This is a genomic window from Kitasatospora sp. NPDC004289, assembly GCF_053602875.1.
In genome coordinates, this window is the sequence record NZ_JBSGEL010000043.1 from 1 (window position 1) to 57,671 (window position 57,671).

43 protein-coding genes and 1 tRNA gene are annotated in these 57,671 nt (G+C 72.6%); 15 read left to right on the plus strand and 29 right to left on the minus strand.

All coding sequences use genetic code 11. The features are described from left to right. Positions 1–112: 112 nt before the first annotated feature. The 3 genes from ACWEPF_RS26065 to ACWEPF_RS26075 form a co-directional block, all read right to left on the minus strand. Positions 113–1,927 carry a bifunctional metallophosphatase/5'-nucleotidase gene (locus ACWEPF_RS26065; protein WP_452174416.1) on the minus strand — a complete coding sequence of 605 codons (1,815 nt, stop codon included), beginning with the start codon at positions 1,925–1,927 and terminating at the stop codon, positions 113–115. Positions 1,928–2,082: 155 nt separating this feature from the next. Next, on the minus strand, positions 2,083–5,688 hold the full coding sequence (locus ACWEPF_RS26070) for an NACHT domain-containing protein (RefSeq protein WP_452174417.1): 3,606 nt from the start codon (positions 5,686–5,688) through the stop codon (positions 2,083–2,085). Positions 5,689–6,090: 402 nt separating this feature from the next. Continuing rightward, entirely contained in the window at positions 6,091–6,759 is a 669-nt protein-coding gene (locus ACWEPF_RS26075; RefSeq protein WP_345284284.1) for a response regulator transcription factor, read from the minus strand. A gap of 213 nt (positions 6,760–6,972) precedes the next feature. Here ACWEPF_RS26075 and ACWEPF_RS26080 point away from each other — a divergent pair, with 213 nt between their 5' ends. Continuing rightward, positions 6,973–9,831, plus strand: coding sequence for a LuxR C-terminal-related transcriptional regulator (locus tag ACWEPF_RS26080; RefSeq protein ID WP_452174418.1), 2,859 nt, complete (start codon positions 6,973–6,975; stop codon positions 9,829–9,831). A 263-nt stretch (positions 9,832–10,094) separates the two neighbouring features. Here the strand turns inward: ACWEPF_RS26080 and ACWEPF_RS26085 are convergent, their stop codons facing one another. Genes ACWEPF_RS26085 through ACWEPF_RS26095 form a run of 3 tightly spaced genes read right to left on the minus strand, consistent with a single transcriptional unit; the run spans position 10,095 to position 13,364 of the window. Continuing rightward, a complete protein-coding gene (locus tag ACWEPF_RS26085; RefSeq protein WP_452174419.1) occupies positions 10,095–10,658 on the minus strand; it encodes a hypothetical protein in 564 nt (187 codons plus the stop codon). Continuing rightward, the gene (locus ACWEPF_RS26090) at positions 10,645–12,258 is read right to left on the minus strand and encodes an extracellular solute-binding protein (protein WP_452174420.1); all 1,614 of its coding nucleotides are present in this window, start codon (positions 12,256–12,258) and stop codon (positions 10,645–10,647) included. The genes ACWEPF_RS26085 and ACWEPF_RS26090 overlap by 14 nt, the downstream gene beginning before the upstream one ends. A gap of 23 nt (positions 12,259–12,281) precedes the next feature. Further along, the gene (locus tag ACWEPF_RS26095; RefSeq protein WP_452174421.1) at positions 12,282–13,364 is read right to left on the minus strand and encodes a hypothetical protein; all 1,083 of its coding nucleotides are present in this window, start codon (positions 13,362–13,364) and stop codon (positions 12,282–12,284) included. Between the two features lie 260 nt (positions 13,365–13,624). Between ACWEPF_RS26095 and pyk the strand changes: the two genes are divergently transcribed. Beyond that, positions 13,625–15,055: a pyruvate kinase gene (pyk, locus tag ACWEPF_RS26100; protein WP_449797360.1), complete on the plus strand. Its 1,431-nt coding sequence runs from the start codon at positions 13,625–13,627 to the stop codon at positions 15,053–15,055. Between the two features lie 56 nt (positions 15,056–15,111). Here pyk and ACWEPF_RS26105 read toward each other — a convergent pair. After that, a tRNA-Leu gene (locus tag ACWEPF_RS26105) sits at positions 15,112–15,194 on the minus strand. Positions 15,195–15,287: 93 nt separating this feature from the next. Here ACWEPF_RS26105 and ACWEPF_RS26110 point away from each other — a divergent pair. Further along, positions 15,288–15,941 (plus strand): ANTAR domain-containing response regulator, encoded by a 654-nt coding sequence (locus ACWEPF_RS26110; RefSeq protein WP_345284273.1) that lies wholly within the window; start codon positions 15,288–15,290, stop codon positions 15,939–15,941. 78 nt (positions 15,942–16,019) lie between these two features. Here ACWEPF_RS26110 and ACWEPF_RS26115 read toward each other — a convergent pair whose 3' ends face one another. The 7 genes from ACWEPF_RS26115 to ACWEPF_RS26145 all read right to left on the minus strand — a co-directional run bounded on the left by ACWEPF_RS26115 (position 16,020) and on the right by ACWEPF_RS26145 (position 23,053). After that, positions 16,020–16,736 (minus strand): ABC transporter ATP-binding protein, encoded by a 717-nt coding sequence (locus tag ACWEPF_RS26115; RefSeq protein WP_345284272.1) that lies wholly within the window; start codon positions 16,734–16,736, stop codon positions 16,020–16,022. Further along, on the minus strand, positions 16,733–17,581 hold the full coding sequence (locus tag ACWEPF_RS26120; protein WP_345284361.1) for an ABC transporter ATP-binding protein: 849 nt from the start codon (positions 17,579–17,581) through the stop codon (positions 16,733–16,735). The genes ACWEPF_RS26115 and ACWEPF_RS26120 overlap by 4 nt, the downstream gene beginning before the upstream one ends. Positions 17,582–17,589: 8 nt before the next feature. Beyond that, a complete protein-coding gene (locus ACWEPF_RS26125; protein WP_452174422.1) occupies positions 17,590–19,275 on the minus strand; it encodes a branched-chain amino acid ABC transporter permease in 1,686 nt (561 codons plus the stop codon). A gap of 7 nt (positions 19,276–19,282) precedes the next feature. Beyond that, entirely contained in the window at positions 19,283–20,212 is a 930-nt protein-coding gene (locus ACWEPF_RS26130) for a branched-chain amino acid ABC transporter permease (protein WP_345284268.1), read from the minus strand. Positions 20,213–20,331: 119 nt separating this feature from the next. Then, positions 20,332–21,564 carry an ABC transporter substrate-binding protein gene (locus tag ACWEPF_RS26135; protein ID WP_452174423.1) on the minus strand — a complete coding sequence of 411 codons (1,233 nt, stop codon included), beginning with the start codon at positions 21,562–21,564 and terminating at the stop codon, positions 20,332–20,334. Positions 21,565–21,852: 288 nt separating this feature from the next. After that, complete coding sequence (locus tag ACWEPF_RS26140; RefSeq protein WP_452174424.1) at positions 21,853–22,491, minus strand: Tat pathway signal sequence domain protein; 639 nt, start codon at positions 22,489–22,491, stop codon at positions 21,853–21,855. 109 nt (positions 22,492–22,600) lie between these two features. Further along, positions 22,601–23,053, minus strand: coding sequence for a PaaI family thioesterase (locus ACWEPF_RS26145; RefSeq protein WP_345284262.1), 453 nt, complete (start codon positions 23,051–23,053; stop codon positions 22,601–22,603). A 218-nt stretch (positions 23,054–23,271) separates the two neighbouring features. On the opposite strand from ACWEPF_RS26145, the gene polA reads away from it, so the two are divergent. After that, a complete protein-coding gene (gene polA / locus ACWEPF_RS26150; RefSeq protein WP_449797414.1) occupies positions 23,272–25,947 on the plus strand; it encodes a DNA polymerase I in 2,676 nt (891 codons plus the stop codon). Between the two features lie 98 nt (positions 25,948–26,045). Here the strand turns inward: polA and ACWEPF_RS26155 are convergent, their stop codons facing one another. From ACWEPF_RS26155 to ACWEPF_RS26170, 4 genes are all read right to left on the minus strand, one after another. Continuing rightward, complete coding sequence (locus ACWEPF_RS26155; protein WP_452174425.1) at positions 26,046–27,659, minus strand: cellulose binding domain-containing protein; 1,614 nt, start codon at positions 27,657–27,659, stop codon at positions 26,046–26,048. A gap of 212 nt (positions 27,660–27,871) precedes the next feature. Next, entirely contained in the window at positions 27,872–28,672 is an 801-nt protein-coding gene (locus ACWEPF_RS26160; RefSeq protein WP_452174426.1) for a HEAT repeat domain-containing protein, read from the minus strand. A 240-nt stretch (positions 28,673–28,912) separates the two neighbouring features. Beyond that, positions 28,913–31,423, minus strand: a complete 2,511-nt coding sequence (hrpB, locus tag ACWEPF_RS26165) for an ATP-dependent helicase HrpB (RefSeq protein WP_452174427.1) — start codon at positions 31,421–31,423, stop codon at positions 28,913–28,915. 3 nt (positions 31,424–31,426) lie between these two features. Continuing rightward, positions 31,427–32,218, minus strand: a complete 792-nt coding sequence (locus tag ACWEPF_RS26170; protein WP_449797413.1) for a class I SAM-dependent methyltransferase — start codon at positions 32,216–32,218, stop codon at positions 31,427–31,429. Between the two features lie 499 nt (positions 32,219–32,717). Between ACWEPF_RS26170 and rpsA the strand changes: the two genes are divergently transcribed. Together rpsA and ACWEPF_RS26180 are read left to right on the plus strand one after the other, a co-directional pair. After that, a complete protein-coding gene (gene rpsA / locus ACWEPF_RS26175) occupies positions 32,718–34,208 on the plus strand; it encodes a 30S ribosomal protein S1 (protein WP_345284251.1) in 1,491 nt (496 codons plus the stop codon). A gap of 166 nt (positions 34,209–34,374) precedes the next feature. Next, a complete protein-coding gene (locus ACWEPF_RS26180) occupies positions 34,375–36,600 on the plus strand; it encodes an MMPL family transporter (protein WP_452174428.1) in 2,226 nt (741 codons plus the stop codon). Positions 36,601–36,607: 7 nt separating this feature from the next. Here the strand turns inward: ACWEPF_RS26180 and ACWEPF_RS26185 are convergent, their stop codons facing one another. After that, positions 36,608–36,757, minus strand: coding sequence for a hypothetical protein (locus ACWEPF_RS26185; protein WP_345284247.1), 150 nt, complete (start codon positions 36,755–36,757; stop codon positions 36,608–36,610). A 141-nt stretch (positions 36,758–36,898) separates the two neighbouring features. Between ACWEPF_RS26185 and coaE the strand changes: the two genes are divergently transcribed. The 4 genes from coaE (at position 36,899) to ACWEPF_RS26205 (ending at position 40,372) form a co-directional block, all read left to right on the plus strand. Beyond that, entirely contained in the window at positions 36,899–37,492 is a 594-nt protein-coding gene (gene coaE / locus ACWEPF_RS26190; protein WP_452174429.1) for a dephospho-CoA kinase, read from the plus strand. A 147-nt stretch (positions 37,493–37,639) separates the two neighbouring features. Beyond that, entirely contained in the window at positions 37,640–38,644 is a 1,005-nt protein-coding gene (locus ACWEPF_RS26195) for a septum formation family protein (protein ID WP_452174430.1), read from the plus strand. A gap of 79 nt (positions 38,645–38,723) precedes the next feature. Next, positions 38,724–39,806, plus strand: coding sequence for a saccharopine dehydrogenase (locus ACWEPF_RS26200; protein WP_452174431.1), 1,083 nt, complete (start codon positions 38,724–38,726; stop codon positions 39,804–39,806). Next, the gene (locus ACWEPF_RS26205) at positions 39,803–40,372 is read left to right on the plus strand and encodes a TetR/AcrR family transcriptional regulator (protein WP_452174432.1); all 570 of its coding nucleotides are present in this window, start codon (positions 39,803–39,805) and stop codon (positions 40,370–40,372) included. Before ACWEPF_RS26200 ends, ACWEPF_RS26205 begins: the two co-directional genes overlap by 4 nt. A 37-nt stretch (positions 40,373–40,409) precedes the next feature. On the opposite strand, the gene ACWEPF_RS26210 is transcribed toward ACWEPF_RS26205, so the two are convergent. Continuing rightward, positions 40,410–41,258: a helix-turn-helix domain-containing protein gene (locus ACWEPF_RS26210; protein ID WP_452174433.1), complete on the minus strand. Its 849-nt coding sequence runs from the start codon at positions 41,256–41,258 to the stop codon at positions 40,410–40,412. Positions 41,259–41,415: 157 nt separating this feature from the next. On the opposite strand from ACWEPF_RS26210, the gene ACWEPF_RS26215 reads away from it, so the two are divergent. Then, positions 41,416–42,015 carry an NADPH-dependent FMN reductase gene (locus tag ACWEPF_RS26215; RefSeq protein WP_452174434.1) on the plus strand — a complete coding sequence of 200 codons (600 nt, stop codon included), beginning with the start codon at positions 41,416–41,418 and terminating at the stop codon, positions 42,013–42,015. 305 nt (positions 42,016–42,320) lie between these two features. Further along, positions 42,321–43,025: a hypothetical protein gene (locus ACWEPF_RS26220; RefSeq protein ID WP_345284237.1), complete on the plus strand. Its 705-nt coding sequence runs from the start codon at positions 42,321–42,323 to the stop codon at positions 43,023–43,025. Between the two features lie 68 nt (positions 43,026–43,093). Here ACWEPF_RS26220 and ACWEPF_RS26225 read toward each other — a convergent pair whose 3' ends face one another. From ACWEPF_RS26225 to soxR, 5 genes are all read right to left on the minus strand, one after another. Further along, positions 43,094–43,465, minus strand: coding sequence for a DUF5955 family protein (locus ACWEPF_RS26225; RefSeq protein WP_452174435.1), 372 nt, complete (start codon positions 43,463–43,465; stop codon positions 43,094–43,096). Further along, positions 43,462–43,614 carry a hypothetical protein gene (locus tag ACWEPF_RS26230; RefSeq protein WP_452174436.1) on the minus strand — a complete coding sequence of 51 codons (153 nt, stop codon included), beginning with the start codon at positions 43,612–43,614 and terminating at the stop codon, positions 43,462–43,464. The genes ACWEPF_RS26225 and ACWEPF_RS26230 overlap by 4 nt, the downstream gene beginning before the upstream one ends. Continuing rightward, on the minus strand, positions 43,611–45,953 hold the full coding sequence (locus ACWEPF_RS26235; RefSeq protein ID WP_452174437.1) for a hypothetical protein: 2,343 nt from the start codon (positions 45,951–45,953) through the stop codon (positions 43,611–43,613). Before ACWEPF_RS26235 ends, ACWEPF_RS26230 begins: the two co-directional genes overlap by 4 nt. Before the next feature lie 73 nt (positions 45,954–46,026). Next, complete coding sequence (locus tag ACWEPF_RS26240; protein ID WP_452174438.1) at positions 46,027–46,881, minus strand: SAM-dependent methyltransferase; 855 nt, start codon at positions 46,879–46,881, stop codon at positions 46,027–46,029. 76 nt (positions 46,882–46,957) lie between these two features. Then, a complete protein-coding gene (soxR, locus tag ACWEPF_RS26245) occupies positions 46,958–47,446 on the minus strand; it encodes a redox-sensitive transcriptional activator SoxR (protein WP_452174439.1) in 489 nt (162 codons plus the stop codon). 81 nt (positions 47,447–47,527) lie between these two features. Here soxR and ACWEPF_RS26250 point away from each other — a divergent pair, with 81 nt between their 5' ends. Both ACWEPF_RS26250 and ACWEPF_RS26255 read left to right on the plus strand, forming a co-directional pair. Beyond that, a complete protein-coding gene (locus ACWEPF_RS26250) occupies positions 47,528–48,232 on the plus strand; it encodes a transketolase (protein ID WP_452174440.1) in 705 nt (234 codons plus the stop codon). 26 nt (positions 48,233–48,258) lie between these two features. Next, a complete protein-coding gene (locus ACWEPF_RS26255) occupies positions 48,259–49,164 on the plus strand; it encodes a transketolase family protein (protein ID WP_452174441.1) in 906 nt (301 codons plus the stop codon). Positions 49,165–49,204: 40 nt separating this feature from the next. On the opposite strand, the gene treZ is transcribed toward ACWEPF_RS26255, so the two are convergent. The 3 genes from treZ to ACWEPF_RS26270 form a co-directional block, all read right to left on the minus strand. Continuing rightward, complete coding sequence (gene treZ, locus ACWEPF_RS26260; protein ID WP_452174442.1) at positions 49,205–50,929, minus strand: malto-oligosyltrehalose trehalohydrolase; 1,725 nt, start codon at positions 50,927–50,929, stop codon at positions 49,205–49,207. Between the two features lie 46 nt (positions 50,930–50,975). Then, positions 50,976–53,579, minus strand: coding sequence for an alpha-amylase family glycosyl hydrolase (locus tag ACWEPF_RS26265; RefSeq protein ID WP_452174443.1), 2,604 nt, complete (start codon positions 53,577–53,579; stop codon positions 50,976–50,978). 94 nt (positions 53,580–53,673) lie between these two features. Further along, positions 53,674–54,264, minus strand: a complete 591-nt coding sequence (locus ACWEPF_RS26270) for a TetR/AcrR family transcriptional regulator (protein WP_452174444.1) — start codon at positions 54,262–54,264, stop codon at positions 53,674–53,676. A 141-nt stretch (positions 54,265–54,405) separates the two neighbouring features. On the opposite strand from ACWEPF_RS26270, the gene ACWEPF_RS26275 reads away from it, so the two are divergent. Next, positions 54,406–55,233, plus strand: coding sequence for an SDR family NAD(P)-dependent oxidoreductase (locus ACWEPF_RS26275; RefSeq protein WP_452174445.1), 828 nt, complete (start codon positions 54,406–54,408; stop codon positions 55,231–55,233). Positions 55,234–55,245: 12 nt separating this feature from the next. Here ACWEPF_RS26275 and glgX read toward each other — a convergent pair whose 3' ends face one another. Further along, positions 55,246–57,363: a glycogen debranching protein GlgX gene (gene glgX, locus ACWEPF_RS26280; RefSeq protein ID WP_452174446.1), complete on the minus strand. Its 2,118-nt coding sequence runs from the start codon at positions 57,361–57,363 to the stop codon at positions 55,246–55,248. Positions 57,364–57,671: the final 308 nt, after the last annotated feature.

Here is a 57,671-nt window from a genome sequence, read left to right on the forward strand (position 1 = left end):
GCCCTCTTCGACACCATGTCCGTCCCCGAACGCCGCCGCGCCGCCTGAGCGGGCGTTCAGGTTCTACCGGTGCCCGGTGCCGCCAACTCGTACATGCCCGGTTCGGACCCGGTCAGAACAGCGGGACGCCGTTCCGGACCAGGCGCCAGGTGCCGCCGCCGAACTCGGCCGGGTCGATGACGCCCTTGGCCTTCACCCAGGTGATCATCGTGTTGCGGATCTCCTCGGAGTTGGACCAGGCGACCGTGGCCTTGGCCACGTGCGGGAAGTTGCCGCCGCCGTTGGCCCGGTAGTTGTTGACCGCCAGCACGAACTGGGCGGCCGGGTCGACCGGGGCGCCCTCGAAGGTGAGGCCGACGATCCGGGAGCCGACCGGCTTGGTCAGGTCGATGTCGTAGGAGACGCCGTACACCGAGTCGAAGTTGTAGTCCGGGGTGTTGGCCTGGTTGGTCAGCGTGTCGAGGTTGACCGCGTCGCCGGGGGCCAGCTGGGCGAAGTACTTCGCCGAGTACTCCAGGTAGTCCTTGATCTGGGCACCCGTCAGGACCCGGGCCTCCAGGGTGTTCTCGTAGATGTACAGCCCGGCGGCGTCGCGCAGCTTGACGGTGCCGGCCGGGATCACGGCGGTGCGGTTGAACGGCGCGGCCTGGGCCAGCACCGGCAGGGCCGCGTACGAGGTGCCCACGAGGGCGGCCTTCACGGTGTCGACCTGGACCCGGCCGATCAGGTCGATGATCGGGACGTCCTTGAACCGGGCCTCGGCGATGGAGAGTTCGCTCTTGCAGGTGCCGATCACCTGGTTGACGTAGGCGACCGTCTTCCGGTGCTGGGCGTCGATCAGCCGGACGACCTCCTTGTCCTCCGGCACGGTGTTGGAGTTGAGCACCCGGGAGGTCACCGAGGTGACGTTCCAGCGGCCGCGCTCGAACTCGACCTCGAAGTCGAAGCAGGTCAGGCGCTGGCCCCAGGCGAGCGGCTCGGAGAGCACGACGGTCTTCCCGGTCTCCCGGTTGGTCACCAGGCGCTGCGGGATCTCCTTGTGCGCGTGGCCGACCAGCACCGCGTCGATGCCGGGCACCGCGGCGGCCAGCTCGGCCGCGACGTTCTCGCCCCACGGCAGCTGGTCGCCCCAGGAGCTCGGCTCGTCCGCACCGGTGTGCGCGGCCACCACGACCACCTCGGCGCCGGCCGAGCGCAGCCGCGGCACGTACTTCCTGGCCTGCTCCACGATGCCGGGGAAGACCATCTGCCCGGCCACGTTGGCCTTGTCCCAGATCGCGATGCCGGGGTTGGTCAGGCCCAGGATGCCGACCCGCAGCGCCCGGCCGTGGCCGAGGTGCAGCTCCTTGATGACGTAGGGCGGGAACGCGGGGCGCTCGTTCTTCGCGTCCAGCGCGTTGGCGCCCAGCAGCGGGAAGTCGAGCTGGCGCTCGAAGGCGCGCAGCAGCGGGATGCCGTAGTTGAACTCGTGGTTGCCCAGCGCGGCGGCGTCGTACTTCAGCGCGTTCATCGCCACGGCCATCGGGTGCTTGGGCGCGCGCTTGCCGGTGATCGGCTCGACCCGGGCGTAGTAGTAGGCGAGCTGGGTGCCCTGGATGGTGTCGCCGGCGTCGATCAGCAGGGTGCGCTCGCAGCCCTTCTCGGCCCGGATCTGCTTCACCAGGGTGGCGATCTTGGCGAGGCCGACGTCGTTGTGCGCCTTGTCGTCGTACTCGGCGTCGGTGAAGTAGTCCCAGTTCAGCACCCGGCCGTGCAGGTCGGTGGTGCCCATCACGGTGAACGTCTGCTTCTTCTTCTCGCGGCCGCGCTGCTCGGCGGGCGCGGCCGCCGCCTCGGTGGCGGTGACCATCGGCAGGCCACCGGCCAGGGCGGCACCGGCGGCGGTGACCGCCGACCGGGCGACGAAGTCACGACGGTTCAAGGGCATGAAGGGCTCCAACGTGAACGGACGGGGCGTCAGCAGGCAGACGGTGACGCGCGTAGAAGTCTGCACGCAAAACCCGCCCGCGAACACCCCCGGCACCTTTCCGGCAGGTGAGCTCTGCAAGTCCCGCACATGAAACATGCTCGCATGCACTCATTTCACCCGCCTGGGCCTCGGGTCCATGCGTGCTCGGCCGCCAAGAGCGACGACACCACAACCTGGTTCCGAACAGTCCGCCAGAGCACCTTGACGTCACTGGGGCGCAGCAAGCAGAACTCCTCGACCTGCAGTTGCAGAAGGAGCGTTTCGGCATGCAGTACGAGCCAATCGTCCCTGCTGAGCTCGATGGCCAGCCGTACCAAACCGACCACCACGTCGGCCGGCGGCCGGTCGGCAGTCGTATTGGACCGGTGCAGGAGAGCCGCCCCGGTGGTCAGGATCTGCTCTCCGCTGAAGCGTGAACCCAGCAGGTTGGGAGAGATGGCCTCGGTGAGGCTCAGGACTGCTCGAAGGCCGCCCCAGGTATTGCCTTCTGGCCGTTCGAGGCTGAGATCCGTCGCGAGCAGTAGCCGTCGTGCGACAGCGGCAAGCCGTGGGTGGGGTACTCCTGACCGTCCGAACTGGCTACGAACACAGGTGAGCAGGGACAGTCGGTGTTCCTCGTCGAGCTTGTCGGCAGGAAAGCGATCATCTGTCAGGTTGTTCAGCAGACGGACCACCAACTCCCCGGACAGGTGGGAAGCGTCGCGGGCGAGATGCGGGATCAGGGAACAGCTGATCCGGTTGGCTTGTGTGTCGGGAAGGTAGGGCAGCGCTGCTGCTATGTCGCGGTAGCGCTGCGACAGCTGTTCAGCATGGGCGGTGTCGTGGAGCAGGAGCGTCAGCAGCGTGTGGGCCGCCGACTTGGCCCCGTGGACGGCATCGACCCTGATGGTCCGCAGGGTCTCGGGAGCGCCGTCAAGTAGAGGCATGATGGCGTGCAAGAGGGCTTGGGTGTCGTCGTCGTCCAGGAAGTCGGTTCTGCGGATGATGTCCGAGGCCTGCGCGATTTGGGACACGTAGTAGGTCCCTGGCCCGCGGCCATCCGCTGAAGGGCCCTCCGGAGGGCGTTTGGAGGAGGGGAGGCCAAGCCGGAGGAGTGTGTCCGCCTCTCCGTCGAGTGTTTGCCTGACGGAGAGTGTTGTGGTGAAGGAATCCCATGAGGTCGCATCGAATTGGGAACGCCAGAGGAAGCTGAGGCGCCACCAGGGTTGCTCCGTGAACTCGCGGAGTCTGACGGAGCCAGTGGTCAGCACGGCCAGGAAGAGGATGTTCGCCTGGTATATGGCGTCCCGCCCGGACCGGGGTCGGGCGGTGGGCGCGTACATCGAGGACAGGTCGCTTTCGGACTCGCCGATCTGACGGAAGAGCAGGCGGAGTAGGGGGGTCACTTTCTCTTGCGGGCCCGCTCTGCCACTTGCCAGCAAGTCGGCAGTGTTCTGGGCTACTTCGGCGCGGTCAGTCAGCGGAACATGCGAGAGCAGTGCGCAGAGTCGGTGGTCCGGTAGTCGGTCCCGGTCAGTAGGACGGGCCGCAGTGAGCAGGTCGCTCAGCTCAGCCACGATCTGACGCGCCACCAGGTACTCACCGAAGGTGGCGTGCAGGAACTCGTACGACTTCATCTCAACACGCGCCACCTCGGCCCGGGCTTCATGGACGAAGAAGAACCGGCCGAAGATCGAGTCGGCTCGGTCCTCGCCGGTCAGCGCCTTCAGGTCAATGCGGGCCGCAGTACTGAGGATGCTCTGTTGGCCGCGGTTGAACATTCCCGCGGCGATCACCCCCAGTCGTCGCAATTCCTGCTCCACCAGGACGCTTTCCTGGGCCGCCGGCAGCGGACCTGCACTCTTGACCACTTCACGACCGACGAACTCCGTGAGTAGACGTTCGTAGAGCTCACCACGGTCGATGTCGTCTTGCGAGAGCTCGTGGAGGTCATTGTGGGTGGCGTCGTACAGAGCCAGGAGCAGCAGGAGCAGAGGTTGCCTCGCCAGATCCTGATGTCGGCGCACCGCCTCCGTGTTCAACGGTACGAGCCCGGAAATCTCGAAGTACCGGCGGTTGACGTCGGCCCAGACGGTCAGCCAGCGGTCCACGCGATCGTTGTCGAACGGTTCCAGCCGGATGACCGTGCTGACGCTCGGAGTGTCCACCCGGTCGGCAACCACCGTGCGGCTGGTGACGACAAACGTGGTCGGGCGGCCGAGTTCGGCCTCGCGCTGCTGGAAGTGCACGATTTCTCTGAGGTAGCTCCAGTGAGAGTCGGCACTTGAGCTCCCGGCGGCAGCCTGCAGTAGTTCGTCGAAGCCGTCCAGAATCACCACACGCAGGAGGTCCTTGTCTGTCTCGCTCAGATCGGGCCAGGACGTCTGGCGGCCGGTTGTCTGGCGAATGGCCTCCTCGATCTGGCCTTGGAGGTCAAGATCCGCTGGTACATGGCGCAACTCCACGCGGACACAGAGGAATTCGGATTCTGGCAGCCACGCGGTCAGTAACTGGGTGAGGAGCGACTTCCCGGAGCCGGGATGTCCAAGCACGATCAGTGGGCCCTGGGTGGCTCGATCGGTCAGGAGATAGGCTGCCAGGAAGCCGGAAAGGTCGTCGCGGATGGGTTGGCGGTCCCACCACGAGTCACTGGAGAGCTTCCTCTCGACGGCATGGGCGGCCACTCGAAACGTGGGCTCGACGTAGCCCGCCACGCGGGACGGCATGACCAACCCGGAACCGCCAGCGTGACTGACCGGCCCTCGCAAGCGGTTTCGGGCACCTGCGGAAAGGTGCCCACCACCCGCGAACTCGGACAACAGGCTGCCAAACCGAGTGAGACCAACCTCCGGGACCATCGCGGTCAGGTCGTCCTCTGAGGTGCCTTCGAAGGTTTCGGACGTGATGCGCAGCTCGGCGCACTGGAAGGTGAGACCTCCTAGGACGGTCGAGTACCGGCGTAGCGCCAGCGCCCCCAACCGCTCGGAGGAGAGGGACTGGAGCTCGACCTGTGAGTGGACCATCTCCGCGGCGGACTGGTAGGCGGCGGCTATCTCGTTCCGCAACTCTGTTGTCTCTCGAACGTGAGAGGAGCCGAGCACGAGCCAGTCGAATTCGGCCAGTACGGCGGCCGCCACGTCATGGGTGGTGTTGCCGTGGCTGATGTTCCTGGTGAGTCCGGTCTCGGCCACAGCCTCACAGAATGCTGCCACCAGAACGACGCGGTCGGCCGCGCAGAGCAGGGCCGTGCGTGTGGTGCCGGCGGCACGACGTACTCGCTCCGCGAAGCCGGCGAACAGCCTCCGCAGATCTGTGGACGGTGCTCCGGCGAGCTCCAGTGGGCGCAGGATGTCGCTCGCGAGGTTGCGCAGACCAGGCCGGCCGGCCGCCAGGACCGCGACGGCTTCGGCGAAGTCCTCGGGAACGGCGTCCACTCGCTCGGTTGCCGGAGCGCGCCTGGCACTCTCAAGTGCCTCTTCCAGCTCGGTGTGCTGGTGGCGCCACCAGTCGACGTCGATCCGCGTTTCCGGGGCACGCGATCGGCAGTACTGCACGATCGCGCGGATGTCCTCCCAATGGGGCGGCGTGGCTCGGTGGCCGCGGAGCAGCTCGGAGATCGTGCCCTGACTGCGGTTCAGGGCTCTGGACAGGTCGGCCTGTGAGACGCGGCACTCGCGAAGCAGCCGGCGAAGTCTCCCGTAGAACTCGGTGACCGAGTCCGAAGCCTGGTCAACCGCCAAGACGCCCCCTGTTCGGCCGTGTTCGGAGAACTTCCGGGTCAGCCTACGGAACGGCAGGTCAGCCGGTGCGAGCTTTCGAGTTCTTCGGCGCGGGGCCTTGGCGGCTGTCTCGTGAGCGAGCGTTCGGGGAGGCGCCGAACCGACGCGCCGTCAACCGCTACTCAGGAGGAGTCATGTCCTTGTCGCCCGCTCAGATCACCACCATGGTGTTCGCTGTCACCGTACTCGTGGTCCTCGTCGGAGTGGTGCTGCCCGCAGTGTGGTCCACTCGCCGCAGCCGCCGCGCCGCCGCCATGGCGGTGCTCGGTCGGCTAGTCACTTTGGTTCGCCGATCGTCGTGACCCGTGAGCCGTTAGGTGTCGGAACCAGTACCCCCGTGGCGGCGGGGGCACCCGCTGGGGCTTAGATGTAACCCTCGCGCAGGGCGTGGGCGACGGCGTGGGCGCGGTTGCGGAGGTTGAGGCGGGTGGTCAGGCCGTGAAGGACGTTCTTGACGGTCCGTTCGGAGTAGGAGAGCTTCCCGGCGATCTCACCGGTGTCCCAGCCCTCGGCGATCAGCCGGAGGATGTCGGACTCGCGCTCGGAGATGCCGGGCGGGGCGTATCCGGGCAGGCCCTGGACGCTGCGCTGGAGCCGGCCCATCTGGGCGATCAGGCGGCCGAGCAGGTCACCGGGCAGGTCGCCCTCGCCGCGCGCGGCGGCCACCACGGCCTGCCCCAGCCGCTCCGCGGTGGCCTCGCGGCGCCGCAGGATGGCGGAGACGCCGCACTCGACGGCCTCCAGCAGGTCGGCCTCCCGGATCTGGTCCACCACCAGGACGACCCGGCTGCCGTCCCGGTGCACCAGCCGCCGCATGGTCCCGGTGACGGCGTTGTCCACGCTCTCCGCGACCACCACGGTGACGGTGCCGGGTCCGGCCTCGGAGACCACCTGGAGGTCGCCGCAGGCGCGCAGCTGACTGGCGGCGCCCGCGTAGGAGATGGGGTCGGTCGCATGGATCGCGACCTGGACCACGGCGGTGTGCCGCAGTGTCTCGTCGGCGAACTGGATCGTCACGGTGGCCTGCCTCATGCCTCGTCGGTGCCCTGACATGCGGGAACGGCTCAGCCCTCGCCCTCCCCGACTGCTCACATGCTCACCGCGGGCACCTCGGGGTGACCATCGTGGTCCACCACGAGATCCACGGGGTGAGACGAAGGTCACACCACGAAGTGGTCGTTCGGGGGGTCCGGGTCAGGGGGTGGACACGTGGAATGAGCAGGAGCGGTTGTGGGAGGGGAAGCGATGTACAGCGGTGGCACGGCCGCCGGGGTGCTGGGCCCGGCACAGGCCGGTCTGGTGGAACGTCAGGCCGTACTGGCCGAGGCGGCCCGGCTGGCCGACCTGGCCCGGCACGGGGCCGGCACCCTGCTGGTGCTCACCGGCCCGACCGGCATCGGACGCAGCGCCCTGCTGGACGCCGTCGCCGGCCCGGCCGTCTCCTGGGGCATGACGGTGCGCCGGGCGGCCTGCGCCCCCGACGAGACCGGCCACTCGTACGCGGTGGCCCGCCAACTCAGCGGATCCGGACCGGAGTTCGTCCCCGACGAGGAGGGCCGCACCCCCTGGGAGGTGCTCCGCGAGACCGCCGTACGGCGCCCGCTGCTGCTCCTGGTGGACGATGTCCAGCACGCCGACCCGGCCTCCGCCGACTGGCTGCGCCAGCTCGCCCGCCGGCTCCACCAGCTGCCCGTGCTGCTGGTGGTGACGGAGCGCCGGGACGCCGGGCGGGCGGACCGCAGGCCGCCGTTCGGCGCCGGCCTGCCCGCCGCCGTGCTGCAGACCCGCCGCCTCGCACCGCTCAGCCCGGCCGGCACCGCGGCCCTGCTCGCCGCACGGCTCGAACGCCCGGTGCCGGACCGCCTGGTCCAGGAGTGCCACCGGGCCACCGCCGGACTGCCGCTGCTGCTCACCGCCCTCACCTGCCCGGACGGCCGCCCGGTCGGCGACGGACTCGGCCCGGTGCCGACCGGCGCCTTCCGCGAGGCGGTCGGCCACTGGCTGGAGCGCGTCGGCGAGCCGGCCGCCACCGCGGCCCGCACCCTCGCCCAGCTCAGCGGTACCCGCACCGGCTCGGTCGGCCTGGCCGACCTGGTCGCCGCCCAGTCGGGCCGCACCGGCCGACCGGACCGCTCGCAGCACCCCGAGTACCCCGGGCACCCCGAGTACGCCGGGCACGCCGGGCCGTCCGAGGGCCCCGACCTCTCCGGCTGGCTCCCGGACTGGCTGCACGGCCTGCAGGCCGTCGGCCTGCTGCGCCCCGGCCGCGGCGGCGCGCTGCCGGAGTTCGCCCACCCGTGGCTGGCCACCGCCCTGCTCGCCGGCTGGAGCGACCAGCGCCGGGCCGAACTGCACCGGGGCGTCGCCACCCTGCTCTACGGCCGCGGCGCGCCGGACGACCTGGTCGCCGAACAGCTGCTGCACACCGAGGTGTGCGGCGCCGAGTGGGCCGCCGACGTGCTGATCGGCACCGCCCGGCAGACCCAGCGCGACGGCGACCGCGAGTACGCGGTGCGGCTGCTGCGGCGCGCGCTGCGGGAGCCGCTCAGCCAGTGCCGCCGGGGCTCCGTCCTGGTCGAACTCGGCTGCCTGGAGGTGGCTCTGGGGCCGCCGGAGTCCGTCAACGGCACCCGCCACCTGGCCGAGGCGGTCCGGCTGCACCGCTCCGACGAGGCGGTCTTCGAGGCCGCCAACGCACTGGGCGTGGCGCTGGCCGGCCGCGGCGAGACCGCCGCCGCCCTGGACGTGCTGGAGGACCTGGCCGAGCGCTTCGCCGACCGCTCCGACCTGGCCCACGCCGTGCACGCCGCCACCGCGATGATCGCCTCCCACGACGGCGAGAGCTGGCTCCAGGTGGTGGACGGCGTGCGCCGGATCGAGGCCCGCTCGGCCACCGGCGTGGCCCCGGCCGCCTACAGCCTGCTGACCGAGTTCGACGCCACCAGCGGACGGCTCTCGGCCACCGAGGTCTCCCGCCGGGTGGTCGAGTTGACCGCCCAGCCGATGGACAGCTTCTCCGCCAGCTACCTCACCGCCTCCGCCGCCACCCTGGCCCAGTGGGCCGACCGGCTGGACCTGGCGGACCGGCTGGTCGCCGAGGGCCTCACCGCGCACCGGGGCGCCAAGCTCCACCCGGCCTACCAGTGCCTGCTCAGCGTGCGGGCCGAGAGCCGGATGATGCGCGGTCAGTTCTCCCTGATGCTGCAGGAGCTGGCCGCCGCCTCCGACCAGCGCGGCGTGCTCAGCCTGGGCAACGCCCACCTCACCTCCCAGGCCGTGCTCGCCCTCTGCGAGACCGGGCACCCGGTGCAGGCCCGGCAGCTGATCGCGGCCGGCTTCGAGGACAGCCCGCCGGGCGGCCCCTCCTCCTGGGAGCTGAACGAACTCGTCTACGCCCGCGGTCTGCTGCGGCTCGCCGACGGACGGGCCGAGGAGGCACTGGCCGACCTGCTGGACTGCGGGCGCCGCCAGCTGGAGCGCCAGGTGCTGAGCCCGATCGTCACCCCCTGGCGCTCGGCCGCCGCCGACTGCCACCTGATGCTCGGTCAGGTCGGCCCGGCGGCCGAACTCGCCGCCGAGGAGCTCCGCCTGGCCCGCGTCTGGGACACCCCGCGGACCGTCGGCCGGGCCCTGCGGGTGCTCGGCGCCGCCACCGGCGGACGGCAGGGGCTGGCCACCGTCCAGGAGTCGGTGCGGCTGCTGCGCGCGGACGGGCTGGACGTCGAGCTGATCCCCGCGCTGACCACCCTCGGCGGGCTGCTCGGCGGCAGCGGGCAGCGCGCGGCTGCCCGGGAGGCCCTGCGGGAGGCGGTCAGCAGGGCAGAACGGATCGGCGCGGTCCGGCTGCGCGCCGTCGCCGCCGACCTGCTGCTGGCCTCCGGGGCACGGACCGACCGGCAGCGGCAGACCGGCGCGGGCGCCCTGACCGCCGGTGAGCAGCGGGTCTGCCGACTGGCGGCGGAGGGCAACTCCAACCCGGAGATCGCCGAGCTGCTGCACCTGGCGCTGCGCACGGTGGAGACCCACCTGACCAACAGCTTCCGGAAGTTGGGCATCAAGCGGCGGGCCGAGCTGGCGGGAGTGCTGGAGCAGCCGCAGGAGTGACCGCAGGCGCGGGTGCAGACGGGTGCGCAGGCGGGCACGGCGCCGTCCGGGGGAGGTGGCCGTCGGCACCGGCGGATGCGGTGGGGCGGCGGTCACCTGGGGCGGTCCTCTCCGGTCTGCTGGTGAGGCCAAGCCTGCCTGCAGTGACGGGAGTGACACCAGGGCCGGACGGTCACCGGCGAGGGACGACCCGGGGTGTCCGCAAGGGCAACCCGGCGGTAACCTCGCCCCGGTGGCCCGGAGCGGCGGGCGGGTGGGCGGCCTCAGAGGAGACCGGCGAGCCGCTCCAGCTCGGCCTTGAGGGCTGCCGTCGGGTCGACCCCGCCGGGGACCAGCGTCTCCCAGCTGCGGGCCCGCACGTAGCCGTCGAGCGCGAGCGGCAGCTCCCGGAGGAGCAGCTGCCGTGCCGGCCCGGCCTCCGCCCTCGCCAGCGCCGCGAACAGCCCCTCCGCGTCCACCGAGGACGGCAGCCCGACGGCCGCCGCCCGCTCCCGCAGCACCGCCAGCTCCGCCCGGAGCTCGGAGGGCAGCGCCTTGGGCCGTGGCGGTTTCGGCACGGGCCGCGGCACCGGCGTCGGCCCGACCGCCCCGCCCGCGGGCCCGGGCGCGGCCTCCACCTCGGGCGCGCCACCGCCCTCCTGACGGTCCCACGGCCACCGCCGGGGGGCGAGCAGCGCGCCCGCCCCGTACAGCCCTGCGACGACGGCGGGCCACCACGGCCCGGCCGCCCCCGCGAAGTACAGCGCCAGGCCCCCGGTGCCCGCCGCGCACCCGATCAGGTTGCGCGGCGACTCCAGGTACCCCAGCAGCCGGTCACTGATACCCACGGATCTCCTCGAACGCCCCGTCCAGCGAGCCCCGCCCGTCGAACAGCTTCCCGCCCGTCAGGTCGGCGATGCCCTGGAGCTGCCCGGTCGCCGCGTCGCCGAACAGGATCGGGAAGACCGGCACCGCCCGCGCCGCCCCGGACAACCCCCCGTACCAGGCGCGGAACTCCTGGTCCTTGAGCCCCTCGTTGCTCTCCCCGTCCGTCATCACCACGATCGAGGTGAAGCGGTCGTCGTTGCTCTCGGCCCGCTGACGGGCCACCAGCTCGAAGGCCTCCTTCAGGCTGCTGTACACCGCCGTGCCGCCGTCCGCGGTCAGGCCCTGGACCTCCTGCTGGATGCGGGCCAGCTCCGCCTCCGGCGGCCCGGCCGGGATCCGGTAGGTCCGCTCCGACTTCACCACCGAGGCGAACTCGACCACCGTCACCTCCTCGCGCTGGCGGAACCGCCGCTGTCCGCGCGGGTCCTGGGCCCCCGTCAGCCGGGCCATCGCGGCCTTCAGCGACTCCAGCCGGGCCCCCTTCATCGAGCCCGAGGTGTCCAGCACGTACACCGTCCGGGACGGGCGGCGCAGTTCGTTCTGGTACGCCGTCAGCAGTCCGTCCGCCACCGCCCGGGTGCCCGGGAACGGCAGCTCCCGGCGCCGGTCGGCGGGCAGACCGGCGGCCGGCGCCACCCCGGTGGCCACCGGGCGGCGCAGGGTCTCCTCGGTCATCCGCTGCTGCGCCTTGGGGTCGAGCAGGTAGCGGCCGAGGCGCTGGAAGGAGTCCTGCGCGGGCTTGCCGGCCGAGGCCAGCAGGCTGAGCGGGTAGTCGGCCGAGACCACCCCGTCCACCGGCCGGACCACGGTGAGCCGGTCCTCGGCGGGCAGGGTGCGGTTCATCGAGAGCAGCACCGACTCGTAGTTGACCAGGGCGCCGACCTTGGTCTCGTTCTGCTTGGCGGCCTTCTGGTAGGCCTCCGCCAGCCAGCCCGAGGAGCCCGAGGTCAGCTTCTGTCCGCTGAAGAACTGCTTCAACTGCGGTGCGGCCTTGGCCACGTCGGCGTCGGTGAGGGCCGAGCCGGCCCCCGAGAAGGCCGAGGCCAGCGCGACCAGCGCGGAGAAGCCGGAGTTGGAGCGGGACGGGTCGGCCATGCCGTAGCTGAGCTTGCCCGCCACCGCCGCCTCGCCGATCTTCCCCCAGGTGACCTGCGAGCCGTCGCCCCAGCCCAGCTCGCTCAGCATGGTGGACCGCACCCCGACCGCCACCGGCGTGCTCATCACCGGCGTCTCGGAGAGCAGCTTGCCCTTGCCCGCCTCGTCCAGCCGCAGGTAGTGGTTGGACGGGAACCAGACCGCGTCGTACTTGCCGTCCGCCTGCCCCGAGGCCACCGTGTCGGCCCCGTCCAGCGAACCGGTCCAGGTGAACTGCACCGTGACCCCGGTCGCCGCCTTGGCGTCCGCCAACACGGCCGCCATGTCCTGGAGTTCACTCCCCGCCAGGACCCGGAGCACGCCGTCCTTCGGCTGCGCCGTCCCGCCGCCGTCCCCGCCCTCGCTCGTGCAGCCCGTCCCGGCCAGCGCCAGCGCCAGCACGGCGGGTGCGATCCGTCGCAGCACTCCGTCCCCCCTCATCCCCTGCCTCACTTCCCCTTGGCGGCGTCGACCAGCTGGGCCAGCACCTCGACCGTCGGCGGCTGGGCCTGCACGATCCCGGCCTCGGACAGCCCCGGCACGAAGGCCGTGGTCGGGTTCGGTTCCTTGAGCGCCCGGGCGAACGCCCCGGGGTCGGCCTGCGGGCGGAAGCCGTGCAGCGCCGCCAGGTTGATCAATTTCGGGTCGTCCCGCAGCAGTTCGGCGATCTTCTGCCCGTCCGGCGTCAAGGCGACCGCCGTGTGGTCACTCGAAACGGTGGTGTCCGGGTAGAGCACCACCAGGTCCTTCACCGTGGTCCCGTGCGCCACCAGCGAGGCCACCTGGGACTCGTAGGTCAGCACCAGGGGATTGCCGACCCCGCTCAGGAAGTCCTTGAACGGGCCGTCCGAACTGGTCTTCTGGTCACCCTGCTTGGCCGTCAGCTTGCGCAGCAGCGGGGCGACGGCCTGCACCCCGGCGGCGTCGGAGACCACCCGGTTGCCGTTCTTCACGTAGGCGGCCGCGGCCAGGTAGAGCGCCCCCGAGGAGGAGGTGGCCGGGTCGGTGCTGGTCACGTAGAGGTCGCCGGCCAGCTCCGGGATGACCTGCGGCTCCTTGATCTTGTCCCATCGGACGTCGTTGCCCACGGCCTCCAGGTACTTGGCCATGTCCAACTTCCAGGCCTGGTTGTCCTTGTGGGTGGCGTAGCCCTTGTCGACCAGCAGGGCGGCCACGTTCGGACGCGCGATCACCACCAGCGGCGAGTAGAACGGCCGGACCGGCTCGGTGGTGATGCCGCGCTTCTTGGCCACCTCCTCGGCCGGCCCCCGGCTGGCCGGGAAGACCATTCCGTAGCCGTCCAGCTTCGCGTTCGCCATCGACCAGGAGCCGATGGTCTGGCTCTTCACCTCGAACCCCTTGGCCCGGAACTCGGCGGCCACTTCGGGGTCGTTGAAGAACTCCGCCTTCTCCGAACCGATCAGGATCCGCACTTCGGCGAGCCCCGGTCCGGATTCCGGACGGAGCAGCGCGAATGCCACCCCGCCCAGCAGCACCAGCGCCGCAAGTACGCCGATGACTCGTCCTCTCATCGTCAACCCTTCCCCCACCAGCGGCACTTCAGGACCTTGAGATTCCCGCCAGGTCGGGAGCGGCACCCGAACCGAGGGTGAACCGGGAGTGAACAAGCCTTCACGGAACCGCATCGGTTCCGGTACGTCAGCACCAACTCGGCCTCACGGTCCGAGAACTAACGATGTGTCACGTCGTTCACCGAATCGTTCGACAACCGCCATGGTGAGGTCGGCCGGAACGGCAAAGTTACGTGCCGGTAATGTTTAGGCTCTCAGCCATGCGCCGAGCAAAAATCGTCTGCACCCTCGGGCCTGCCGCCGACTCGTACGAGCAGATCAAGGCCCTGGTCGACGCCGGTATGGACGTCGCCCGCTTCAATCTCAGCCACGGCTCCCAATCGGAACACGAGGAGCGCTACCGCCGGGTCCGCAAGGCCTCCGAGGAGACCGGCCGCAGCGTCGGGGTCCTGGTCGACCTCCAGGGTCCGAAGATCCGACTGGGCACCTTCGCCGAAGGTCCCGTACTCCTCGAACGCGGTGACGAGTTCACCATCTCCGTCGAGGAGGGCGTGGTCGGCGACCGCGACACCTGTGGCACCACCTACGACGGGCTGGCCGACGACGTCCGGCCCGGTGAACGCATCCTGGTCGACGACGGCCGGGTCTGCCTGGAGGTCGCCGAGGTCGCCGGCCCCCGGGTCCGCTGCACCGTCCTGGAGGGCGGGCTGATCTCCGACCACAAGGGACTCAACCTCCCCGGCATCGCCGTCTCGGTCCCCGCGCTCAGCGACAAGGACGTCGCCGACCTGCGCTGGGCCCTGCGGACCGGTGCCGACCTCATCGCCCTCTCGTTCGTGCGAAGCGGGGCCGATGCGGAGGACGTCCGCCGGATCATGGCGGAGGAGGGCCGGTCGGTGCCCGTCCTCGCCAAGATCGAGAAGCCGCAGGCGGTGGAGAACCTCGAGTCCATCGTCGACGCCTTCGACGGCATCATGGTCGCCCGCGGCGACCTCGGGGTCGAAATGCCCCTGGAGGACGTGCCGTTGGTGCAGAAGCGGGCCGTCAAGCTCGCCAAGCGCAACGCCAAGCCGGTCATCGTCGCCACCCAGATGCTGGACTCGATGATCAACGCCTCCCGGCCCACCCGGGCCGAGGCCTCCGACGTGGCCAACGCCGTCCTGGACGGCACCGACGCGGTGATGCTCTCCGGCGAGACCTCCGTCGGCAAGTACCCCGTCGAGACCGTCCGCACCATGGCCCGCATCATCAGCGCCGTCGAGGACGACGTCCTCGCGGCCGGCCTGCCGCCGCTGACCGACTCCAACAAGCCGCGCACCCAGGGCGGCGCCGTCGCCCGCGCGGCGGCCGAGATCGGCGACTTCCTGGGCGCCAAGTACCTGATCGCCTTCACCCAGTCCGGCGACACCGCGCGCCGCCTCACCCGCTACCGCTCACCGATCCCGGTGCTGGCCTTCACCTACGAGCCGGCCGTCCAGGGCCAGCTCGCCCTCACCTGGGGTGCCGAAACCTTCCTGGGCCCGTTCGCGGCCACCACCGACGAGATGGTCGCCCAGGTGGACGCCGCACTGCTCTCCCTGGGCCACTGCCAGAAGGGTGACATCGTGGTCATCACGGCGGGCTCCCCGCCCGGCCTGGCCGGCTCCACCAACCTCGTCCGCGTCCACCACGTGGGTGAACTCGACAACTGACCCGACGTCCGAAAAGGGCGGGGCGCGGCCATCGGGCCGCGCCCCGCCCTCAGCTGTGCCGGGTGCGGGATTCGAACCCGCAAGCCCTTTCGGGCAGATGTGTTTGAGACATCCGTGTATGCCGTTCCACCAACCCGGCGGGGGTGAGCGCTCAGAAGGATACCCTGTGCGCGCCTTCTGGTGCAGCTAGGTAGGCTCGTCCATGCAGCACCCCGCCGGAACGAGGAGCCCCGTGAGCACCGCCGACGAGCAGGCACAGCCGCTTGACACCGACTCGCCCCAGATCACCCGCATCGTCATCGCCGAGGACGAGGCGCTGATCCGCCTCGACCTGAAGGAGATGCTCGAGGAGGAGGGCTACACCGTCGTCGGTGAGGCCGGGGACGGCGCCACCGCCGTGAAGCTGGTCGAGGAGTTGAGGCCCGACCTGGCCATCCTGGACGTCAAGATGCCGGTGCTGGACGGGCTCTCGGCGGCCGAGCAGATCCACGAGGCGCACCTGGCGCCGGTGCTGATGCTGACCGCGTTCTCGCAGCGCGAGCTGGTGGACCGGGCCCGCGACGCCGGGGCGATGGCCTACATCGTGAAGCCGTTCAGCAAGAGCGACCTGGTCCCCGCGATCGAGATGGCGGTCTCCCGCTACACCGAGATGCGCACGCTGGAGGAGGAGATCGCCGACCTCACCCAGCGCCTGGAGACCCGGAAGCTGGTGGACCGCGCCAAGAGCGTCCTGCAGACCAAGTTCGGTCTGACCGAGCCCGCCGCCTTCCGCTGGATCCAGAAGACCTCGATGGACCGCCGGATGACCATGGCCGCCGTCGCGGAGGCCGTGATCGAGGAGGGCCACGCCCAGGACAAGAAGAAGGCCGAGGCGGCCGAGGCCTGAGCCCCGGCCCGGCCCCGCGGCAAGCGCGGCGAAGGCCCGCCCCTCCGAGGAGGGGCGGGCCTTCGCCGTGACGGGGGGTCAGTCCTCGCCGAGGTAGGCCTTGCGGACCTCGTCGTTGCCCAGCAGCTCGCGGCCGCTGCCGGTGAGGACGATCTTGCCGATCTCCATCACGTAGCCCCGGTCGGAGAGCGAGAGCGCGGCCTGCGCGTTCTGCTCCACCAGCAGGATGGTGGTGCCGGCCGCCTTGAGCTCGACGATGGTGGCCATGATCTTCTGCATCATCAGCGGGGACAGGCCCATGGAGGGCTCGTCCAGCATCAGCAGCTTCGGACGGGACATCAGGGCGCGCCCCATGGCGAGCATCTGCTGCTCGCCGCCGGAGAGCGTTCCGGCCGCCTGCTTGCGGCGCTCGCCGAGGATCGGGAAGAGCGTGTAGGCGCGCTCCACGTCCTCGGCGATGCCGGCGGTGTCCTTGCGGAGGAAGGCACCGAGGAGGAGGTTCTCCTCGATGGTCATCCGCGGGAAGATGTGCCGGCCCTCGGGGGAGTGGGCCAGTCCGAGCGCGACGATCTTGTGCGCGGGGACGGAGCCCAGCGGCTGCCCGTCGAAGGTGATGGTCCCGCCGGTCGGCTTGAGCAGGCCGGAGAGGGTGCGCAGGGTGGTGGTCTTGCCGGCGCCGTTGGTGCCGATCAGGGTGGTGACCTCGCCCTGGTTCGCGGTGAAGCTGATGCCCTTGACGGCCTCGATCTTGCCGTAGGCGACGCGGAGGTCCTGGACCTCGAGCAGCGCGGTCATTCGGCGTCTCCCGCCTGCGAGTCGGTGCCGGTGGTGCTGGTGGAACCAGTGGTGTCGGTGGCGGTCTCCAGGGGTGCGCCGAGGTAGGCCGTGATGACCCGCTCGTCGCCCTGGACGGTCTCCTTGTCGCCCTCGACGATCTTCTGACCCTGCACCAGGACGGCCGTCCGGTCGCAGAGGTTGAAGATGAACTTCATGTCGTGCTCGATCACCAGGATCGCGATCCCGAGGTCGCGGATGGCGAACACCAACTCCTCGGCGGCGTTGGTCTCCTGGGGGTTCATGCCGGCGGTCGGTTCGTCCAGCAGCAGCAGGCCGGGGTCGCTGGCCAGCGCGCGGGCGATCTCCAGCTTGCGCTGCTCGCCGTAGGGCAGGTTGCGGGCCAGGTGGTCGGCCTTGGCCGCCAGGCCGGTGAACTCCAGGAGCTCCATGGCCCGTTGGCGGCTGGCCGCCTCGGCCCGGTGGTAGCCGGGGCCGCGCAGGATGGCCGAGAACAGGCCCTCCTTGGTGCGGCTGTGCCGGCCGACCAGGACGTTCTCCAGCACGGTCATGTTGGCGAACAGCCGGATGTTCTGGAAGGTGCGGGCGATGCCGGCCTGGGTCACCAGGTGCGGCTTGGGCGGCAGCACGGTGCCCTTGTAGCTGACGGTGCCCTCGGTCGGGACGTACAGGCCGGTCAGGCAGTTGAAGAAGGTGGTCTTGCCGGCGCCGTTGGGGCCGATCAGACCGACGATCTCACCCGCGTTGACGGTGAGGTCCACGTTGTTGACGGCGGTGAGGCCGCCGAACTTCATGGTGACGCCGCGGGCGTCCAGCACCGTCTCGGTCGTGGTGGTGGTGCTCATCTGGGTGTTCACGCCCCTGCCTTGGTGAGGACGGTGTCGCCGGGCGTGGCCTGGGCGGGGATGTCGGCGCTCTCGTACTCCAGCTGCTGGCGGCGTCCGGCGACCAGGCCGGCCGGGCGCAGGCGCATCAGCAGGATCAGGGCGACGCCGAAGGCCAGCAGCTGGTAGTCCTTCAGGAACTCCAGCTTGGCCGGGATCAGGTAGAGCAGGCTGGCGCCGAGCAGCGGGCCGCTGATGGTGCCCATGCCGCCGAGGATGACGGCGGCGAGCAGGAAGGCCGAGTTCGGCGGGACGGGCCCGGCGAAGACGTAGACCTCGGGGGTCACGGCGCTCTGCACGTGGGCCTGGACGGCGCCGGCCATGCCGGCCAGGGTGGCGCCGAGCGCGAAGGCGATCAGCTTGACCCGGAAGCCGTTGATGCCCATGGCCTCGGCGGCGGTCTCGTCCTCGCGGATGGCGACCCAGGAGCGGCCGATCCGGGAGTCGGAGACCCGGCTGAAGACCAGCACCACGATCGCGGTGACGGCCAGCATCAGCAGCAGGTAGTTGGAGAACTTGCCGACCTCGAGTCCGAACAGGTCGTGCGGCTGGCCGAAGTCGAAGCCCAGGATGTTGACCTGGGGGATCGCGCCGATGCCGTTCGGGCCGTTGGTGATGCTCGGGCCGGAGGTGCCGTCCATGTTGTTCATGGCGATCCGGAAGATCTCGCCGAAGCCCAGCGTGACGATGGCGAGGTAGTCGCCGCGCAGCCGCAGGGTCGGGGCGCCGATCAGCACGCCGAAGACCAGGGCGGCGACCGCGCCGATCAGCACGGCCAGCGGGAACGGCGCCTGCCAGCCCCGGAAGACCGAGAACTGCGAGCCGGAGACCAGGGCGGCGGCGTAGGCGCCGACGCCGAGGAAGGCGACGTAGCCGAGGTCGAGCAGACCGGTGAGGCCGACCACGACGTTCAGGCCGAGCGCCACCGTGGCGAAGACCAGGATGTTGACCCCGACCAGGATGTAGAGCTCGCTGGACTGGGTGAACGGGAAGGCGGCCGCGGCGGCGAAGGCCCCGGCGGTGGTGACCGCGCGGTGGCGGGCCGTCAGGTCGCTGAAGCGGCGCAGCAGTCCGGCCTGGGCCAGCGCGATCGCGCTGGGCACCACGGCGAACAGGTAGCTGGAGAACAGCTCCTTCTCGGCGCCGATGCCGAAGGCGAACAGCACCAGGCCGACCGCGAAGACGGCGACGATCACCAGGACCTCGGCCCAGGAGCTCAGCGGCTTGGGGGCGCTGACGGGGCGTCGGTCCTCCGGCAGCGCGAAGGCGGCCAGGGTGAGCAGCGAGCCGACGGCGAGCACCCAGCCGCCGGGCTCCAGGTTGGCCAGCCCGCCGAGCTGGTAGGAGATCATCGTGACCGAGAGCCAGGAGCTCAGTACGGCGCCCAGGGCGAGCAGCCGCAGCGGCCAGGCGGAGCCGGCCGGGACGAGCCACTGCAGGCCGCGCACGCCGTAGGAGGCGAGCACGAAGAGCAGCGTCACCAGGCCGGAGCCGAGGGCGACCCACTGCAGGCCGGCCGGGGAGAAGTCGTACGTGAGGTCGCCGGGGAACTCGTCGGTCCAGGTCCAGGCGAGCATGGACGAGGCGGCGGTGAGCACGGCGCCGGCGGCCGTGACGGCGCGGGCGACGGGAGCGGGGAGGAAGGTGGTGGTCATCGCGGCCTCACGCCCGGTCTGCGACGCGCTCGCCCAGCAGACCTTGTGGTCTCACCAGGAGCACGACGATGAGGAGTACGAACGCCCAGACGTTGGCCCAGCTGGCACCGCCGAGCTGGTCGAGGCCGGGGACGTGCTGGATGTAGGCGGTGGCCAGCGACTCGGCGACGCCGAGCACCAGGCCGCCGAGCATGGCGCCGTAGATGTTGCCGATGCCGCCGAGCACGGCGGCGGTGAAGGCCTTGAGTCCGGCGATGAAGCCCATGGTGAACTCGACCTGGCCGTACCGGAGTCCGTGCGCGACCGCGGCGATGGCGGCGAACGCGGCACCGATCGCGAAGGCGACCACGATGATCCGGTCGGTGTTGATGCCCATCAGCTTGGCGGTGTCCGGGTCCTGCGAGGTGGCCTGCATGGCGCGGCCGGTGCGGGTCATCCGGACGAAGGCGCCCAGGATGATCATGCAGAGCGGGGCGGCGACCAGCAGGAAGAGGTCGTTGCGCTGCAGGGTGAAGGCACCGAGGTCGATCGCGTCGCCCTGGAAGTGCGGGAAGGTGCGGGCCTTCTTGGCGTCGGGGTAGAAGCGCCAGACCACCTGCTGGAGGGTGATCGAGAGGCCGATCGCGGTGATCAGCGGGGCGAGCCGGGGTGCGGTGCGCAGCGGCCGGTACGCCAGGCGCTCGGCGCCGGTCGCGACCAGGACGGAGACGATCACGCCGCCGACGATCATCAGGGGCAGGGCCAGCCAGAGCGAGGTGCCGGACGGCAGGAGCAGGTATGCGGTCAGCGCGCCGAAGCCGCCGACCATGAAGATCTCGCCGTGGGCGAAGTTGATCAGCTGGACGATGCCGTAGACCATCGTGTAGCCGACGGCGATCAGGCCGTACATCAGCCCGAGCATCAGGCCGTTGGCCAGGTTTTGCGGCAGTTCGTGCACCGCAGGCCTCCGTGGTGTGGGGTATGGGACGGGCGGGGGTGCTGTTGGCGCCCCCGCCCGGGTGCTGCATGGTGTGACTCTGGTGACCCGGCGTCAGAAGCCGGACCGGTTCAGCCGGTTCAGCCGGTGTAGGTGCCGCTCTTCACGGCGGCCCACTTGCCGTCCTTGACCTGGTAGACGGTCAGCTGCTTGTTGGTGGTGTCGCCGTACTGGTCGAAGGAGACCTTGCCGGTGGCGCCCTCGAAGGAGACCTTGCCGAGCGCGTCGATCACCTTGGCGCGGGCGTCGGACGGGAGCTTGCCGCCGTTGGCCGCGACCACGGCCTTGACGGCCTCGACGATCGACCAGGCGGCGTCGTAGGAGTAGCCGCCGTAGGCCGCGTACGGCTCCGGGTAGCCGGCGGCCTTGTAGCCGTCGATGAAGTCCTTGGCGGAGCTCAGCTGCTCGACCGGGGCGCCGACCGAGGTGGCGAGGTCGTTCTCGGCCTGGCCGTTGGCGAGCTTGATGAACTCGTCGTCGTAGAGGCCGTCACCGCCGAAGACCGGGACGGTGGCGCCGGCCTTCTTGATCTGGCCGCTGAGCGGGCCGCCCTCGGGGTACTCGCCGCCGTAGTAGACCGAGTCCGCGCCGGAGGACTTGACCTTGGTCGCGACCGCGGAGAAGTCCTTGTCGTCGGGGTTGATGTGCTCGGTGCCGACGACCTGGCCGCCCAGCTTCTTGAACTCCTCCAGGAAGATGTTCGCGAGGCCGGCGCCGTAGGTCTTCTTGTCGTCGATGACGAAGACCTTGGTCTTCTTGGCGTCGTTGTAGAGGTACTGCGCGGCGAACTTGCCCTGCACCACGTCGGTGGTGGCGGTGCGGAAGTACGAGGCGTACATGCGCTTGAAGCTCTGCTTGCCCCAGTCCGCGCCGAGGGACAGCTGCGGGTTGGTGTTGGCGGGGGAGACCTGGGCCAGCTTGGCGTCGTTGAAGACGCTCTGCATGGTCAGCGAGACACCGGAGTTGAGCGGGCCGACGACGCCGAGGACGTCCTTGTTGCCGACCAGCTTGGTGGCGTTCTGCTGGCCCGAGGACGGGTTGGCCTGGTCGTCCAGGGCCTCCAGCTCGAAGGTCACGCCGGGGACGGTCTTGTCCTTGTTGGCCTTCTTCACCGCGAGGTCGGCGGAGTTCTTGATGCCGAGGCCGAGGGCGGAGAGCTTGCCGGTCAGGGGCGCGTCGACACCGATGACGACCTTGACGCTGCCGCCGGCGGCGCCTTCTTCGGCCTTCTTCTCACCGCGCGAGCCGCAGGCGGAGACCGTGAGCGCTCCGGCGACCGCGATGCTCACGACAAGCAGTGAACGATTACGCACGAGGGTTCCCTTTCTGAGGAAAAGCACCGGGCCGGATGTGACGGGGTGCTCGTCGCGCGCTGGGGCCAGGCCCGATTGTGTGGCGCGGTGACTGGCCGTGACTCTAGAGCGCATTTCGCGGCTCGGGCAGGGGTGCGGACAGGCTGTGATTCTCTTGTTATGAGGACACGGCGGATTAATCTCACATGGTGGTCGTTCGCCCACTGTTCCCGGGTCCTTGACAGGAGCTTGACCCGTCCGTGGACCTGAATTGCCGCCAGAAATGCAGGTGGTCGGCGATCCGTCCGGTTATCGGACGCCGCCGTCCGGAGAGACGGTTTCGGCCGGAGCCGTCCGGATATCGGAACTTCGGCAGGCCGATTCGAGCCAGTGGGCCAGTGATTCGGAGTAAACCGCCCCCGGGATCTGACTCACCGTCTGGATTGCGCGGGTGTTACGCAGCGTTACATCGATGTAGGGCAGTCCCACTCCGATGGGTACGGTCGAACAGTCCGTCAGGTCGTACTCGAGCCGCAGGAGCAGCGGCCGTCCGGCCGCCGCGGTGAGCGGCAGTCCGCCCCGCACCGCGAGGCTGATCCCCGGGTACGGCTGGCCCACCGCCAGCAGGTCCACCGGGGCGTCCCCCTCCACCCGGAGCTCGGCCGACACCAGCAGGTGCCTGCCCTCGGCCCGCCCCTCGGCCGTCACCGTCAGCCTGGCCACCTGGGCCGGGTACGGGACCGGCGGCGGCGCGGCCCGGGCGGGCGGGTCGCGCTCCAGCGCGCGGAAGACCAGCAGGGCGACGACGGCGACCGCGAGGGCCAGGAGCGCGTACCGCCGCCGGAGCCCCAACTCCCGCTGCGCGCGCGCCAGTCGGCCGGTCGGACCGCCCTCGGTCCGCACCGTGCCGTCCCCGGCCTCCAACGGCCCGAGCCCGTCCCCGGACATGCCAGCGCCCCCTCGTCCGGCAGCTTCCTGCCCGGTGCGGACAGGTGCCAAACAAGGGGGCGTGGGGGGCGCGCGGGAAGAGCGCGCGGACGTGCGGGGGCTCGTGCGGTCAGAGGTCGCGGAGCATGCAGGTCAGCCGGCAGCTGGTGATCCGCTTGCCGGTGTCGTCCGTGATGGCGATCTCGTAGGTGGCCGCGGTCCGTCCCTTGAACACCGCGGTGGCCACGCCCGTCACCAACCCCGAGGTGGCGGACCGGTGGTGAGTCGCGTTCAGGTCCACCCCGACCGCGTACCGGCCGGGGCCGGCGTGCAGCATCGCGCCGATCGAGCCCAGCGTCTCGGCCAGCGCCGCCGAGGCCCCGCCGTGCAGCAGCCCGTACGGCTGCTGGTTGCCCTCCACCGGCATGGTGCCGACCACCCGGTCCGCGCTGGCCTCCACCACCTTGATCCCCAGCCGGTCGCCGAGGTGGCCGCCGCTGAAGGTGGAGGGGTCGACGCCCAGCTTGGCGAAGTGGTCGAGCACGTCCTGCGGGACGTTCAGGATCGGGGCCGCGTCGGTCATGGTGCTCCTGCCGTTCGAGGGTCACTTTCGAGGGTCACCGCGAGATCACGTCGTGGTGCTCCCGTGATCGTACGACCGCCCGCTCGCGGCGACACGGGGATGTCCCCGCCGGGCCATAGGATCGGTCAGTGGCAGAGCAATCGGCAGGAACGGACGTGGACGTGGCTACGCAGAGTACGGACAAGGCAGCGGCGAGCCCCGGGGAGCGTCCCCGGCTGATGCTGCTCGACGGGCACTCCATGGCCTACCGGGCCTGGTTCGCGCTGCCCGCGGAGAACTTCTCCACCGTCACCGGCCAGACCACCAACGCGATCTACGGCTTCGCCTCGATGCTCGCCAACACGGTGCGGGACGAGCGGCCGACCCACCTCGCGGTCGCCTTCGACCTCTCCCGGAAGACCTTCCGCTCCGAGGAGTTCCCCGACTACAAGGCGAACCGGGCCAAGACGCCGGACGAGTTCAAGAGCCAGATCGGCCTGATCCACGAGCTGCTCGACGCGATGCACGTCTCCCGGATGTCCGTCGAGGGCTTCGAGGCCGACGACATCATCGCCACCCTGGCCACCGCCGCCGAGGCGGCCGGCTACGACGTGCTGATCGTCACCGGGGACCGCGACTCGCTGCAGCTGGTCACCGAGCACGTCACCGTGCTCTACCCGACCAAGGGCGTCTCGGAGTTGACCCGCTACACCCCGGAGAAGGTCGCCGAGAAGTACGGCGTGACGCCGAGTCAGTACCCCGACCTGGCCGCCCTGCGCGGCGACCCGTCGGACAACCTGCCCGGCATCCCCGGCGTCGGCGAGAAGACCGCCGCGAAGTGGGTCAACCTCTACGGCTCCTTCGACGAGTTGGTCGCCCGGGCCGACGAGGTCAAGGGCAAGATCGGCGAGAAGCTCCGCGAGCACCTCGACTCGGTCAAGCGCAACCGGGTGCTCACCGAGCTGGTCCGCACCGTCGAACTCCCGCTCGCCGTCGACGACTTGGCGCGCCAGGCGTTCGACCGCGAGGCGGTCGGCCAGCTGCTGGAGTCGCTGGAGTTCCGCAACCCCAACTTCCGCGAGCGGGTCTACGCCCTCGACCCGGCCCCCGCCGACGAGGCCGAGGCGGCCCCCGCCCCCGGCATCGCCGTCGAGGGCACCCTGCTCACCGAGGAGGGCGCGCTCGCCGCCTGGCTGGCCGAGCACGCGGCCGGCACCGTCGCGGTCGCCGCCCTCTACCAGTGGGCCCTCGGCTCCGGCGAGGTCGAGCAGATCGCCCTGGCCACCGGCGAGACCGCCGCCTGGTTCGACCCGGCCGAGCTCGCCGAGGCCGACGAGCGCGCCCTCGCCGCCTGGCTGGCCGACCCGGCCCGCCCGAAGGCCCTGCACATCGCCAAGCAGGTGATGCGCGCCTTCGCCGAGCGCGGCTGGCGGATCGAGGGCGTGGTCGCCGACACCGCGCTCGCCGCCTACCTCGACAAGCCGGGCCGGCGCACCTTCACCCTCGACGTGCTCGCCGAGGAGTACCTGGCCCGCTCGCTGGCCCCCGCCGAGGTGGCCGAGAGCGGCCAGCTCTCCTTCGACGCCCCCGAGCACGACCCCACCGCCGGCGCCCAGGCCCTGATGGCCCAGGCCCGCGCCGTGCTCGACCTCGCCGAGTACTTCGACACCCGGCTCGCCCAGGTCGGCGCCGTGAAGCTGCTGCACGAGATGGAGCTGCCGATCGCCGAGCTGCTGGCCCGGATGGAGCGCACCGGCATCGCGGCCGACCGCGAATGGCTCACCACCATCGAGTCGCAGTTCGCCGCCGAGATCCAGCGGGTCGTCGGCGAGGCGCACGCCGCGGCCGGCCACGAGTTCAACCTCGGCTCGCCCAAGCAGCTCCAGGAGATCCTCTTCGGCGAGCTCGCCCTCCCCAAGACCAAGAAGATCAAGACCGGCTACACCACCGACGCCGACGCGCTCGCCTGGCTGGCCACCCAGACCACCAACGAGCTCCCGGTCATCCTGCTCCGCCACCGCGACCAGGCCAAGCTGCGCACCACCGTCGAGGGTCTGCTCAAGACCGTCTCGCCCAAGGGCCGGATCCACACCACCTTCAACCAGATGGTGGCCGCCACCGGCCGGCTCTCCTCCCAGGACCCGAACCTGCAGAACATCCCGGTCCGCACCGAGGAGGGCCGCCAGATCCGCCGCGCCTTCGTGGTCGGCGAGGGCTACGAGGCCCTGCTCACCGCGGACTACTCGCAGATCGAGCTGCGCATCATGGCCCACCTCTCCGAGGACGCCGCGCTGATCGAGGCCTTCGAGTCCGGCGAGGACCTGCACACCACGGTCGCCTCCCAGGTCTTCGAGGTCGCCCCCGAGGCGGTCGACGCCGAGATGCGGCGCAAGATCAAGGCGATGTCCTACGGCCTCGCCTACGGCCTCTCCGCCTACGGCCTCTCCCAGCAGCTCGGCATCAAGCCGAACGAGGCCCAGGGCCTGATGGACACCTACTTCGAGCGCTTCGGCGGCGTCCGCGACTACCTGCACCGGGTGGTCGAGGAGGCCCGCGCGGTCGGCTACACCGAGACCCTGCTCGGCCGCCGCCGCTACCTCCCCGACCTCACCAGCGACAACCGCCAGCGCCGCGAGATGGCCGAGCGGATGGCCCTCAACGCCCCGATCCAGGGCACCGCCGCCGACATCGTCAAGATCGCGATGCTCAACGTGGACCGCGCCCTCGCCGAGGCGAAGCTCTCCACCCGGATGCTCCTCCAGGTCCACGACGAAATCGTCCTCGAACTCGCCCCGGGCGAGCGCGAGCAGGTCGAGGCCCTGGTCCGCGAACAGATGGCCGCCGCCTACCCGTTGCGCGCCCCGCTCGACGTCTCCGTCGGCATCGGCGCCAACTGGGAGGAAGCGGCCCACTAGGGTTCCGGAAGGTATGCACCCAGGGGCGCGAGGAACTGCGCGATGCGGAAGGCGGCTCGCCGCACTGCCGATCGAACAGCCCTCGCGCCCCCGGTGCGCTACCCGTTGAACGCCGCGAACAACTTCGAGAACTGGTACGGCGTCTGCGGCACGTTGGTGCACTTCGGCAGCGACCCGGTGCACGCGTTGGCGTCCCGCGTCATCTCCCAGAACGCCAGCTCACCCAGGTGGTTCTGCTGCGCGAACGCCACCACCTGCTGGGCGTCGGAGAGCCCGAACACCTCCGAGGGCGTGTCGTTCTGCCCCAGCATCGGCGTCAGCCCGGTCTTCGCCCACGCCTGGGCCGCCGTCAGCTCCGGCCACACCTGCCGCACCTGGGCCTGGGTGGACTGCCCGGACTGGATCACGTACGCGCCCATCTTCCCGGCCGGGCTCGGCGCGGCCCAGTCCCCGAAGTCCATCGCCATCGCGTTGACCACGTCCACCGCGAGCCCGGCGTTCTTCGCCGACTGCAGCACGTAGACCCCGTCGGCCGTCAGCCCGCTCGGCAGCACCGGCAGCGTCAGACTGACCTTCAGGTCACGCCCCTTGGCCCGCTGCGCCGCCTGCACCTGCGCGACGGCGGCCGAGCGCCGGTCCACCGAGGCCTTCTCGGTGACCGCGGTGCCCTCGATGTCGAAGTCGATGTGGTCCAGCCCGTAGACGTCGACCACCTTCTGGTACTGCGCCGCCAGCGCGGCCACGGTGGTGCAGGACTGCGCCAGCTCGGTCCCGTTGGCCCCGCCGAAGGACGGGCGCACGGTGCCGCCGGCCGCCCGGAAGGCGTCGATCTCCGGCTTGTACCAGCCGCTCGCCGGGTCGAAGGCGCCGAACCAACTGGCCGTGCAGGGCTGGCTCCCGTTGATCAGGAAGGCCAGCGAGAACTGCTTGAGCCCGCTCGCCGCCGACAACGCCGTGAGGCTCGGCGTCGGGTACGCGCCCAGGTCCACGTACGGGGCGGAGGCCCCCGCCGCCGTCCCGCTGCCGGCGACGGCCGACACGGTCGCCGAGACGGCCGACTCGTTCCCGGCCGCGTCGAAGGCCGAGACGCCGAACGCGTGGGTGCTCCCGGCCAGCAGGCCGCCGACCGTCGCGGTGGTGCCGGTCACGGTGGCCACCACCGCGCCGCCCTCCCGCAGGTGGTAGCCGGCCACGCCCTGGTCGTCGGTGCCGGCGTTCCAGGCGAGCGAGACGCTGCCCGGGCCGGTGCCGGAGACCTTCAGGCCGCCGGGCACGCTCGGTGCGGCGGTGTCGGCCGGCAGACCGGCGCAGGGCTTGTCGTTCACGGTGCAGTTGGCCGGAGCGGTCTGCGGTGCGGAGCCGTTGCTCACCCCGAACCCGACCACCGCCGCCGTCGCCCCGGGCGCCAACGGCCCGGCCCAGCTCGGCGGGGTGACGGTGTACCGGCGCCCGCCGGTGACGGCGACGGAGGTGAGCGTGCCGTTCCAGGCACCCGTCACGGTCTCGCCGGCCGGCAGGTCGAAGGAGAGCGCCCAGGTGGCCACGGACGCGTTGGTGTGATTGGTGACGGTGTAACTGGCCTCGAAGCCGGTCTGCCAGTTGGAGGTGACCGCGTACGTGGCGGTCACCCCGGTCACACCGGCCTCGGCATGGGCTCCCACCGCGGAGAGCGGGACGGTCAGGGCGGCGGCCGTGGCGGCTGCGATGGGCAAGGCGACGCGCCTCATGGGCGGGTACTCCTCAACGTGGGGTGGGGGATGGCAGCCGCGCGGCCTCCACAAGATGGTCCAGACCAATGCGGGCCGTCAATGGGAAACCGTCCGCTAGGTGAAAGCTTTGCCATCTCCCGTCGGGCACGGTCGAGTTGACGAAGCGGTGACTTGACCTCCCGCTACGGCGCACTTAAGGACGGCTTGAGCTTCGGTCAGCGCGCGCGGGCCTCGGCCACCGCCTCCCGCACGCTCTCCACCGGATCCCCGGCCAGCCGCTCCAGCAGCTCGGCCACCCCCGGCGAGCGCCAACCCCCGACCGCCCACACCAGGTGCTCACGCACCCGGGCATCCGGATGCCCCGTCAGGTGCGCCACCGCCTCGACCGGCCCGCGCCGCCGCCGGGCGAGCCAGTACAGCACGTCGCCGACCTGCCCCGGATCCCCCGGCGTCCCGGCCGCGGCCAGCCGCTCCAGCAGCACCGGCACCTTCGGATCCGGGCCGTCCAGTGGATGCGGCAGCCTCTCCCGCAGCCTCCGTCCGCCGTACTCCCCGCGCACCCGGCAGCCGAAGCAGGTGCACGGCCGGGTGCCGTGCACCCCGGGCGCGTACCGCCAGCCCACCCCCTGCGGCACGGACCGCACCCGCCGCACCTCCCGCGCCGTCACCGCCCGGGGCACGAACACCTCCCACCCCAGCGGATCCCGCAACTCCCGTACCCGGCGCACCGCTTCGGCCGCGGTCAGCTCCTGGTGCGCGTGCTTGCCCCGGCCCCCGTAGTGGCCGACCAGCACCGGCTGGTCGTCCGCCAGCCGCAGGTCCACCGCCACCAGCCCGCCGCGGCTCCCGCCCCGGGCCAGTTCGCGCACCCACTGGTGCGTCACCGTGAACGACGGCAGCACCGGGAAGCAGTACACCCCGCGCTCGCCGGTAGGTCCCCAACTGACCGCCCGTAGCCCGGCCCGCCGGATCTTCGGGGCGTTCGCCGCCGAACTGAGGTGTACGAAGGTCGCCATGCCGCGGATGCTAACGGCCTGTCGGCGACCCGGCCCGTCCTTTTCGGTGGGGCAGCACGGGGCGGCAGGGCAGCGACCCAGGGGCGCGAGGAACTGCGCGAGGCGGCAGGCGACTTCCCGTGTGCCGGGTACGGGCACTCACGTGCAAGTGAATCTCCGTACCCGGCACATGGGTCTCCTTCTTCCGCCTCGCGCAGTTCCTCGCGCCCCTGGGCCGCCGCCCTGCCGGGCCCCGTGCCTTCAGCCCTTGCGGGGGTTGGTCCGCTTGGTCGGCTCCGCCGTGCTCGGGTCTTCCGGCCACGGGTGGCGGGGGTAGCGGCCGCGCAGGTCGGCCCGGACCGCCTTGTACCCCTCGCGCCAGAAGGTGGCGAGGTCGCCGGTGACGGCGGCCGGGCGGCCGGCGGGGGAGAGAAGGTGGACCGTCAGGGGCACCCGTCCGTCCGCCAGTTTCGGCGCGGCCTGCCAGCCGAAAAGCTCCTGCAGCTTGACCGCCAGCACCGGCCGGTCGCCCGAGTAGTCCACCCGGATCCGCGAGCCGCTCGGCACGGTGATCCGCTCCGGGGCCAGCTCCTCCAGTCGCCCGGCCTGGCCGGAGGCCCAGGGCAGCAGCCGCTGCAAGGCCGAGGCCACGTCGATCCGCTCCAGGTCCGCCCGCCGCCGGGCCCGGGACAGCTCCGGCTCCAGCCAGCCGCCCCCGGCCAGTGCCGCGTCGTCCACCTCGGGCCAGGGCTCACCCAACTCCCGCTGGAGGAAGGCCAGTCGGGCCCGCAGCCCGATCGCCTCCGGCGTCCACCGCAGCAGCGCCCCGACCCCCTCCCGGGCCAGTCCGTCCAGCAGTGCGGCCCGCACCAGCTCCGGATCCGGCTTCGCCAGCGGCGCCGCCTCCAGCTCCACCGCCCCCAGCGCGGACACCCGCCGCGCCGTCAACTCGCCCTGCCGCGAGGACCATGCGACCTCCTCGCGGGAGGCCAGCAGCGCCGCCCCGGCCACCCGCGCGGTCTCCTCCTGCAGGGCCGCCGCGAGCCGCACCCGGGCCGAGTGCGCCCCGGCCGGACGGTCCGCGACCGCCACCGCCAGCCACTCCTCGCCCGCCAGACGCGAACCGGCTCCCAGCTCGGCGGCCGTCCCCGAGGCCATCAGGTACGGCCCGTCCGCGGCCCGCGCCCGCGCGATCCGCTCCGGGTACGCCAAGGCGGCCACCATCCCCGGCACATGACGCTCCGTCACCGAGGAGCTGTCGCCGACTCCCTCCACCAGCCGCCCCAGCCGCCGCACCTCGTCCTTCCACCGCCGCGCGTACGGGTCGTCGGACGATCCCGACCGCACCCGCCGCCAGACCTCGGTCAGGTCGTCGCCGAAGGCCCGCGGCGGCTCCTCGGAGAGCAGCGCCACCACCTCCGCCGCCCGCCGTGCCCCGACCAGCTCCGCGCCGTCCAGCAGCGCCCGGGCCAGCCGCGGGTGCAGCCCGCTGCGGACGATCCGCTGTCCGCGGGCGGTGGCCCGCCCGTCCGAGTCCACCGCGCCCAGGCCGGCCAGCACCTGACGCGCCGCCGCCATCGCCCCGGCGGGCGGGCGGTCCGGCAGCGCGAGCCCGGCGGCCGTCGGATCGCCCCAGCAGGCCGCCTGGAGCGCGAAGGAGGTCAGCTCGGCCTGGGCGATCTCCGGGGTCGGGAAGCGCGGCGCCAGCGCGTCCTCCGCCTCGGCCCAGCACCGGTAGACCACCCCGGGAGCCTCGCGGCCGGCCCGGCCGGCGCGCTGCCGGGCCGCCGCCAGCGAGGCCCGCACCGTCACCAGCCCGGACAGGCCGCGCGCGTGGTCGGTGCGCGGTTCCCGGGCCAATCCGGAGTCGACCACCACCCGCACGCCCGGCACGGTCAGCGAGGACTCCGCCACCGAGGTCGCCAGGATCACCCGGCGTCCCTCGCCCGCCGTCAGCGCGGCGTCCTGCACCGCCGCCGGAGCCTGCCCGTGCAGCTGCAGCACCTCGACCCCGGATGCCCCCAACTGCCCTGCCACCCGGGCGATCTCCCCCACCCCCGGCAGGAAGCACAGCACGTCCCCGTCGCGCTCCGAGAGGGCCCGCCGCACCGTCGCGGCCACGTGCTCCAGCAGCAGCGGGTCCACCCGCGTCCCCTGCGGCGGCCGGACCCCGCGCGGCGGCGGCGCCCAGACCGTCTCCACCGGGTACGAGACGCCGTGCGCCTCCACCACCGGTGCGCCGCCCAGCAGTTCGGCCCAGGCGGCGGTGTCCGAGGTGGCCGAGGCGCAGACGATCCGCAGCTCCGGCCGCAGTGCGCCGCGCACGTCCAGCAGGAAGGCCAGTGCGGTGTCCGCGTCCAGGTGCCGCTCATGGCACTCGTCCAGCACCACCACGTCGACCCCGGTCAGCTCCTGGTCCCGCTGCAGCCGTTGCAGCAACACCCCGGTGGTGACCACCTCGACCACCGTCGAGGGCCCCGCCCGCCGCTCGCCGCGCACCGTCAGGCCGACCGCCCCGCCGACCGGCTGCCCCAGCAGCCAGGCCATCCGCCGGGCCGCCGCCCGCACCGCCAGCCGCCGCGGCTCGGCCACCAGCACCCGCCGCGCCGGGCCCGGAAGCCCGTCGGCCAGCCCGGCCAGTGCCAGCGGGACGAGCGTGGTCTTGCCCGTCCCGGGCGGGGCGGAGAGCACCGCCACCCCGTCCGAGGCCAGCGCCCGCTGGAGCGCGGGCACGGCGGTGCGGACCGGTAGTTCGAGCCCGGCGGAGCGCACGGCTCAGCCCCGCTCGGCGACGAAGACCGCGGTGCCCGGGATCAGCCGGCCGCGCAGCGGGCTCCAGCCGCCCCACTCCTGCTCCAGCCCCTCCGGCCACTCCGGCTCGACCAGGTCCAGCAGCCGGAAGCCCGCCCCGGTCAGCTCGCGCACCCGGTCGCCCACCGTCCGGTGGTGCTCCACGTAGGTGGCCCGCCCCTCGGCGTCCTGCTCGACGTACGGGGTGCGGTCGAAGTACGAGGCGGTGGCCGTCAGCCCCTCCACCCCCGGCTCGTCCGGGAAGGCCCAGCGGATCGGGTGGGTCACCGAGAACACCCAGCGGGCCCCGGGCCGCAGCACCCGGTGCACCTCGCGCATCAGCTCGGCGGTGTCGGCGCTGAACGGCACCGCCCCGTAGGCCGAGCAGGCCAGGTCGAAGGAGCCGTCCGCGAACGGCAGCACGCCCGCGTCCGCCTGCACCACCGGCAGCGGCTCGGTGCCCCGGCCGAGGTCGATCCGCCGGGAGTGCTGCAGCTGCCGGTAGGAGATGTCCAGCGCCACCGGCACCGCCCCCTGGGCGGCCAGCCAGCGCGAGCACTGGGCCGCGCCGGCGCCGAGCTCCAGCACCCGCAGCCCCTTGAGCCCGGCCGGGTCGCCGAGCAGCCTGGCCTCGGCCTCGTCCAGGCCCTCGGGGCACCAGGTGAAGCGGTCGTCGCCCAGGAACGCGCCGTGCTCGTCCTGGTACTCGTCCGCGTTCCGGTCCCACCAGTGACGGCTGGCCCGGCTGGACTCGCCGGCTTCGGCGTCCCGCCGCAGCGCCTCGTCCTCGTCCTCCTCGGGGAGGTCGAGCGGCGCGAGGTCGTCGGGGTCGGTGGAGGAGGGGGTGGTGGCCAAGGTCGTGGAGCCCGTCGCGTAGGGTATGGGGTGCGGAAGCGCTGCTGTCGCGAGCGGTCCTCTACGAGGTCCGGTTCACGGCCGTGGCATCCGGGGAGAGGCCCCTGTGGCTGCCACCTGCTGGGTGCGCAATCGGAGGATATGGCCTGATCCATCCCGGCCTCCACCGTCTCGTCGTCTTCGACGTTGACCGTGCCCGGCTGTCCCCGTATGCTACAAGTTGCGCTGCGGGCCTGCGCGCCTCGGACGGAGCAGGTCGCGCTCGCATCTGTCGAAGACCCCACGGTCGCAAGACGGACACCATCTGGTTACCCAGACAGGTGGGCCGTCGTCTTGGCTGTCCGGCTTTCGGTGGGAGCGATACGGGCCCTCCGCGTGGCATTACCTACGACTTCATGTCCGTACCGGAGCCCTTTTCCTAATGACGAGCCCCACCGACACCTCTGTCAGCACCACCCCGCAGGTTGCGGTCAACGACATCGGCGATGCCGAGGCTTTCCTCGCCGCCATTGACGAGACCATCAAGTACTTCAACGATGGCGACATCGTCGAGGGCATCATCGTGAAGGTCGACCGTGACGAGGTGCTCCTCGACATCGGTTACAAGACCGAGGGTGTCATCCCCTCCCGCGAGCTCTCGATCAAGCACGACGTTGACCCGCACGAGGTCGTCAAGGTCGGCGACGAGATCGAGGCCCTGGTTCTCCAGAAGGAGGACAAGGAGGGTCGTCTGATCCTGTCCAAGAAGCGCGCTCAGTACGAGCGTGCCTGGGGCACGATCGAGAAGATCAAGGAAGAGGACGGCATCGTCACCGGTACCGTCATCGAGGTCGTCAAGGGTGGTCTCATCCTCGACATCGGCCTCCGTGGCTTCCTCCCGGCCTCGCTGGTCGAGATGCGCCGCGTCCGCGACCTCCAGCCCTACGTGGGCAAGGAGCTCGAGGCCAAGATCATCGAGCTGGACAAGAACCGCAACAACGTGGTCCTGTCCCGCCGTGCCTGGCTGGAGCAGACCCAGAGCGAGGTCCGCCAGACCTTCCTCACCACCCTCCAGAAGGGTCAGGTGCGCTCCGGCGTCGTCTCCTCGATCGTCAACTTCGGTGCCTTCGTGGACCTGGGTGGCGTCGACGGTCTGGTCCACGTTTCCGAGCTGTCCTGGAAGCACATCGACCACCCGTCCGAGGTCGTCGAGGTCGGCCAGGAGGTCACCGTCGAGGTCCTCGACGTCGACATGGACCGCGAGCGCGTCTCCCTGTCGCTGAAGGCGACCCAGGAGGACCCGTGGCAGCAGTTCGCCCGGACCCACCAGATCGGCCAGGTCGTCCCGGGTAAGGTCACCAAGCTGGTTCCGTTCGGTGCGTTCGTCCGCGTGGACGAGGGCATCGAGGGTCTGGTCCACATCTCCGAGCTGGCCGAGCGCCACGTGGAGATCCCGGAGCAGGTCGTCCAGGTCGGCGACGAGATCTTCGTCAAGGTCATCGACATCGACCTCGAGCGTCGTCGCATCAGCCTCTCGCTGAAGCAGGCCAACGAGGCCCTCGGTGGCGACGCCGCCGCGGCCGAGTTCGACCCGACCCTCTACGGTATGGCCGCCTCGTACGACGACGCGGGCAACTACATCTACCCCGAGGGCTTCGACCCCGAGGCCAACGACTGGCTCGAGGGCTTCGAGAAGCAGCGTGAGGAGTGGGAGCGCCAGTACGCCGAGGCGCAGACCCGCTTCGAGGCCCACCAGGCTCAGGTCATCAAGAGCCGTGAGGCCGACGCCGAGGCCGCTGCCGAGGGTGGCGACGCCGTCGCCGCCGCTGCCGGTGGCTCCTACACCTCGGCCAGCGACGAGGGCTCCGGCGCCCTCGCTTCGGACGAGGCGCTCGCCGCGCTCCGCGAGAAGCTGGCCGGCGGCCAGAGCTGAACACCGCCTGACCTCGGTCTCTGAGGTCTGGTAGTACACGGACCCCCCGTCCCGGTTCCCGGGACGGGGGGTCCGTTCGTGTGAGATGGATCGCGGCGCAGCGGTATAGGGAATTGGGTGGTTTACACCTAGCTTGGTGGGGAACCGCCCGAAAGGCCTACGCACCATGCGCACAATCCTCACTGCGGCACCCCCCTCCCCGTCCGACGACCAGAAGGTCGGCGGACGGCTCGCGGCCCTCGGTCGGTTCTGCTTCCGGCGCCGCCGCTGGGTGCTCGGCCTCTGGGCGGTGGTGCTCGTCCTCGGCGTGCTGATCGGCGGGAAGGTGTTCGAGGGCACCGTCTCGGCCACCGACGCCAAGGGCTCGGAGTCCTCGGCCGGCGCCGCCGTGCTGGCCCAGGCCGACCCCTCGCGGGGGACCGTCACCGCGGTGGTGGACGGCGTACAGGTGACCGACCCGGCGGTGAAGTCGGCCGTCACGGACGCCACTTCGGTGATCGGGAAGCTGCCCGGGGTGCTCTCGGTGGCCGACACGTACGGCAGTGACGGGGCGCTGAGCGCCGCGGACGGGAAGGCCTCGCTGGTCTCCGTGCGGATGGCGGACGGCTCGACCGACGCGCAGCTCAAGGCCGTGACGGACGGCTTGAAGGGGATCCACGCGCCGGGTGCCAAGGTGACCGTCGGCGGGGACCTGGTGACCCAGCAGGAGGTGGTCGCCCAGACCCAGGCGGACACCCGTTTCGGTGAGATCGTCACGCTGCCGTTGACGCTGCTGGTCATGGTGCTGGTCTTCGGCGGCTTCGCGGCCGCCAGCCTGCCGGTGATCGGGGCGGTCGCCTCGGTGGGCGGGGCGCTGCTGGCCATGTTCGGCTTCAGCCGGCTGATGGACATCGACACCAGCGTGCTGCCGATCGCCACCGTGCTCGGTCTCGGACTCTCCATCGACTACGCCCTCCTGATGGTCAACCGCTTCCGCGAGGAGCGCGGCCACGGGGCCGCGATCGCCGCCGCGGTGGAGCGGACGGCGGCCACCGCCGGACGGACCGTCATGTTCTCCGGCCTGACCGTGGCCGTCGCGCTCTCCGGTCTCTTCGTCTTCACCAGCCCGGTCTTCCGGGCGGTCGCGGTGGCCGGGGTGAGCGTGGTGGTGATCGCCGTCGCGGCCGCGCTGACCCTGATCCCCGCACTGCTGGGCTTCGTCGGCCACAAGGTCAAGACCCCCACCGAGCCGGTGCCCGACGAGGGCTTCTTCACCCGGACGGTGCGGCGGGTGCAGCGCCGGGCGATCCCGGTGGTGCTGGCCTGCGTGGCGCTGCTGATGGCGGCCGGCGCCCCCTTCCTCGGCTCCGACTGGCGCAGCTCCGGCGCCGCCGTGCTGCCGGCCTCCTCGGCCGGCCGGCAGGTGGCCGAGACCGTCGAGCAGCGCTTCCCGGCCCTGGCCCCCGCACCGGTGACGGTGGTGGTCGAGGCCGACCGGGCGGCCGCCCAGCACTACGCCGACCAGGTGGTCTCCAAGCTCCCCGACGTCGCCGGGGTCCGGGCCGTGACCGCGGTCTCGCCGGGGGTGAGCACCGTGGAGGTGCTGGTCCACGGCGATCCGCAGGGCGCCGAGGCCAAGCGGGTGGTGAAGGAGCTGCGCGAGCAGCGCGACGGGATGACCACCCACGTCACCGGGGACGCCGCCTCGGTGGTGGACTTCCAGCACGAGATCGTCACCCGCGGCCCGTGGGCGCTGGGCCTGGTCGCCGTCGGCACGCTGGTGCTGCTCTTCCTGATGACCGGCTCGGTGGTGATGCCGGTCAAGGCCCTGCTGATGAACGTCCTCTCGCTCGGGGCCTCGCTCGGCGCGCTGACCCTGGTCTTCCAGCACGGCTACTTCAGCGGCCTGCTCGGCTTCACGCCGACGGGCGGGCTGGAGACCTTCATACCCGTGCTGGTCTTCGCCTTCGCCTTCGGGCTCTCGATGGACTACGAGGTCTTCCTGCTGGCCCGGATCAAGGAGCTCCGGGACCAGGGCCACAGCTGCTCGCGCGCGGTGGAGCTCGGACTCCAGCGCAGCGGGAAGATCATCACTTCGGCCGCGCTGCTGATGGTCATCGTCTTCGCGGGCTTCGCGGCCGGGCAGATGCTGATGGTCAAGGAGATGGGGATCGCGCTCGCGGTTGCCGTGGCGGTGGACGCCACCCTGGTGCGCTGCCTGCTGGTGCCGGCCGCGATGACGCTGTTCGGCGAGTTCAACTGGTGGGCACCGGCGCCGCTGCGCCGACTGCACCGGCGGTTCGGGCTGACCGAGCACGTGGCGCTGCCGCCGCTGCCGCAGCCGGTGCTGCCGGCCCAGGCGCCGCCGGTGGACGGGCCGGTGACGGAGAAGGTGCCCGCCCCGGTCGGCTGACGGTGGGTCAGCGCAGGGTGCAGGAGTTGCCGAAGTCGCCGTTGAGGGCGGACAGTCCGCCGAGCGCGTCGCAGGCGGCGGCCGGGCCGGCGGTGAGCAGCAGGCCGCCGACGGTGGTGGCGAGCAGGAGCGCGAGCCGGGTGCGGGTGAGCTTCATGAGGGTTCCTCGGGGTTCCTTGCTCGGTGGGGTGTGGCGTGGTTCGTACGGAGCGCCCTGCACAACGCCGGTGCGGCGGCGAGGGAATGGCGGCTCACCCGGGCGGCGGAGCGTACGCCGGTAGGCGGTAGCCTGGCCCGCATGCTGAGGATCGGACTGACGGGCGGGATCGGGGCGGGCAAGAGCGAGGTGTCCCGGCAGTTCGCCGCACTGGGTGCGGTGATCGTGGACTCCGACCTGATCGCCCGTGAGGTGGTGGAGCCGGGGACGGACGGGCTGCGCGCGGTGGTGGCCGAGTTCGGCGAGGGGGTGCTGCGCGAGGACGGCACGCTGGACCGGCCGGCGCTCGGCGCGCTGGTCTTCGGCGACCCGGAGCGGCTGGCCGCGCTGAACGCGATCGTCCACCCGCTGGTACGGGCCCGCTCCGCGGAGCTGGAGGCCGCCGCCGGGGACGCCGACGTCGTGGTGCACGACGTCCCGCTGCTGGCGGAGAACGGGCTGGCGCCGCTGTACGACCTGGTGGTCGTGGTGGATGCCGAGGACGAGGTGCGGCTGGACCGGCTGGTGCGGCTGCGGGGGATGGCGGCCGAGGAGGCCGAGGCCCGGATGGCGGCCCAGGCGACCCGCTCGGCGCGGCTGGCGGTGGCCGATCTGGTGATCGACAACAGCGGGCCGCTGGCCGAGCTGGCGCCGCAGGTGCGCGCGGTGTGGGAGCGGCTGCGCGAGCGGCTCTGAGACGGTGCCGCGGGCCGGTGTCGTGGGGTGGTGTCGCGGGCCGGTATTCCGCACGGGCGTCCGGTCTGTTCGGCTAAGGTCTCGGTGATCTTGTCGAACACCTGCCCGTAGCGGAGACGCGCGGGCGCCAGGGGGAGTCGTACCGCCATGACCGAGAACCAGCCGTTCCCCGGCGGTCCGTCCGCCACCGACCCGTGGGCCGTTCCGGCCGCCGCCGCGCCCGCCGTCGCGTCGGCCGGAGGGAGCCGGAGGCGGTTCCTGCTGGGGACGGCGGCGGCGGTCGTGGCCGCCGTCGTGGTGGCGGGGACGCTGCTCTACGCCAAGGTGGACGACCTGGTGCGCGAGGCGGTCGCCTCCGGGGCCGGGCCCGCGACCGGGCAGTGCTACGTCGAGGGGCTGCGGAGCGGCGAGGACGACTCGGTGCTGCTCTCCCGGCTGCGGGTCGTCCCCTGCGAGCAGCGGCACGAGGGCGAGGTGGCCGGCACCGTCCGGTTGGAGGACTCACTGGGGGCCGCGCCGACCGAACGGCAGATCTCGCACGCGGCGGTGCTGGCCTGCTCTCCGCAGTGGGACGCGTACGCCCCGGACAGCTGGGCGATGCCGCGGCACGTGGGGGAGTCCCACATCTACCCGTCGAGCCGTCAGTGGGCGGCCGGGAAGCGGGAGGCGCTCTGCGTCTTCGACGGTGGCAGGACGGGCTCCACCGGTTCGGTGCGGGTCGCCGCCGGCTCGCTGAACGAGAGTCAGCTCGCCTACCTGCGTGCGGTCAACCCGTACAACCGGGCCTACGCGGAGGACCCGTACAACGGCTCCGGCGAGGTCGAGCGCGCCGACCTGGCGGAGTGGGTGCGGCAGATGGCCGAGGCCTCGGAGCGGGAGGCCCAGGCGCTGCGGGCGGTGGTGTGGCCGGAGGCGGTCAGGCAACCGATGAGCAGGATGCTGGACGCCAAGGACCGGGAGACCGCCGCCTGGCGGGCGGCCGTGCACGTGGGCGACGCCGAGGACCTGGAGGACCTGGCGGACTCGGCGGACGAGATCTCCTCGGACAGCATTGGCCCCGCGACGGCGGTCCGCAAGGCGCTCGGGCTGGCCACCGGCTCGACGGGGGCCCCCGCGGCGGGGACGACGGCGCCGGGCGGGCTCCAGGTCTGACCGCACGGTGGCCCCCGCCGGATCACGGCGGGGGCCGTTCGCGGCTCCGTTTTTAGGTCGAGTGACCTATATTGGGCCCATGACACTCGATCAGCTCTCCCACGACCCCGCCGGACCGGTCCTGCTGCTCGGCGGCTACGGCACCGTCGGGGCCGAACTCGCCCGCGCCGCAGCCCCGTTCGCACCGTTGCTGCTGGCCGGCCGTAGTCCGGAGCGGGCCGCGGAGCTCTGCCGGGAGACCGGCGCCGAGGCCCGGCGGTGGGACCTGGCCGACCCGGAGCCCTTCGCCGCCGGGGTGCGGGCCGTGGTGGCCCTGGTGAACGACCCGGCCGACCGGGCGCTGGACGCGGCCCTGCGCGGCGCGGTCCCGTACGTGGACGTGACCCGCTGGACGGCGCGGCTGCAGCGGGCCGTCGCCCGCGTCTCGCTGGCCCCGGCGGGCGGGCCGGTGCTGCTCTCCTCCGGCTGGATGGGCGGGGTGGTCCCGCTGCTGGCCGCCGCACTCGCCGAGCGGCTGGGCGGGCTGGAGACGCTGGACACCGCCATCCGCTACGACCTCGCCGACCGGGCCGGGGCCGACTCGGTGGAGTTCATGGACCGGCTGGGCCTCGCCTTCGAAGCCACCGAGGGCGGCCGGACCGCGCCGGTGGTGCCGCTGACCGGGGCGCGGACGGTGGTCGTGGGCGGCGAGCGGACCAAGGTGGCGCGGATCGACACCCCAGAGCAGTTCACCCTCCCGCTCACCCTGGGCGCCACCGGCGTGGCCACCCGGATCGGCTTCAGCAGCACGGGCGCCACCAATGCGCTGCTCGGCCTCGGCCGCCTCGGTTTCTTCCGCTGGGCCTCGGGCGAGCGCTGGCAGCCGACCAGGCGCCGCCTGCTGTACGCGCCCGGGCAGGGCGGCACCGCGCGGATCCGGCTGGACGCCACCGGGCCCCGGGGGCGGGCGTCCTGGACCGTCACCGATCCGCTCGGGCAGGCCCATCTCACGGCGGTGGGAGCCCTGTTGGGGCTGCGGCGGGTGCTGGGGGAGGACGGCGCCGCGGCACCGTCCGGGCTCGCCTTCCCGGAGCAGCACCCGCTGCCGGGCGGGGTCCTCACCGCGCTCGCGGAGCTGGGAGTGGTGGTCGGGGCCGGGGCCGTCGGGGCGGTCGCGGCGTGAGCACGGCGAAGGGGAGCGCGCGGCGGACGGCCATCCTGGACGCGGCGGAGCGCACCCTGGTGACGGGCGGTCACGGGGCCCTGTCGCTGCGGGCGGTGGCCGAGGCGGCCGGAGTGCGGCTCGGGCACCTGCAGTACTACTTCCCGAGCCGGGACCAGCTGGTGGCGGAGCTGCTGGCCCGGGTGCTGCACCGCTCACTGGAGCAGCTCGGGGCGGAGAGCGCCGCCACCGAGGCCGACCCCGAGCGGCTGGTGGCGATGCTGCTGGCCCAGCACCAGGACGGCGAGCTGGTGCGGCTGTTCGTGGAGTTGTGGGCGCTGGCGGCGCGGGACGAGGCGGTGGCGGCGGCGGTCCGGGCGTTCTACGCCGACTACGGGCGGCTGGTGGCCGGGCAGATCGGGGGTTGGCGTCCGGAGCTTCCGGTGGCCGAGTGCCTGGCCAGGGCGGAGGCCTTCGTGGCACTGATCGAGGGGGCCTCGCTCTTCCGGTCGGGGGTGGCGGGGCGCTCCTCGGCCGGGACGGACGGTCAACTCCTGTCGGCCGCGCGGCTGTTGCTCCTGGGATAGGCCGGCCGGGTGGTGTCCCGCTCCGACGTCCGGTGCGTCAGACGGCGCGCAGGGCGCCGGGGCGGCGGCCGGTGAGGCGGTCGAGGGCGGCGGCGGTGGCCTCGTCGGCGGGCAGGTGGACGATCAGGCGCTGCTCGTCGTCGGCGGGGAGGTCGAGGGTCTCGTAGGCCAGTCGCAGGGCGCCGGCCTCCGGGTGGGTCAGGCGGGTGGTGCCGCTGGTGCGGGGCAGACCGGCCAGCCGCTCCAGCCGGTGGCGGAACCCGGCACCGGCCGCCACCGTCAACTCGTCCATCAGGGCGGCGACATGGGGGTCCGAGCGGCCAGGGCCCTGCTTGAGGGCGGCCACCTGTTCGTCGGCCGCCTGCTCCCAGTCGGGGAGGGCGATGCGGGCCCGCGGGTCGGTGAAGACGTAGCGGGGGAGGCTGGGCCACGGGCCGTCCAGCAGGCCGATCGGCTCCATCAGCAGGCGGTAGCCGGAGGTGGCGGCGAGCACCTCGCCGAGCCGGTTGACCAGGACGGCGGGGCCCGGCTCCAGCCGGTCGAGCAGGGCCCGCACCGTCGGCCGGACGGCCCGGCGGGGCTGGGCGCCGCCGGTGCAGCTGAACGAACCGTCGGCTCCCTTGGCGAGGCGGTGCAGGTGCACGCGCTCGGACATGGTCATCCGCAGCGCGTCGCCCAGTGCGCCGAGCACCTCGGTGGAGGGCCGGCGGTCCCGGCCCTGCTCCAGCCGGGTCAGGTACTCCACGCTGACCCCGGCGAGGGTGGCGAGTTCGGACCGGCGCAGCCCCGGTGTCCGGCGGCGGGTGCCGGTCGGCAGACCGGCCTCGGCGGGCGTCACCGACTCGCGGCGCAGGCGCAGGAAGAGTCCCAACTCGTTGTCGCTCATGGGGGCGACGCTAACAGGCGGGGCGCGGCGGATCGTGGCCCTGGTACTACCACCCTCGGCGCGGTCTCCCTCCGGCTCCGGTGGGGCGGCAGATTGGTGGAGCGGCCCCGGTCGGGGGCCGGTCCGGAAGATCCGATCCATCGTCAGGAGCATTTCCATGTCCGGTGACAAGCTCAATCTGGTCGTCCTCGTCGGCAGCGTGCGGGAGGGCCGCTTCGGCCCGGTGGTGGCCGACTGGTTCGCGGGCCGTGCGGCGGAGCACGGCGCGTTCGCGGTGGAGGTGGTGGACCTCGCGGAGTACGACGTCCCGGTGTCGCTGCCGGCCACGCCGCCCGCGATGCACCCCGAACTGCCGCGCCCCGAGCGGATGGCGGGGCTGACGGCGAGGCTGGCGGACGCGGACGCGGTGGTCGTCCTGACGCCCGACTACAACCGCAGCTTCCCGGCCTCCCTGAAGGCGGCCGTCGACTGGTACTACCAGGAGTGGGCTGCGAAGGCGGTCGGCTTCGTCGGCTACAGCGGTGCCAGCGGCGGCGTGCTGGCGATCGAGCAGCTGCGGCAGGTCTTCGGCGAGTTGAACGCCCACGCGGTGCGGGAGTACGTCTCCTTCCCCCGGTTCTACGAACTCTTCGCGGCCGACGGCACCCTGCACGCCCCGGACGGCCCCGAGGCGGCGGCCAAGGCGATGCTCGACCAGCTCGCCTGGTGGGGGTCGGTGCTCCACGACGCCCGCCGGGACCGGCCGTTCGTGGCCTGAGGCTGGGCCGGCTGGGCCGGCTTGTAGAGCCGGGCGCCACCCACCGCCTGGAGGGCGGCGACCGGGGTGAGCAGAGTGGCCGGCCCCATGATCGCGGCGCATCCCAGGACCACGAGGAAGATCAGTTCGAAGATCGCGCCGCACGCTCCGGTTCGGACCCAAGCGGCGGTCACGTGTGCCAAATGCCCGGTGTTGGGCGGAAATTGGCAGGAGGGAAACGTCCGGGTCCTTGTGTGCGGGGCGGGTTGCGTGGAGACTGCCGGGCAATCGTTCGAGGTGCTCGGCAGGAGGGGAGGGTGGGGCGGATGGCCGTACGGCGGTACTGGTACGTGCTCGCGCTGTTCGGGGTGCTGATCGGCTGTTCGCTGCCGCTGTACCGGGTGCCCGTGGACGGCTGCCGCCAGGTGGTGCCCGACGGGTTCTGCGCGGCGGTGGTCTTCCGCTCGCCCGGCGGGCTGCTCGGGACCCACGAGCTGGCCCGGCCGGGGTGGCTGGCGGTGTACTGGGCCCTCGCGCTGGTGCTCGCCTGCTGGCTGGTGCTGCGCCGCTACCGGCGGGCCGGGCGGCCGGTGCGGGTGGTGCCGGCGGTGCTCGGGATGGTGCTGCTCGGCGGGGCGGCGGCGGTGCTCACCGTGATCGGGTGGAACGGGCTGCGCAGCCCCTCGGCCTGGGCCGCCTCGGCGCACCTGTTGGTCTTCAACGGTGCCACCCCGCTGGTGGTCGCGGCCGGGGCCCTGCTGCTGCTCGGGGCGGGGGAGCGCAGCTGGGTGCTGCTGCTCTTCGCGCTCGGCTTCGCGGCGGTCGCGTACGGCTGCGCCACCTACGACCCGCTGCACCTCGCGGAGCGGCTGGGCTGGGTGGTCGAACTGCCGGACGGGCTGGTGGAGTACCGGCCCGCCCTCCACCTGGCGATCCCGGCCGCCGTGCTGCTCGCCGCGGCCGTGGCGGCCGGCCTGACGGGTCGTTTCACCCGGGGCACCGGCGGCCGCCACGCCCGCGAGGAGGAGTAGCGGCCCCGCCGGTCCCGTCGGCCGTGCCTGGCCGGCTGCCCGTCTGGCTGCCGGTCCGACAGGCCCCGTCAGCCGAGTACGGCGGTGGTGAGTTCGGCGACCGCCGTGGCGAGGGGGGCGATCGGGACGGCGATGGCGGTGAGGCGGTCCAGGGCGCGGCGCAGGACGCCGGGCTGGGGGTCGTCCTCGGCGAGCTCCTCGCGCAGGCGGCGGAGTTCGACCTGCGGGGTCTCGGGGTCGGGGAGTTCGCCGGCGTGGGCGGTGAGCAACTGCTCGATGACGGCGAGGAGTTCCTCGACCCGGCGGGACGGGGCGGCGGGCTGGAAGGCGATCTGGTGGGCGATGGCCCGGGCGCCGGGGCCGACGGCCTGGTTGCCGACCTGGCTGTGGCCGCCGGACTGCTGGACGCCGTAGTTGGCGCCGGGGTCGGAGTGGGTCAACGCTGGCTCCTCGGTTGCTGGACGGACGGTGCGGCCGGTGCGGGGGAGGACTGGGCGAGGGCGCCGGGGCCGACGGCCTGGTTGCCGACCTGGCTGTGGCCGCCGGACTGCTGGACGCCGTAGTTGGCGCCGGGGTCGGAGTGGGTCAACGCGGGCTCCTCGGTTGCTGGACGGACGGTGCACCCGGTGCGGGGGAGGACTGGGCGAGGGCGCCGGGGCCGACGGCCTGGTTGCCGACCTGGCTGATCCCGCCCTGTTGGATGACCCCGAAGTTCACCAGGTTGTTCTGCTGCTGGGCGGTCAGCGGGCCGGTGTCCACGCCGTGCTCGTCCAGGAAGTCGCGGACGGCGGTGAGCGCGTGCTGGAACAGGGCCAGGGCGGTGTGGACGCAGTCGCTCTCCTGGTAGTGGTTCGGGAAGCCCGGGCCCGCGGCGGCCTCCCGGACGCTGAGGCGGGCGCCGTGGTCGAACGCCGGGTCGTGTGCGAGGGCGAGGAGCCCCCGCCGCAGCCGGTTGCGGTGGCGGCGGTCGTAGCCGGCCAGGTCGAGGTAGGCGGAGGGGGCCCGGCGCAGCAGGGTGGGGGCCTGGCCGAGGGCGGCGAGCCGGAGGGCGTCCAGCCGGGCGGCCGAGAGCTCGCGCGGGAGCAGGTCGACCTCGTGGTGGGCGGCCAGGACCGGCCGCAGGACGTGCAGCGCGGAGTCCAGGTGGAGGGTCCGCCCGCTGATGGAGACCCGGAGGAAGTGACTGGGCACCACGTCGTCGCCCCAGAGCGGCAGATGGGCGACCAGGTGGTGGCGGGCCCGGCCGTCGGGGTCGAGCGCGATCTCCCTGACCTGCTCCTCGGACAGTCGGGTGACCGGGTGGAGCAGGTCGGCCGGGAGCAGCCGGGGATCGTCGGCGGCCACCGTGCCGTGGACCCAGACGCGGTGCTCCAGCCGCAGGCCCGCCAGGTCGGCCTCGGCGCCGCCCGGGGGCTCGGCGGAGTGCCGGTCGGAGGTCTCCCGGAGCCGGTCGCGCACGGCCGTGATCAGCTCCCAGGCGTCGAACTCCCGTATCGCGGACGGCTGTCCGCCCGGCAGGGCGCCCCCGGGCAGCAGGGGGACGACGATCGGCGGGACGGTGGCGAGGGCCGGGCCGTAGCCGAGGAACGGCAGGTAGCTGCTGTGCACGGTGACGTTGCCCTGCTGGGCCCGGGCGATGGCCAGCAGGCGCTCACCGGTCCAGTCGGGGCCGAGCGGCTCGACCGGTGCGTCCGGCCGGAAGGCCTCGCGGTGGAGCTGGCCGCGCAGCCGGGCGTCCACGTCCCGGACGTGACGCAGGGTCAGCAGCTGGGCGGCGGCCAGTCCGCCGACCATGGCCAGCAATGCCGGGACGCCGGCCAGGTAGCCCCCGGTCAGCCAGGCCCAGAACCCGGGGGGTTCGTACGCCGCCAGCAGGGCCAGGGCGGCCGCCGGGACGGCCGCCGCCACCGGGACGGTGAGCAGCAGCAGGACCAGCGCGCGGGGGGTGACGCCCTCGCGGCGCCCGCGCTCGGACCCCTCCGAGCGGTCGTACCGGCCGCTCCGGGCGGCGGCGCCGAGCACGGCCAGGACCAGGCCGGTGAGCAGCAGCCAGAGCGGGCTGACCAGCAATAGCGCCAGGAAGGCCAGGGCCAGCGCGCCGTCGCGGCGGCGGCGCAGGGCCTGGGCGGCCAGCGCGTGCCGGGCGACCGGCACCAGGTCCACCCCCGGTGAGGCGGCGACCGCGCCGAGCTCGTCCGCGACCAGCTCCTCGGTGACCAGGCGGGCGAAGGCGGGGTCGGTGTAGACGGCGGCGCTCAGGTACCGGGTGACGTCGCCGGGATCACTGCCCAGCGGGACGCCGGCGGAGTGCGGCACGGACATCGCGGAGCTCCGTTCGGAGGGCGGGGCGGCCGGGCGGGTCCGGCGACCCGGGCCGAGACCCGGGCGGCGGGCCGTGGACGGGTGGCCGAGGGGGTCCGTACCGAGACCGGACAGGGCGAGGGCGAGGGCGCCCGCCAGCAGCAGGCCGAAGTCCGCGGAGACCGGGAAGAGCAGGTCGACCCCGGCGCTGGACAGCTCCGAGCCCCGGAGCACCAGGAACAGCGTGGCCCAGTGGGCCAGCGAGGCCAGCACGGTGGCGAGGGTGGCGGTGCCCACGCAGCCGGCCAGCAGTCGGCCGCGGCCCTGGCCGATCGGCACCAGCCGTGGTGTCCACCAGAGCAGCGCCAGCAGCAGGACGACGGTGGAGGTGGTGCTGATGATCCGGCCGTCGGTCTCGCTCAGCCGGAGCACGGTGCCGACCAGGTCCTGGTCGGACAGCCAGGCCGGGAACCGGAGTTGGTACAGCAGCCAGCGGAGCACCGGGTTGTCCGCGTCGGGTGCGGGGAGTGCGTGCTGGGTCCACGGGAGGCCGGTGAGCAGGAGAACCAGGACGAGCAGGTGCACCCTGCGCCGCACGGCCCGGTGGGTGGCGCCGTCCGGTTCCATCTGCCCCCCATGCGTCAGGTGGCAGCACTCTACGTTTCCGGACGGCGCCTGTCAGGACAACTGACCTGCCGGGTCAGGCCTTGCGGGCCACGCCCGCCCAGATCGCGGTCTCGGCGTCGGTGGGCTTGGCGGCCTCGTCCGGGCGCCAGGTGGGGGCGGTGACCAGGCCGGGCTCCAGCAGCTCCAGGCCGTCGAAGAAGCGCAGCACGTCGGCCCGGGGACGCATGGTGAGCTGGGCGGTGGCGGTCTTGTAGACGGCCGGGCCCTTGGAGGCCTGCTCGGGGGTGGAGAAGTCGCCGGTGCCGTGCGAGACCGCCAGGAAGCTGCCGGAGGGCAGGGCGTCGACCAGGGTGCGGACGATCTCCCACGGGTCGTCGGCGTCGTCGATGAAGTGCAGCACCGCGAAGAGCAGCAGGGCCACCGGCCGGTCGAAGTCGATCACCTTGCGGACCGCGGGGTCCTCCAGGATCGCCTCCGGGTCGCGCAGGTCGGCCTGGACCACGGTGGCGTTGCCCGCGCCGGCGGCGGAGAGCAGGGCGCGGCTGTGCACCAGCACGATCGGGTCGTTGTCCAGGTAGGCGACCTTGGCGTCGGGGTGCACCTGCTGCGCGATCTCGTGGGTGTTGCCCGAGGTGGGGATGCCGGTGCCGATGTCCAGGAACTGCGTGATGCCGTGCTCGGTGGCCAGCTCGCGCACCGCGCGCTGGAGGAAGGCGCGGTTGGCCTGGGCGCTGATCCGCACCAGCGGGCTGAGTCCGAGCACCTTCTCGGCGGCCTCCCGGTCGGCCGGGAAGTTGTCCTTGCCGCCCAGGTAGTAGTCGTACATCCGGGCCGGGTGCGGCACCTCGGGGCGCAGGTCGGTGGGCGGCCGCACCTCGTCCTGGTCGCCCGACATCCAGTCCAGCGAGACGTCCTGATGGTCGGTCATGTCTGTTCTCCCCCGTGGCTGTTCGAGACGGCCGGGTGCCGTGGTGCCGGGCTGTGCCAGAGGCAGCATAGATGGCTCAGGGCCGTTCGGGGGACGCCTCGGTGCCCTGGGCCGGATCGCTGGTGAGGAGGTAGCGGGCTCCGGAGCCGGCGGCGGCCGCGCGGTCGCCCGCGTTGTAGAGGGCGCAGCGGGACAGCGAGAGGCAGCCGCAGCCGATGCAGCCGGTGAGCTTCTGCTTGAGGCGCTCCAGCTCGGCGATCTGCTCGTCGATCCGGGACTGCCAGGACACGGCGACCCGGCTCCACTCCCCGGCGTTGGGCGCGCGCTCGGCCGGGAGCCGGTCGAGCGCGGTGCGGGCCTCGTCCAGCGAGAGCCCGACCCGCTGGGCGGCCCGGACGAAGGCGACCCGGCGCAGGGTGGCCCGGGCGTAGCGGCGCTGGCCGCCGGCGGTGCGTTCGGCGTGGATCAGGCCGAGCTTCTCGTAGTAGCGCAGCGCGGAGGTGGCCAGGCCGCTGCGGGCGGAGAGTTCGCCGATGGTGAGGAGGTCGTGCCGGGAGAGCGCCATGGGCGGAACACTAACGGTCCTCCGGAGGCCGGTCGGGGGCGGCTTGACTTGAAGTGCGCTTCACCTTGCACGCTTCTGTCCATGACCTCCGCAGCCACCGCACCGCAGAGTTACGGACACCACGACCTGGCCGACCTGATGGCCCTGATGACCGGCGCCGAGAAGCACGGCCCGGCCGCGACCTCCACCCTGGACGTGCTCTGGGTGCTCTACGACCGGGTGCTCCGGGTCTCCCCGCAGACCCTGGAGGACCCCGAGCGGGACCGCTTCCTGCTCTCCAAGGGCCACGGCCCGATGGCCTACTACGCCGTGCTCGCCGCCAAGGGCTTCCTGGACCCGGCGGTGCTGCCGAGCTTCGGCGCCTACGACTCCCCGCTCGGGCACCACCCGGACCGCCTGCTGGTGCCGGGCGTCGAGATCGGCTCCGGCTCGCTCGGCCACGGCCTGCCGCTGGCGGTGGGCACCGCGCTCGGCCTGCGGGCCCAGGGGCTGACCGGCCCGGCGGTCTGGGTGCTGCTCGGCGACGCCGAGTTCGACGAGGGCAGCAACCACGAGGCGGTCGCCTTCGCCGGAGCGACCGGACTGGACCGGCTGCACGCCGTGGTGATCGACAACTCCTCGGCCACGCACGGCTGGCGGGGCGGGATCGCCTCCCGCTTCGAGGCCGAGGGCTGGTCGGCGGTCACGGTGGACGGCCGGGACCACGAGGCGCTGCACCGGGCGTTCACCGCCCCGCACGACGGGCGGCCGCGCGCGGTGATCGCCCGGGTCGAGCCCAAGAACTGACGAAGAGGAACAGGGGAGAGGGAACGATGGAGACCACCGAGACCATGCGCGACCGCTTCATCGGGATCACCGGTGAACTGCTTGAGCAGGACCCGAGGTTGGCCGTGGTGCTGGCCGACATCAGCGCCGCCAGCCTGGAGGCGGAGGCCGCCCGGCACCCGGACCGGGTGATCAACGTCGGCATCCGGGAGCAGCTGCTGATCGGCGTGACGGGCGGGCTGGCGCTGGCCGGGCTGCGTCCGATCGCCCACACCTTCGCCAGCTTCCTGGTGGAACGGCCCTTCGAGCAGGTCAAGTTGGACCTGGGCCACCAGGGCGTCGGCGCGGTGCTGGTCAGCGCGGCGGGCTCGTACGACTGGCCGGCCGGGGGTCGTACCCACATGGCGCCGGGGGACGTCGCCCTGCTGGACACCCTGCCGGGCTGGACGGTGCACGTGCCGGGCCATCCGGACGAGGCGGAGCGGCTGCTGCGGCACGCGGCGGCGGACGGCGACGAGAAGGTGTACGTCCGGCTGTCGGTGCACCGGAACGCGGAGGCGATGCCGGTCGCGCCGGGCAGGTTCCTGACCGTGCGGCAGGGGCGGCGCGGGGTGGTGCTCGCGGTCGGGCCGATGCTGGACGCGGTGCTCGCGGCCACCGAGGGGCTGGACGTGACGGTGCTCTACGCGGCGACGGTGCGGCCCTTCGACGGGGCGGCGCTGCGGGCGGCGGTCGGGGACGGGCCGGCGGACGTGGTGCTGGTCGAGCCCTACCTGGCGGGCACCTCGGTCGGGGAGGCCAACGACGCGCTGGCGGAACTGCCGCACCGGGTGCTGGGGCTGGGCGTGCCGAAGGAGGAGCACCGGCACTACGGGACGATCCCGGAGCACCTGGCCGCCTACGGGCTGGACGCGGCGGGGCTGCGGGCGAGGATCGCGGCGTTCCTGCGGTGAGGGGGCCGCTGCGCGGGGCTCGAGCCGTTCCTGCGGTGGTTCAGTCGATCTCCAGGAGGGCGGTCGAGTCCGGGCCCAACAGGAGGCCGTCCGGGGTCTGTTCGGCCTTGCCGAAGGTGGCCAGGGGGGTGCCCGGGGGGACGGGGAGGAGGCGGTCCTCGGGGGCGAGGTTGACCGCGAGGCGGTGGGGGCCGCGGTGGACAACCAGCCAGCGGCCGAGCTCGTCGACGTCGACCCGGACGGCCGAGAGGTCGGGGTCGACGAGGGCGGGGTGGGCGCGCCGCAGACGGATCAAGGTGCGGTACCAGTCGAGGAGTTCGGCGTGGTGGCGGGCGCCGGGCTCGGTCCAGTCGAGGGTGGAGACCAGGACGGTGGCGGGGGCCTGCGGGTCGGGGACGTCCTCGGCGGCCCAGCCGTGGGAGGTGAACTCGCGGCGCCGGCCCTGCCGGACGGCCTCGGCCAGCTCCGGGTCCGGGTGGCTGGTGAAGTACTGCCAGGGGGTGGCGGCGCCCCACTCCTCGCCCATGAAGAGCATCGGGGTGAACGGCGAGGTGAGCACCAGCGCCGCCCCCGCTGCCAGCCGGCCGGGGGAGAGGGTGGCGGAGAGCCGGTCGCCCAGCGCGCGGTTGCCGATCTGGTCGTGGGTCTGGGTGTAGCCGAGCAGCCGGTGGCCGAAGGCGGCGGGGAACGGGCGGCCGTGGCTGCGCCCCCGGAACGAGGACCAACTCCCGTCGTGGAAGAAGCCCTTGGTGAGGGTCTTGGCCACGGCGGCGAGCGGTGCGGCGGCGAAGTCGCCGTAGTACGCCTGGGACTCACCGGTGAGGGCGGCGTGCAGCGCGTGGTGGAAGTCGTCGCTCCACTGGGCGGTCAGGCCGAGGCCGCCGGACTGCCGGGGGTTGGTGGTGCGCGGGTCGTTGAGGTCGGACTCGGCGACCAGGAACAGCGGCCGCCCGGTGGCTGCCCCCAACTTCTCGACCTCGACCGCGAGTTCCTCCAGGAAGGGGTAGGCCCGGTCGTCGGCCAGGGCGTGCACCGCGTCGAGGCGCAGCCCGTCGATCCGGTAGTCCCGCAGCCAGGCCAGCGCGCTGCCGATCAGGTAGGCGCGGACCTCATCGGAGCCGGGGGCGTCCAGGTTCACCGCCGCGCCCCAGGGGGTGTGGTGGCGGTCGGTGAAGTACGGGCCGAAGGCCGGGAGGTAGTTGCCGGAGGGCCCGAGGTGGTTGTGCACCACGTCGAGGACCACCCCGATGCCCTTGCGGTGCGCCGCGTCGACGAAGCGCTTGAGCCCCTCCGGTCCGCCGTAGGGCTCGTGCACCGCCCAGAGCGAGACCCCGTCGTAGCCCCAGCCGTGCCGCCCGGGGAAGGGGCAGACGGGGAGCAACTCCACGAAGTCCACGCCCAGTTCGACCAGGTGGTCGAGGCGCTCGGCGGCCGAGGCGAAGGTGCCGCCGGGCGTGAAGGTGCCCACGTGCAGCTCGTACACCACGGCCCCGGGCAGCGCCCGGCCCTGCCAGGGGGTGTCGGACCAGTGGAAGGCGGCGTGGTCCACGGGGCGGCTGAGGCCGTCCGGCCCGTACGGCTGGCGGGGCGAGCGCGGGTCGGGCAGCGGGCGGCCGCCGTCGAGGCGGAAGCCGTAGTCGCCCTCCGGCGCCTCGGCCCGCCACCAGCCGGCCCGGCCGGGCCAGGGCGCCATGGGGTGGGCGTCGCCGTCCACCTCGACCTCCACCCGGGACGCCACCGGCGCCCAGACCTGGTACTGCGTCACAGGGCGCTCCTCGTGCTGCGGTCGTGGGTCCGGCCCGGGCCGGCGGTCAAGTCTGGACCAGGAGGGCGACGGGAAGGGTGGCGAACAGCTCGGCCACCGGTACTTGTCCGCCTCCGAACCGACGTTGCGTCAGCTCCTCGTGCCAGGTGCCCGGCGGCAGCTCCAGCGTGGTGGTGCGCCAGCCGCCGGAGCGCTCCAGCCCGTACGGCAGCCTGGTCACGGCGGTGACGGTGCGCCCGCCCCGGGCGAAGGCGAGCAGGTGGCCGGCGGCCGGGCCGACGGCGGCCAGCGGGCGGTAGGGGCCCGGCTCCCCGGCCCGGCGCAGGTGGAGGGCGGTGGTGGTGAGGTGGAGCTTCTCCCGTGCCGGGTCGCCGTGCCGGGGAGCAGCGGAGTCGGTGAGGCGGACGGCCAGGGCGTCCAGGTCGACGGGGGCGCGGTTGTCCGGGTCGACCAGGGTGTGCAGCGGCTCCTCGCTGCCCTGGTAGAGGTCGGGCACGCCGGGGCCGGTGAGGTGGAGGAGGGCGGCGGCGAGCGAGTTGCTGCGCGCGTAGGGGGCGATCGAGTCGACGAAGCCCTCGATCCGGGGGCGGAGGGAGGCGTTGGCCAGGGCGGCCCGGGCGTGGTCGAGCACGGCCCGCTCGTACCGCTCGTCGGGGTCGGTCCAGGAGGTGGCGAGCTTGGCCTCGCGGACGGACTTGAGCAGGGTGGAGCCGAGCCGCTCGGGGGTGATCGGCCAGGCGGCCACCAGGGTCTGCCAGAGCAGCCAGGCGGTGGGCCGGTCCGGGCAGGGCCCGGCGGCGGTGGTCCAGGCCGCGCACTCGGCGGCCCAGCGCCCGGGCAGCTCGGCGAGCACGGCGAGGCGGGCCCGGGCGTCGGCGCTGCGCTTGGTGTCGTGGGTGGAGAGGGCGGTCATGGAGTGCGGCCGGTGCGCGTCCAGGTAGCCGTACCAGGCGTGGAACTCGGCCGGGCTCAGACCGGGGCGGGCGGGGCTGCCGCCGACCTCGTTCAGGCCGATCAGCGCGTTGAAGCGGTAGAAGGCGGTGTCCTCCACGCCCTTGGCGGCCACGGCGGCGGCGGTCTGGCCGAGGCGCGCGCAGAACTCGTCCTTGGCCGGGCCGCGCCCGTGCTCGCCGAGGGCCAGCGCCCGGACCAGCCCGGCGGCGCCGCTCAGCCGGGCCGGCACTCCGGCCAGTGCCGCGCTCACGCCCTCGACGGCCTCGGGCGGAGCCGGCTCGCCGGGCACCACGTAGGGACGGTAGACCGGATAGGCCGTCAGCAGCTCGGCCAGCACCTCCCGGACCGCCCAGGCCGGGTGGTCGGCCAGGCCGGTGTCGGCGGCGCAGATCCGGCCGACCAGGCGGACCAGGCGGCCCAGCTCGGCCGACAACTCGCCGTCGGGGGTGAGGAGTTCGGCCCGGCCGTGGCGGATCTCGGCGAGCATCCCGGCCGTCCCGGCTGCCCCGGCTGTCCCGGCCGGGTCGCCGGCGGCGGGCTCGCCGGTCCCGGCGCCCGGCGGCCGCGCGCCGTCGGGGCCCGGGACTCCTGCGGTGCCGGGCCCGCCCGGGTCGGTGGGCGCGGAGCGCGCCGGGGCGTCGTGCCAGGAGCCCGCGCTGGGACGGGTGGGCTCGAAGTGGGCCGGGTCGTGGGAGGGCGGGGCGGGCTCGGCCGCCGCGCAGTCGGCCCGGTAGGCGGTGGCCAGCCGCTCGGCGCCGAGGTGGTCGGTGAGGACGCCGTCGATCCGGCGCAGCGCGTCGTAGCCGGTGGTGCCGGCGCAGGGCCAGTCGGCGGGCAGGCGCTCCTCGCCGGTGAGGATCTTCTCGACCACGGTGTAGGCGCCGCCGGTGGCCGCCGCCAGGCGGCGCAGGTAGCCGCGCGGGTCGGCCAGGCCGTCGGGATGGTCGATCCGGAAGCCGTCCAGGACGCCGTCGGCGTGCAGCCGCAGCAGGGTGCGGTGGGTGGCCTCGAAGACCTCGGGGACCTCGACCCGGACCGCGATCAGCTGGTTGACGGTGAAGAACCGGCGGTAGTTCAGCTCGCTGTCCGCCACCCGCCACCAGGCCGGCCGGTACCACTGGTGCTGGACCAGCTCCGCGAGCGGGAGGTGCCCGGTGCCGGGCCGGATCGGCAGGGCGTGCTCGTGGTAGCGCAGGACCTCCCCGTCGACCGTCAGCTGGTCGAGCACCTCGCCGAGCCGCCCGCCGAGCAGCGGCAGCAGGACGCGCCCGCGCTCCGGCGCGTCGGCCGGGCCGTCCTGGGCGGACCAGTCGATGTCGAACCAGGCCGCGTACGGGGAGTCCGGGCCGTCCCGGAGCACCTGCCAGAGCGGCTGGTTGAGCCGCTCGGGGACGGGCAGTGCCATGTGGTTGGGCACCACGTCGGCGATCAGCCGCAGGTCGTGGCGGTGCGCCTCGGCCGCCAGCGCGCGCAGCGCGGCCTCGCCGCCGAGCTGCTCGCTGATCCGGGTGTGGTCGACGGTGTCGTAGCCGTGGGTGGAGCCGGGGGCGGCCTCCAGCAGCGGGGACAGGTGCAGGTGCGAGACGCCCAGGGCGGCCAGGTAGGGCACCGCCCGGCGGGCGTCGTGCAGGGTGAAGGCGGGCTGGAGCTGGAGGCGGTAGCTGGCGGTGGGCGGGCGCGACTGCGCTGACGTCATGGGGTGATGGGTACCCGCCCACCGGGCCCGTTATGGCGGTGTTGGTGCGAACGGCGTAGCCGTGTCAGGTCGTGACGCGCCGTCAGCCGCGCGGTCAGCCGGCCGCCGGGCGCGGCCCGACGCCGTGCAGCAGGGTCTCGACGATCCGGGTGGCCAGGGTGTCCGGGTCCGGGTCGCCGGGGAGCGGGCCGCCGTGCAGGGCCTCGCCGATCAGGGCGTAGAGGACCCGGCGCGCCCACTCGGGGTCGGCATCGGCGGCGATCACGCCGTCGTCCCGCATCCGGGAGAGCAGGGCGGTGCAGCGCCGGGCGATCTCCTCGTGGCGCCGGGCGGCCTGCTCGCTCAGGGTGGCGGCCGGGCCGAGCGCGAAGCCCCAGGCCCCCTTGACCCGCAGGACGTTGGCGGTGGCGCGGTGCAGGGCGACCAGCGGAGGGGCGGTCTCGGGGTTGCTGTCCTCGATGGCCCGCGCCAGCTTCTCGGCCGCGTCGGTGGCCAGTGCCTCCAACAGGGCCTGCCGGCTGGCGAAGCGGCGGTGGACGGTGATCCGGGTGACCCCGGCGGCCTCCGCGATCTGCTCCATCGAGGCGGCCGGATGCTCCGTCAGCACCCGCTCCGCCGCCTCCAGGATCGCGCGGACGCTGCGTTCGGCGTCGGCGCGCAGCGGGCGTCCCGCGGTCGTGCTCATCCCTGCCTCCAGACCGGTTCGTCGTCCCCGGAGACGTTACCGGGTGATTACTGATACTCCACTGTTGCATTTTTCTAGAGATCAGATACTGTCGTGTATCAGATGACGGAGCGTCAGCTCCCCGATCGAAGGAGTCCACCCATGCGCACCACCGCCCTGATCACCGGCGCGTCCTCCGGCATCGGCGCTGAGTTCGCCGAGCAGCTCGCCGCCCGGGGCCACGACCTCGTCCTGCTCGCCCGCTCCGCCGACCGGCTCACCGAGCTCGCCCGCCGGCTCGGCGAGGCCCACGGGGTGAGCGCCCACGTACTGGTCCAGGACCTCGCCGAGCCGGACGCCGCCCGCCGGGTCGGCGCCGAACTGGCGGAGCGGGGGCTGGAGGTGGGCCTGCTGGTCAACAACGCCGGCTTCGGCACCTGCGGCCGCTTCGAGGAGAACGACCCGCGCCGCGACCACGAGCAGCTGATGGTCAACGTGGTGGCGCTGGTCGGCCTCACCCACGAGCTGCTGCCCGGCATGCTGGCGCGCGGCCGCGGCTCGGTGGTGAACGTGGCCTCCACCGCCGCCTTCCAACCGACCCCGTACTTCGCCGTCTACGGCGCCTCCAAGACCTTCGTGCTGGACTTCGGCCTCGCCCTGCACCAGGAGTACCGCCGGCGCGGCATCAAGGTGCTGACGCTCTGCCCGGGCCCGGTGGAGACCGGCTTCTTCGAGGTGATCGGCACCCGGAAGGCGGCCGTGACGGGATCCTTCGCCCTGCCGGCGACGGTGGTGCGGGCGGCGCTGCGCGCGCTGGACCGCGACCGGGCCTACGTCACCCCCGGGCTGTCCAACCTCGTCGGCGCCCATCTGACGCCGCGTCGGCCGCGCACCCTGGTGGCGGCGGTCGCCGAGCGGATGTCGCGCGGGGCCCGGGACGCCGAGAAGACGGCGCCGCCCGCCCCGCGGGTGGCGGAGCGGGCGGCCTGAGCCGGGCACGCGTCAGGCGGGCCGCTGGAGCACCATCAGCGAACGGTCCGTCAGCCAGAGGGTGTCCCCGGCCTTGACCCGGGTGCCGGTGCCGCGGGCCGGGAGGGTGGGCAGGGTGGTGTCCACCACCACCTGCCACTCCTCGCCGTGGTCGGCCGGGACGGTGAACTCCAGCGGCTCGGAGTGGGCGTTGAAGAGCAGCAGGAAGGAGTCGTCGACGATCTTGCCGCCGCGCCGGTCCGGCTCCGAGATGGCGTGCCCGTTGAGGAAGACCGAGAGCGACTTGGCGTAGCAGGTCGACCAGTCCTCCTGGGTCATCTCGTCCCCGGCGGGGGTGAACCAGGCGATGTCGGTGAGGTCGTCGTGGGTGCCGGAGACCGGGCGGCCGTGGAAGAAGCGGCGGCGGCGGAAGACCGGGTGGTCGCGCCGGAGCCAGATCATCCCCTGGGTGAACTCCAGCAGCGAGGCCTCCGGGCCCGGGGCCTTCGGCCAGTGCACCCAGGAGAGCTCGTTGTCCTGGCAGTAGGCGTTGTTGTTGCCCAGCTGGGTGCGGCCGAACTCGTCGCCGTGGGAGAGCATCGGCACGCCCTGGGAGAGGAAGAGCGTGGCGATGAAGTTCCGCTGCTGGCGTGCCCGCAGCGCCTCCACCTCTGCGTCCTCGCTGGGGCCCTCGGCGCCGCAGTTCCACGAGCGGTTGAACGATTCGCCGTCGCGGTTGTCCTCGCCGTTGGCCTGGTTGTGCTTCTCGTTGTAGGAGACCAGGTCCCGCAGGGTGAAGCCGTCGTGGCAGGTGACGAAGTTGATCGAGGCGATCGGGCGGCGGCCGTCGTTCTGGTACAGGTCGGAGGAGCCGGTGAGCCGGGAGCCGAACTCGGCCAGCGTCGCGTTCTCCCCGCGCCAGAGGTCGCGGACGGTGTCGCGGTACATCCCGTTCCACTCCGTCCAGAGCGGCGGGAAGTTGCCGACCTGGTAGCCGCCCTCGCCCAGGTCCCAGGGCTCGGCGATCAGCTTGGCCTGGGAGACCACCGGGTCCTGCTGGCAGAGGTCGAAGAAGGAGGACAGCCGGTCCACCTCGTGGAACTGCCGGGCCAGGGTGGCCGCCAGGTCGAAGCGGAAGCCGTCCACGTGCATCTCGGTGACCCAGTACCGCAGCGAGTCCATGATCAGCTGGAGCACGTGCGGGCTGCGCATCAGCAGGCTGTTCCCGGTGCCGGTGGTGTCCTCGTAGAACCGCTGGTCCTTGGCCAGGCGGTAGTACGAGGCGTTGTCCAGGCCGCGGAAGGAGAGCGTCGGGCCGAGGTGGTTCCCCTCCGCGGTGTGGTTGTAGACCACGTCGAGGATCACCTCGATGCCGGCCGCGTGCAGCGCCTTGACCATCGACTTGAACTCCTGCACCTGCTGCCCGCGGTCGCCGCCGGAGGAGTAGGAGGAGTGCGGGGCGAAGTAGCCGATGGTGTTGTAGCCCCAGTAGTTGGACAGCCCGAGGTCGCGCAGCCGGTGGTCGCGGACGAACTGGTGCACCGGCATCAGCTCGATCGCCGTCACCCCGAGCTTGGCCAGGTGCTCGATCACCGCCGGGTGGCCGATGCCCGCGTACGTGCCCCGGATCTCGTCCGGGATGCCGGGGTGCAGCCTGGTCAGGCCCTTGACGTGCGCCTCGTAGAGCACGGTGCGGTGGTAGTCGGTGCGCGGCGGGCGGTCGTTCCCCCAGTCGAAGTAGGGGTTGATCACCACGGAGTGCATGGTGTGCGGGGCGGAGTCCAGGTCGTTCCGCCGCTCGGGGGCGCCGAAGTGGTAGCCGTAGACCGACTCGTCCCAGTCGATGTGGCCGCTCATCGCCTTGGCGTACGGGTCCAGCAGCAGCTTGGAGCTGTTGTGCCGCTGGCCGAGCCCGGGGTTGTGCGGGCCGTGCACCCGGAAGCCGTAGCGCTGGCCGGGCTGGATCCCGGGCAGGTAGGCGTGCCGGACGAAGGCGTCCGTCTCGCGCAGCTCCACCGACTGCTCGGAGCCGTCCTCGCCGAGCAGACAGAGCTCGATCCGGTCGGCGCTCTCGGAGAACACCGCGAAGTTGGTGCCGGCTCCGTCATAGGTGGCGCCGAGCGGGTACGGCTGCCCAGGCCAGATCTGCATCCTGCCTCAACTTCCCTGGCACATAGCGGAATTGACGCTTCAATCGAGATGCCCGGCATCCTGCCGGGGCATGCCCGTACGGCTCGTGCCGTGACGTACGGCACAGCTCGATGTTCCCCGGCCACCGCTCCTCGGACGAGCGAATGGCCGTCGGTTCGCCCGAACGAGTGTCCGTCCCCGGAGCATTCCCGCGCACTTGACGGAGTGCGGGGCACTCGCCGGAGCGAGGGTTGTGCGCGCAAGGGGCTGCGCCCCTCCAGCTGCGGGCAGTACTCTTGATCGTCCGTCAGATCGCGTCAGGTCGCGGC

Excerpts from the sequence above, each read along its gene's own strand:
- ACWEPF_RS26065 (WP_452174416.1), bottom strand. The coding sequence starts at position 1,927 with ATGCCCTTGAACCGTCGTGACTTCGTCGCCCGGTCGGCGGTCACCGCC.
- ACWEPF_RS26075 (WP_345284284.1), bottom strand. The coding sequence starts at position 6,759 with ATGAGGCAGGCCACCGTGACGATCCAGTTCGCCGACGAGACACTGCGG.
- ACWEPF_RS26080 (WP_452174418.1), top strand. The coding sequence starts at position 6,973 with ATGTACAGCGGTGGCACGGCCGCCGGGGTGCTGGGCCCGGCACAGGCC.
- ACWEPF_RS26095 (WP_452174421.1), bottom strand. The coding sequence starts at position 13,364 with ATGAGAGGACGAGTCATCGGCGTACTTGCGGCGCTGGTGCTGCTGGGC.
- pyk (WP_449797360.1), top strand. The coding sequence starts at position 13,625 with ATGCGCCGAGCAAAAATCGTCTGCACCCTCGGGCCTGCCGCCGACTCG.
- ACWEPF_RS26115 (WP_345284272.1), bottom strand. The coding sequence starts at position 16,736 with ATGACCGCGCTGCTCGAGGTCCAGGACCTCCGCGTCGCCTACGGCAAG.
- ACWEPF_RS26120 (WP_345284361.1), bottom strand. The coding sequence starts at position 17,581 with ATGAGCACCACCACCACGACCGAGACGGTGCTGGACGCCCGCGGCGTC.
- ACWEPF_RS26125 (WP_452174422.1), bottom strand. The coding sequence starts at position 19,275 with ATGACCACCACCTTCCTCCCCGCTCCCGTCGCCCGCGCCGTCACGGCC.
- ACWEPF_RS26140 (WP_452174424.1), bottom strand. The coding sequence starts at position 22,491 with ATGTCCGGGGACGGGCTCGGGCCGTTGGAGGCCGGGGACGGCACGGTG.
- ACWEPF_RS26145 (WP_345284262.1), bottom strand. The coding sequence starts at position 23,053 with ATGACCGACGCGGCCCCGATCCTGAACGTCCCGCAGGACGTGCTCGAC.
- polA (WP_449797414.1), top strand. The coding sequence starts at position 23,272 with ATGCTGCTCGACGGGCACTCCATGGCCTACCGGGCCTGGTTCGCGCTG.
- ACWEPF_RS26160 (WP_452174426.1), bottom strand. The coding sequence starts at position 28,672 with ATGGCGACCTTCGTACACCTCAGTTCGGCGGCGAACGCCCCGAAGATC.
- rpsA (WP_345284251.1), top strand. The coding sequence starts at position 32,718 with ATGACGAGCCCCACCGACACCTCTGTCAGCACCACCCCGCAGGTTGCG.
- ACWEPF_RS26180 (WP_452174428.1), top strand. The coding sequence starts at position 34,375 with ATGCGCACAATCCTCACTGCGGCACCCCCCTCCCCGTCCGACGACCAG.
- ACWEPF_RS26185 (WP_345284247.1), bottom strand. The coding sequence starts at position 36,757 with ATGAAGCTCACCCGCACCCGGCTCGCGCTCCTGCTCGCCACCACCGTC.
- coaE (WP_452174429.1), top strand. The coding sequence starts at position 36,899 with ATGCTGAGGATCGGACTGACGGGCGGGATCGGGGCGGGCAAGAGCGAG.
- ACWEPF_RS26195 (WP_452174430.1), top strand. The coding sequence starts at position 37,640 with ATGACCGAGAACCAGCCGTTCCCCGGCGGTCCGTCCGCCACCGACCCG.
- ACWEPF_RS26200 (WP_452174431.1), top strand. The coding sequence starts at position 38,724 with ATGACACTCGATCAGCTCTCCCACGACCCCGCCGGACCGGTCCTGCTG.
- ACWEPF_RS26210 (WP_452174433.1), bottom strand. The coding sequence starts at position 41,258 with ATGAGCGACAACGAGTTGGGACTCTTCCTGCGCCTGCGCCGCGAGTCG.
- ACWEPF_RS26215 (WP_452174434.1), top strand. The coding sequence starts at position 41,416 with ATGTCCGGTGACAAGCTCAATCTGGTCGTCCTCGTCGGCAGCGTGCGG.
- ACWEPF_RS26220 (WP_345284237.1), top strand. The coding sequence starts at position 42,321 with ATGGCCGTACGGCGGTACTGGTACGTGCTCGCGCTGTTCGGGGTGCTG.
- ACWEPF_RS26235 (WP_452174437.1), bottom strand. The coding sequence starts at position 45,953 with ATGGAACCGGACGGCGCCACCCACCGGGCCGTGCGGCGCAGGGTGCAC.
- ACWEPF_RS26240 (WP_452174438.1), bottom strand. The coding sequence starts at position 46,881 with ATGACCGACCATCAGGACGTCTCGCTGGACTGGATGTCGGGCGACCAG.
- soxR (WP_452174439.1), bottom strand. The coding sequence starts at position 47,446 with ATGGCGCTCTCCCGGCACGACCTCCTCACCATCGGCGAACTCTCCGCC.
- ACWEPF_RS26250 (WP_452174440.1), top strand. The coding sequence starts at position 47,528 with ATGACCTCCGCAGCCACCGCACCGCAGAGTTACGGACACCACGACCTG.
- ACWEPF_RS26255 (WP_452174441.1), top strand. The coding sequence starts at position 48,259 with ATGGAGACCACCGAGACCATGCGCGACCGCTTCATCGGGATCACCGGT.
- ACWEPF_RS26265 (WP_452174443.1), bottom strand. The coding sequence starts at position 53,579 with ATGACGTCAGCGCAGTCGCGCCCGCCCACCGCCAGCTACCGCCTCCAG.
- ACWEPF_RS26270 (WP_452174444.1), bottom strand. The coding sequence starts at position 54,264 with ATGAGCACGACCGCGGGACGCCCGCTGCGCGCCGACGCCGAACGCAGC.
- ACWEPF_RS26275 (WP_452174445.1), top strand. The coding sequence starts at position 54,406 with ATGCGCACCACCGCCCTGATCACCGGCGCGTCCTCCGGCATCGGCGCT.
- glgX (WP_452174446.1), bottom strand. The coding sequence starts at position 57,363 with ATGCAGATCTGGCCTGGGCAGCCGTACCCGCTCGGCGCCACCTATGAC.